Annotated in this window: 47 protein-coding genes and 1 pseudogene; 22 read left to right on the top strand and 26 right to left on the bottom strand. The window is 68.5% G+C overall.

The features are described 5' to 3' along the window. Positions 1 to 50 precede the first annotated feature (50 nt). The gene (locus ABD848_RS03045; protein ID WP_344967020.1) at positions 51 to 842 is read right to left on the bottom strand and encodes an anti-sigma factor; all 792 of its coding nucleotides are present in this window, start codon (positions 840 to 842) and stop codon (positions 51 to 53) included. Next, positions 839 to 1,495 carry an ECF RNA polymerase sigma factor SigK gene (sigK, locus tag ABD848_RS03040; RefSeq protein WP_425567402.1) on the bottom strand — a complete coding sequence of 219 codons (657 nt, stop codon included), beginning with the start codon at positions 1,493 to 1,495 and terminating at the stop codon, positions 839 to 841. The genes ABD848_RS03045 and sigK overlap by 4 nt, the downstream gene beginning before the upstream one ends. A 206-nt stretch (positions 1,496 to 1,701) precedes the next feature. On the opposite strand from sigK, the gene ABD848_RS03035 reads away from it, so the two are divergent. Further along, entirely contained in the window at positions 1,702 to 3,348 is a 1,647-nt protein-coding gene (locus tag ABD848_RS03035) for a molybdopterin-dependent oxidoreductase (RefSeq protein WP_344967018.1), read from the top strand. A 142-nt stretch (positions 3,349 to 3,490) separates the two neighbouring features. After that, the gene (locus tag ABD848_RS03030; protein ID WP_344967016.1) at positions 3,491 to 3,853 is read left to right on the top strand and encodes a hypothetical protein; all 363 of its coding nucleotides are present in this window, start codon (positions 3,491 to 3,493) and stop codon (positions 3,851 to 3,853) included. 106 nt (positions 3,854 to 3,959) lie between these two features. Here the strand turns inward: ABD848_RS03030 and ABD848_RS03025 are convergent, their stop codons facing one another. Next, positions 3,960 to 4,538: an isopentenyl transferase family protein gene (locus ABD848_RS03025; RefSeq protein WP_344967014.1), complete on the bottom strand. Its 579-nt coding sequence runs from the start codon at positions 4,536 to 4,538 to the stop codon at positions 3,960 to 3,962. A gap of 225 nt (positions 4,539 to 4,763) precedes the next feature. Here ABD848_RS03025 and ABD848_RS03020 point away from each other — a divergent pair, with 225 nt between their 5' ends. The 9 genes from ABD848_RS03020 (at position 4,764) to ABD848_RS02980 (ending at position 15,678) form a co-directional block, all read left to right on the top strand. Further along, complete coding sequence (locus ABD848_RS03020) at positions 4,764 to 5,153, top strand: hypothetical protein (protein WP_344967012.1); 390 nt, start codon at positions 4,764 to 4,766, stop codon at positions 5,151 to 5,153. Between the two features lie 337 nt (positions 5,154 to 5,490). Further along, positions 5,491 to 6,654 (top strand): ROK family transcriptional regulator, encoded by a 1,164-nt coding sequence (locus ABD848_RS03015; RefSeq protein ID WP_344967010.1) that lies wholly within the window; start codon positions 5,491 to 5,493, stop codon positions 6,652 to 6,654. Positions 6,655 to 6,913: 259 nt separating this feature from the next. Continuing rightward, positions 6,914 to 8,053, top strand: a complete 1,140-nt coding sequence (locus ABD848_RS03010) for a sugar ABC transporter substrate-binding protein (RefSeq protein ID WP_344967008.1) — start codon at positions 6,914 to 6,916, stop codon at positions 8,051 to 8,053. A gap of 201 nt (positions 8,054 to 8,254) precedes the next feature. Beyond that, the gene (locus ABD848_RS03005) at positions 8,255 to 9,040 is read left to right on the top strand and encodes an ATP-binding cassette domain-containing protein (protein WP_344967006.1); all 786 of its coding nucleotides are present in this window, start codon (positions 8,255 to 8,257) and stop codon (positions 9,038 to 9,040) included. 113 nt (positions 9,041 to 9,153) lie between these two features. Continuing rightward, the gene (locus ABD848_RS03000; RefSeq protein ID WP_344967321.1) at positions 9,154 to 10,368 is read left to right on the top strand and encodes a sugar ABC transporter permease; all 1,215 of its coding nucleotides are present in this window, start codon (positions 9,154 to 9,156) and stop codon (positions 10,366 to 10,368) included. 351 nt (positions 10,369 to 10,719) lie between these two features. Beyond that, positions 10,720 to 11,439, top strand: coding sequence for a sulfite exporter TauE/SafE family protein (locus ABD848_RS02995; RefSeq protein WP_344967004.1), 720 nt, complete (start codon positions 10,720 to 10,722; stop codon positions 11,437 to 11,439). A gap of 58 nt (positions 11,440 to 11,497) precedes the next feature. Then, positions 11,498 to 12,052, top strand: coding sequence for a G/U mismatch-specific DNA glycosylase (gene mug / locus ABD848_RS02990; protein ID WP_344967002.1), 555 nt, complete (start codon positions 11,498 to 11,500; stop codon positions 12,050 to 12,052). 211 nt (positions 12,053 to 12,263) lie between these two features. After that, a complete protein-coding gene (gene dxs, locus ABD848_RS02985; protein WP_344967001.1) occupies positions 12,264 to 14,210 on the top strand; it encodes a 1-deoxy-D-xylulose-5-phosphate synthase in 1,947 nt (648 codons plus the stop codon). 64 nt (positions 14,211 to 14,274) lie between these two features. Then, entirely contained in the window at positions 14,275 to 15,678 is a 1,404-nt protein-coding gene (locus ABD848_RS02980) for an FAD-dependent oxidoreductase (RefSeq protein ID WP_344966999.1), read from the top strand. Positions 15,679 to 15,741: 63 nt separating this feature from the next. Here the strand turns inward: ABD848_RS02980 and ABD848_RS02975 are convergent, their stop codons facing one another. From ABD848_RS02975 to ABD848_RS02955, 5 genes are all read right to left on the bottom strand, one after another. Further along, a complete protein-coding gene (locus tag ABD848_RS02975) occupies positions 15,742 to 16,686 on the bottom strand; it encodes a neutral zinc metallopeptidase (RefSeq protein ID WP_344966997.1) in 945 nt (314 codons plus the stop codon). Between the two features lie 82 nt (positions 16,687 to 16,768). Beyond that, positions 16,769 to 17,371 (bottom strand): hypothetical protein, encoded by a 603-nt coding sequence (locus ABD848_RS02970; protein ID WP_344966996.1) that lies wholly within the window; start codon positions 17,369 to 17,371, stop codon positions 16,769 to 16,771. A gap of 409 nt (positions 17,372 to 17,780) precedes the next feature. Beyond that, the gene (locus ABD848_RS02965) at positions 17,781 to 20,570 is read right to left on the bottom strand and encodes an aconitate hydratase (RefSeq protein WP_344966994.1); all 2,790 of its coding nucleotides are present in this window, start codon (positions 20,568 to 20,570) and stop codon (positions 17,781 to 17,783) included. Between the two features lie 444 nt (positions 20,571 to 21,014). Continuing rightward, positions 21,015 to 21,947 (bottom strand): LLM class F420-dependent oxidoreductase, encoded by a 933-nt coding sequence (locus tag ABD848_RS02960; protein WP_344966992.1) that lies wholly within the window; start codon positions 21,945 to 21,947, stop codon positions 21,015 to 21,017. Positions 21,948 to 22,007: 60 nt separating this feature from the next. Continuing rightward, positions 22,008 to 23,276, bottom strand: coding sequence for a class I SAM-dependent RNA methyltransferase (locus ABD848_RS02955; RefSeq protein WP_344966990.1), 1,269 nt, complete (start codon positions 23,274 to 23,276; stop codon positions 22,008 to 22,010). 323 nt (positions 23,277 to 23,599) lie between these two features. Here ABD848_RS02955 and ABD848_RS02950 point away from each other — a divergent pair, with 323 nt between their 5' ends. Continuing rightward, the gene (locus ABD848_RS02950) at positions 23,600 to 24,310 is read left to right on the top strand and encodes a potassium channel family protein (protein ID WP_344966988.1); all 711 of its coding nucleotides are present in this window, start codon (positions 23,600 to 23,602) and stop codon (positions 24,308 to 24,310) included. After that, positions 24,310 to 25,017, top strand: coding sequence for a potassium channel family protein (locus tag ABD848_RS02945; protein WP_344967319.1), 708 nt, complete (start codon positions 24,310 to 24,312; stop codon positions 25,015 to 25,017). The genes ABD848_RS02950 and ABD848_RS02945 overlap by 1 nt, the downstream gene beginning before the upstream one ends. A gap of 35 nt (positions 25,018 to 25,052) precedes the next feature. Here the strand turns inward: ABD848_RS02945 and ABD848_RS02940 are convergent, their stop codons facing one another. Next, positions 25,053 to 25,862 carry a DUF3159 domain-containing protein gene (locus ABD848_RS02940; protein WP_344966986.1) on the bottom strand — a complete coding sequence of 270 codons (810 nt, stop codon included), beginning with the start codon at positions 25,860 to 25,862 and terminating at the stop codon, positions 25,053 to 25,055. Between the two features lie 320 nt (positions 25,863 to 26,182). Between ABD848_RS02940 and ABD848_RS02935 the strand changes: the two genes are divergently transcribed. After that, the gene (locus ABD848_RS02935; RefSeq protein WP_344966984.1) at positions 26,183 to 28,192 is read left to right on the top strand and encodes a beta-galactosidase; all 2,010 of its coding nucleotides are present in this window, start codon (positions 26,183 to 26,185) and stop codon (positions 28,190 to 28,192) included. A gap of 21 nt (positions 28,193 to 28,213) precedes the next feature. Here the strand turns inward: ABD848_RS02935 and ABD848_RS02930 are convergent, their stop codons facing one another. Genes ABD848_RS02930 through ABD848_RS02915 form a run of 4 tightly spaced genes read right to left on the bottom strand, consistent with a single transcriptional unit; the run spans position 28,214 to position 31,998 of the window. Continuing rightward, positions 28,214 to 28,849 (bottom strand): DUF624 domain-containing protein, encoded by a 636-nt coding sequence (locus ABD848_RS02930; RefSeq protein WP_344966982.1) that lies wholly within the window; start codon positions 28,847 to 28,849, stop codon positions 28,214 to 28,216. After that, positions 28,846 to 29,736 (bottom strand): carbohydrate ABC transporter permease, encoded by an 891-nt coding sequence (locus tag ABD848_RS02925; protein WP_344966980.1) that lies wholly within the window; start codon positions 29,734 to 29,736, stop codon positions 28,846 to 28,848. The genes ABD848_RS02930 and ABD848_RS02925 overlap by 4 nt, the downstream gene beginning before the upstream one ends. Further along, on the bottom strand, positions 29,733 to 30,707 hold the full coding sequence (locus ABD848_RS02920; RefSeq protein ID WP_344966978.1) for a carbohydrate ABC transporter permease: 975 nt from the start codon (positions 30,705 to 30,707) through the stop codon (positions 29,733 to 29,735). The genes ABD848_RS02925 and ABD848_RS02920 overlap by 4 nt, the downstream gene beginning before the upstream one ends. Before the next feature lie 4 nt (positions 30,708 to 30,711). Then, complete coding sequence (locus ABD848_RS02915; protein ID WP_344966976.1) at positions 30,712 to 31,998, bottom strand: ABC transporter substrate-binding protein; 1,287 nt, start codon at positions 31,996 to 31,998, stop codon at positions 30,712 to 30,714. 318 nt (positions 31,999 to 32,316) lie between these two features. Here ABD848_RS02915 and ABD848_RS02910 point away from each other — a divergent pair, with 318 nt between their 5' ends. Beyond that, complete coding sequence (locus ABD848_RS02910; protein WP_344966974.1) at positions 32,317 to 33,423, top strand: serpin family protein; 1,107 nt, start codon at positions 32,317 to 32,319, stop codon at positions 33,421 to 33,423. Between the two features lie 41 nt (positions 33,424 to 33,464). On the opposite strand, the gene ABD848_RS02905 is transcribed toward ABD848_RS02910, so the two are convergent. The 4 genes from ABD848_RS02905 to valS all read right to left on the bottom strand — a co-directional run bounded on the left by ABD848_RS02905 (position 33,465) and on the right by valS (position 38,242). Further along, positions 33,465 to 34,193, bottom strand: a complete 729-nt coding sequence (locus ABD848_RS02905; protein ID WP_344966972.1) for a PIG-L deacetylase family protein — start codon at positions 34,191 to 34,193, stop codon at positions 33,465 to 33,467. 87 nt (positions 34,194 to 34,280) lie between these two features. Beyond that, complete coding sequence (locus tag ABD848_RS02900) at positions 34,281 to 35,003, bottom strand: DUF3710 domain-containing protein (RefSeq protein WP_344966970.1); 723 nt, start codon at positions 35,001 to 35,003, stop codon at positions 34,281 to 34,283. A 65-nt stretch (positions 35,004 to 35,068) separates the two neighbouring features. Next, the gene (dut, locus tag ABD848_RS02895) at positions 35,069 to 35,560 is read right to left on the bottom strand and encodes a dUTP diphosphatase (RefSeq protein ID WP_344967317.1); all 492 of its coding nucleotides are present in this window, start codon (positions 35,558 to 35,560) and stop codon (positions 35,069 to 35,071) included. Between the two features lie 78 nt (positions 35,561 to 35,638). Continuing rightward, the gene (valS, locus tag ABD848_RS02890) at positions 35,639 to 38,242 is read right to left on the bottom strand and encodes a valine--tRNA ligase (RefSeq protein WP_344966968.1); all 2,604 of its coding nucleotides are present in this window, start codon (positions 38,240 to 38,242) and stop codon (positions 35,639 to 35,641) included. A gap of 386 nt (positions 38,243 to 38,628) precedes the next feature. Between valS and ABD848_RS02885 the strand changes: the two genes are divergently transcribed. Next, positions 38,629 to 38,910, top strand: a complete 282-nt coding sequence (locus ABD848_RS02885; RefSeq protein WP_344966966.1) for a DUF4235 domain-containing protein — start codon at positions 38,629 to 38,631, stop codon at positions 38,908 to 38,910. A gap of 141 nt (positions 38,911 to 39,051) precedes the next feature. Here the strand turns inward: ABD848_RS02885 and ABD848_RS02880 are convergent, their stop codons facing one another. From ABD848_RS02880 to ABD848_RS02865, 4 genes are all read right to left on the bottom strand, one after another. Continuing rightward, positions 39,052 to 39,969, bottom strand: coding sequence for a hypothetical protein (locus tag ABD848_RS02880; protein ID WP_344966965.1), 918 nt, complete (start codon positions 39,967 to 39,969; stop codon positions 39,052 to 39,054). Positions 39,970 to 40,107: 138 nt separating this feature from the next. Continuing rightward, positions 40,108 to 40,407, bottom strand: a complete 300-nt coding sequence (locus ABD848_RS02875; RefSeq protein WP_344966963.1) for a DUF4193 domain-containing protein — start codon at positions 40,405 to 40,407, stop codon at positions 40,108 to 40,110. Positions 40,408 to 40,820: 413 nt separating this feature from the next. Then, the gene (locus ABD848_RS02870) at positions 40,821 to 42,068 is read right to left on the bottom strand and encodes a sensor histidine kinase (RefSeq protein WP_344967315.1); all 1,248 of its coding nucleotides are present in this window, start codon (positions 42,066 to 42,068) and stop codon (positions 40,821 to 40,823) included. Between the two features lie 59 nt (positions 42,069 to 42,127). Continuing rightward, positions 42,128 to 42,781: a response regulator transcription factor gene (locus ABD848_RS02865; protein ID WP_344966961.1), complete on the bottom strand. Its 654-nt coding sequence runs from the start codon at positions 42,779 to 42,781 to the stop codon at positions 42,128 to 42,130. A gap of 859 nt (positions 42,782 to 43,640) precedes the next feature. Here ABD848_RS02865 and ABD848_RS02860 point away from each other — a divergent pair. Next, positions 43,641 to 43,901, top strand: coding sequence for a hypothetical protein (locus tag ABD848_RS02860; protein ID WP_344967361.1), 261 nt, complete (start codon positions 43,641 to 43,643; stop codon positions 43,899 to 43,901). 138 nt (positions 43,902 to 44,039) lie between these two features. Here the strand turns inward: ABD848_RS02860 and ABD848_RS02855 are convergent, their stop codons facing one another. Further along, complete coding sequence (locus ABD848_RS02855; protein WP_344966959.1) at positions 44,040 to 44,840, bottom strand: inositol monophosphatase family protein; 801 nt, start codon at positions 44,838 to 44,840, stop codon at positions 44,040 to 44,042. 117 nt (positions 44,841 to 44,957) lie between these two features. After that, positions 44,958 to 46,034, bottom strand: a complete 1,077-nt coding sequence (locus ABD848_RS02850) for a ferrochelatase (protein WP_344966957.1) — start codon at positions 46,032 to 46,034, stop codon at positions 44,958 to 44,960. Positions 46,035 to 46,402: 368 nt separating this feature from the next. On the opposite strand from ABD848_RS02850, the gene sepH reads away from it, so the two are divergent. Then, positions 46,403 to 47,524 (top strand): septation protein SepH, encoded by a 1,122-nt coding sequence (gene sepH, locus ABD848_RS02845; protein ID WP_344966955.1) that lies wholly within the window; start codon positions 46,403 to 46,405, stop codon positions 47,522 to 47,524. A gap of 141 nt (positions 47,525 to 47,665) precedes the next feature. On the opposite strand, the gene ABD848_RS02840 is transcribed toward sepH, so the two are convergent. Next, a complete protein-coding gene (locus ABD848_RS02840) occupies positions 47,666 to 49,240 on the bottom strand; it encodes a PH domain-containing protein (protein WP_344966953.1) in 1,575 nt (524 codons plus the stop codon). Then, the gene (locus tag ABD848_RS02835; protein ID WP_344966951.1) at positions 49,237 to 49,755 is read right to left on the bottom strand and encodes a PH domain-containing protein; all 519 of its coding nucleotides are present in this window, start codon (positions 49,753 to 49,755) and stop codon (positions 49,237 to 49,239) included. Before ABD848_RS02835 ends, ABD848_RS02840 begins: the two co-directional genes overlap by 4 nt. Before the next feature lie 355 nt (positions 49,756 to 50,110). On the opposite strand from ABD848_RS02835, the gene ABD848_RS02830 reads away from it, so the two are divergent. Beyond that, entirely contained in the window at positions 50,111 to 51,088 is a 978-nt protein-coding gene (locus ABD848_RS02830; protein WP_344966949.1) for an ATP-binding cassette domain-containing protein, read from the top strand. Next, positions 51,085 to 51,912, top strand: a complete 828-nt coding sequence (locus ABD848_RS02825; RefSeq protein WP_344966947.1) for an ABC transporter permease — start codon at positions 51,085 to 51,087, stop codon at positions 51,910 to 51,912. The genes ABD848_RS02830 and ABD848_RS02825 overlap by 4 nt, the downstream gene beginning before the upstream one ends. A 34-nt stretch (positions 51,913 to 51,946) precedes the next feature. On the opposite strand, the gene ABD848_RS02820 is transcribed toward ABD848_RS02825, so the two are convergent. After that, positions 51,947 to 55,252 carry an ATP-binding protein gene (locus ABD848_RS02820; RefSeq protein WP_344966945.1) on the bottom strand — a complete coding sequence of 1,102 codons (3,306 nt, stop codon included), beginning with the start codon at positions 55,250 to 55,252 and terminating at the stop codon, positions 51,947 to 51,949. 338 nt (positions 55,253 to 55,590) lie between these two features. On the opposite strand from ABD848_RS02820, the gene ABD848_RS02815 reads away from it, so the two are divergent. Both ABD848_RS02815 and ABD848_RS02810 read left to right on the top strand, forming a co-directional pair. Then, entirely contained in the window at positions 55,591 to 56,115 is a 525-nt protein-coding gene (locus tag ABD848_RS02815; RefSeq protein WP_344966943.1) for a YbhB/YbcL family Raf kinase inhibitor-like protein, read from the top strand. 406 nt (positions 56,116 to 56,521) lie between these two features. Then, positions 56,522 to 57,671, top strand: a pseudogene (locus tag ABD848_RS02810) (hypothetical protein); the annotation flags it as partial.

The raw sequence follows: 57,671 nt of genomic DNA, 5'->3' as shown, positions 1-57,671 counted from the left end.
GAAGAGCACCCTTTGCAGCCCCCTACCCCAGCCGTCCGAAAACCGGACACCTAGACGTCGACCTTCATCGGGTCCTTGCTGGGTTCGGGCATGCCACCGGCAGGTTCCAAGGTGATGCCGATCTGGGTGGCCGTTCCCAACTCGCCGGCCATGCCGGTGAGCATGCCGTCATCGGCGGGCTTGAGCATGCCGGCCGAGCGCATCTCGTGGTCGGCGTCGACGTACCACATCTGGTAGGCCATCCCCTCCGGAGGTTCGGGCAACCCCTTGACCATGAGCATCACCGAATCGTGGGTTTCGGAGGTGACCACTGTGGCGTGGGCGTCGCTGTCGGTCACGGGTGCTTCGGTCATCCGGGCGTCGGCCGCCGCCAGGAGGTGTTCGACCTCTGTGGTGTGGGCGCGCAACTCGTTCATACGGTGCTGGGTCCAGGCGGTGACCCCACCCAACGTGATCGCGACGGCGAGGCAGGCGGCAGCGACCAGCCAAGGCAGGTGGGAGTGCCACCGTCCTGCCCGCAGCGAGTGGACCGTGCCCCTGGAGGCGGCCTGTTCTCCAGCGGCGCCCTGCTTCGCTGCCCCGTCGCCGGCCGTGTCGGGCTCGGGCGGCAGTTGACGGATGTCGGCGACCGCCGAACGCAGCCCCCGCCACACGCGCTCGTCGGGAGGCTCAGCCACACCGTAGGCGAGTCGGACCGTGGTCTCGCGGAACTCGTTGAGGTCACGGCGGCAGTCTTCACATTCGCGCAGATGCCGCTCGGCCCGGTCGCGTTCGTCGGGCTCTAGGGCGTCGACGGCGTAACCGGCTGTGAGGCCGTGCACGGTGTGATCGGAGGCGGTCACGCGCTCACCCCCAGGCAGTCTCGCAACCGGATCAGCCCGTCGCGCAGCCGCCCCTTCACCGTGGTCACCGGTACCCCGAGTAGCCTCGCGGCCTCGCGCTGGGTGTAGCCGGTGTAGTAGGTCAGGCGGACGGTCTCACGCTGTAGTTCCGTCAGTCGGCGCAGGCAGCGCCGCACCTTCTCCCGCTCCAGACGGTGTTCCACCTGGTCGGGCACGTCGTCGACGGCGGAGGACTCCGGGTCGAGCCGGCCCACCTGCTCGGAGCGTGCTGTAGCGGCCTGCTCGGCACGTACCCGATCGACCGCGCGCCGGTGCGCCATGGTGAGGACCCAGGACCGCGCGGAACCGGTTGCGGGATCGAACCGCGCCGAGGAACGCCACACCTCCATGAACACCTCCTGAGTCACCTCCTCTGACTGGGCGTGGTCGCGCAGCACCCTGCGGACAAGGCCAAACACCGGTCCGGACAGTTCGCGGTAGACCTCTTCAAACGCCGCCAGGTCACTGAGCGCAGTCCGGTGCAGCGCCCCTGCCAAGTCGTCGGCGGGCGCGGCCTGTCGCGCCTGGTCCGCGGCGGTGCCAAAGCCCGCTGGTATCGCCTGGTCCACCCACGTCACCGTCCCGTCGTCCACATCGGTCTTCATCTCCAGCATGCACATGATCCTGGGGCAAACGAGCGCGTCCCTCGGCGACGGGAGTTCTCGGTGCTCTCGCTCGCCGGTGTGCTGCTCCATCCCGGTATTCGGAGCCGGGACGGTGGGGGCGACGGGAGGTGGTCCCGGATTCCCCCCACACTCTCGTTATTTTTTCGTTACCAAAATCGAGGTCTCCCTCCCGGTAAGGGCATCGAAGTAGGAGCGTGACCATCACCAAACGTTCTCCCGGCCGGCTCATCGACGCCCTGTCGGGGCTGCTGGCCGCCGGTAGCGCGCTGGCGACCGCCGAACTCGCCGCGGCCTGGATCAACCCGCAAGCCGCGCCGCTGATCGCTGTGGGCGGCGCGGTCATCGACGCCGTGCCCCGGCCCCTCAAGGAGCTCGCCGTCTCCGTGTTCGGTACGGCCGACAAGCCGCTGCTGCTGGGCGGCATGGCCGTGGTGCTGGCGGCCTTCGCCGCGGGCATCGGTGTACTGGCCCGCCGGAACTGGACCGTGGGGTGGCTCGGCATCGCTGCGCTGTCGCTGCTGGGTGCGGCGGCAGCGCTGGCGCGCCCCGACAGCGCCCTCCTCGACGCGCTGCCCGCGGCTCTGGGCGGTTTCGTGGCCATGGGGGTGCTACAGGCGCTGCTGGCGGTCTCGCGACCGCGTCTTGCGCCCACGCCCGACGCGCCCGTGGCCGCCACGTCCGAGGAGGCCGAGGCTTCCGAGCCGGCCACCAGCGAACTCCCGCAGCAACCAAGCGCGGCGGAAACATTCAACCGACGCGGTTTCGTGGCGCTGGCGAGTACGGCCGCTGCCCTATCGGCCGCGGGCGGAGTGACGGGCCGCTGGCTGGCCGCCTCCTCGGGCGGTACTGCGGCCTCGCAAGCTGCGGTGCGTCTGCCCCGGCCGGCATCGCCGGCCGCTGCGGTGCCCGATGGCGCCGACCTGGAGATCGCCGGCCTCGCCCCGTTTTTCTCTGCCAACGAAGACTTCTACCGCATCGACACCGCACTGGCCACCCCCCGTATCGACGCCACCACGTGGCGGCTGCGCATCCACGGCCGCGGGGTCAACGAGCGCACCTACACCTACGCTGACCTGCTCGCGCGCGAGGACATCGTCGAACGCGACGTGACGCTGGCGTGCGTATCCAACCCGGTGGGAGGCGACTACGTCGATAACGCGCGGTGGATCGGTATCCCCCTGGAGGCACTGTTGCGCGAGGCCGGGATTCGTCCCCCTCGGGAGGGCGGGCCGGCCGACCAGCTCGTGTCGCGCTCCTCCGACGGGATGACCATCGGCACGCCGGTGGATGACGTGATGGACGGCCGCGACGCCATGCTCGCGCTGGGCATGAACGGCAAGCCGTTGCCGGTGGAGCACGGATTCCCGGTGCGCATGGTCGTTCCCGGACTCTACGGCTATGTGTCGGCGTGCAAGTGGCTGGTCGAAATGGAGTTGACGACGTTCGACGCCTTCGACGCCTACTGGGTCCCGCGCGGGTGGGCGGCGCAGGCCCCGATCAAGACGCAGTCGCGCATCGACACCCCGCGCCAAGGGGACTCGGTCAGCCTCGACTCGGGCACTACCGTGCCCATCGCCGGTGTGGCCTGGGCGCAAAACGTCGGGATCGACCGAGTGGAGGTCAGCGTGGACGGCGGTCCGTGGCAGCAGGCGCGGCTGGCCGCGGAGGACACCGCCGACACCTGGCGACAGTGGGTGTTCGACTGGCCGGCCGAGCCCGGAAGCCACGAACTGCGCGTGCGCGCCACGGATCGCTCTGGCCAGACCCAAACCGCGGACACAGCCCCGCCCGCCCCCGATGGAGCCACCGGCTACCACACCGTAAACGTAACGGTCACCTGACAGCCACCGCGCGTTCGCACGATCCAGCGCGGGCGGAAGAGACGGTCACTACGCTGCCCGTAATAACAAAAAGGATTCAACTATTCACTTCGAGTAGTTGAAGGTGAGAATTCAACCACGAGATAGATGGAGTGTGATCGACATGAGCGCTGAGACGACCTCCGTCCTGCGTCGGCTGGCTGCCGCTGGAGCTATCGCCCTGCTGACGGCGCTGCCGGTGGCCGCCTGCAACCAAGGGGGCGGCTCCGGCGGCGAGGTCGGCACCGAGTCCGAGTCGCCGATGAGCGAGGAGTCGATGGACGAGGAGATGCAGGAGGGCGACTCCGGCGACATGGAGGACTCCGAGTCCATGGACGAGGGCATGGACGAGGGCATGGAAGGCGAGTCCGGCGACATGGAGGAGGGCATGGAGGGTGACTCCGAGTCCATGGACGAGGACATGGCCGAGGAGAACATGGACGGTGAGGGCGACATGAGCGAGGAGGACATGAGCGACGAGGGATAAACCCCTCGGGCCCCACCCCCCTCGAACCAGCGGGTGTCGTCGGTGCGCAGACAGCGGCGACACCCGCGGTCACCACGGAAACGACCGTTTCGGCTCACAACAACGGTCAGGAGTTGTCGACGACCACGTCGGCATGGCCGCGTGGACAGTGCTCGACGTGGAACCTCTCCTCCTGGCGAGCCCACACACTGCGGTAGGGGGCGTAGACAGCGGCGTCGAAACGCGCGTCGAGCCGTTCGGCGCGCACCCGCGCGTCGGCATCAACCCACACCAGCGCGGCGAGATAGGGGCGCAGCTCTCGTGCGCCACAGCCGCACCCCTCCACGATCAGCTCCCGCCCCACCGGTGTCTCCTCCCAGGGGCCGTACTCGCCTCGCTGCCAGTCGTAGCGCCGCCATCGGGGAAGGCCGCCGCGCATGAGCGGGGCCACGATCCAGTGCCGTACGAGGGGCACCGATCCGGCCAGGCCCTCCCACCCGGGGTAGATGTCGTCCATGTGCACCACCGGCCAACCGGTGCGTCGGCTCAACTCGGCGGCGAGGCGGGTCTTGCCCGCTCCCGAACGGCCCTCGATGGCAAATACCCGGCAGCGGCCGGCCCGCGGTGCGCGCCCGGCGAGGAAACCGGCGAGCTCGCCGGAGAGGTCTGGTGAAGTGGCGCTGAGGCGCAGCAGCGGATCGGACACGCGAAGAACCTACTGCTCGTTGGGGCGTCTCTGAAAGCGGGGCGCCGAACGCACCGCTGGAGAAGGCGGGCAACAGAGGACTAGCAATCGAACGTGAGTTCGAGTATATTCGACACTCCGCCCCATGATTCACCACCGGGGGCGGTTACGCTTCAGCTTCGACACGCTGGGCGCTCACGTGGTGACAAAGGGCAATGGCGGGCAGGCCGACCATCGGGGGGAGCGGTGAACGGCGCGGAGCGCGAACACACCAGGGACTACACCACGGTCATCCGAAACAGCGGAGACGGCAACACCTTCATCGTCGGCGAGGGGGCGATGGCTTACCGCGGCGTGGGGGCGCCGTCGAGCGCAGAGCTTGTCGAATCGGTGGAGCGGCTATGGGATGTACTGCCGCGCCTCGGGTTGGACGAGGTGGACCAGGCTGACTATGTCGAGGCGCTCAGCCATATCGAGGAGGAAACTACGCGCAGCGCTCCCCGACGGGGACGGCTGCGGCGTGCGTTGGGCACCGTCGCGGAACTGTTGCGCAGCCGCCCTATGGACACGGCTCAACTCGGCATGACCGCCGCCGGCACGATCGCCGAGTTCTACGGCTTGTCGGGGCTCGGCTAGGTTGTTGTTTTTGGAAAGGGCGGCGAGAGCGGGCGGTGGGCGCACGCGGGTGAGCGCCCTCGCAGGCTGCCGAGATCGCGCAGCGATCGAGGCACGAGCAAACGGAGAACAACTGCCCACGGCCCAACATCCCCAGCCGTTCAAAAAACAGAGCCTAGCGCGGTGACGAGGGGCCATACGGCTCTGGGAGCGCCCTTGTGGCCCGGCACGGACACCGCCGGCCCGGCGTGGGGGCCAGAGTCGAGCGCACGGAATTGCCCACACACCGCCCACGCCGGTTGCGTTCAAGCCTTGTAAGCTCCTGCTGCAAGGCGGCGATTGAGGAGGACCCTCGACCATGGAGGCAACGGCGACCCCGGGATCGCAGGCGGGGCTGCGGCGGGCCAATCGGGAGCGCGTCATCGAGGCGCTGCGCAGCAGCGGGACGCTCACCCAGGCCGCGATCGCGCGCGCCACCGGCCTATCGGCGGCAAGCGTGTCCAACATCGTGCGCGACCTGCGGGCGGCCGGCATCGTCTCAGTACGCGACACCTCGTCGTCTGGGCGCCGAGCGCGCGCGGTCACGCTCGTCCGGTCGCCGGGCATGGTGCTCGCCGTTGACTTCGCCCACTCCCGGTTGACCGTGGCGCTGGCCGACACGCAAGGGCGACTGCTGGGCGAGGAGTCCATCGGCTACGACGTGGCCGGCGACCCGGCGCGCGCAGTGCGCCGGGCGGTGTGGCTCATCGACACGATGCTGATCCAGCAGCGGATCGAACGGGCGATGGTCAGTGCCGTGGCCGCTGCGGTCCCGGGGCCGATCGATCCCAGCACCGGCGAGGTCGGCGGCATTACGTGCATGCCCCGCTGGGCAGGGGCACGCCCGGGAGACGAACTGGCCGAACGGCTGGGACTGCCCATCACCGTCGATAACGACGCCAACCTGTGCGTGCTGGCGGAATCGGCTGAAGGAGCGGGGCGGGGACTGGAGCACATCATCTACGTCAACCTCGCTCAGGGCGTGGGGGCGGGAGTGATGGTCTCCGGCAAGCTGTTCCACGGCGCGGGCGGGACCGCGGGAGAGATCGGCCATATCGGGCTCGACGAGCGCGGGGAGGTGTGCCGGTGCGGCAATCGCGGCTGCCTGGAAACCTTCGTGGGAGCGCCCTACCTGCTCAGCATGCTGCCCCAGCAGGGAGAGGTCGCCCCTGGCGCGGCGTTGACCGACCTGATCCTGGCCGCCGAGGCCGGCGATCCGGGGTGTCGACGCATCCTGGCCGAGGCGGGCAGCGCGTTGGGGCGGGGCGTGGCGATCACCGCCAATATGTTCAACCCGCAACTGGTGATCGTCGGTGGGGAGTTGGCCGTAGCCGGCGACTTGCTCATGGAGCCGATGCGGCGCGCCATGGAACTGGGCACGCTGGGCAGCGCGCTGCGTGAGCTACAGGTGGTCCGCGGCGAACTGGGGGGGCGCGCCGCGCTGCGCGGCGCGCTGCGGCTCGCACTCGCCTCCAGCAAGTAAAACCAGACGTAAAGTTTCCCGCTGGTTAAGCAGCACCCCACATAGGCCATTATGGTCTTTGACCAGGGAAAACGATAGATTCAAAACTTGAACGTAAGAGCCGTAACATTTCAGTTATGTGTTCAAGGCTTGACGACAAAGTTCCGAGAAGTTTGACTTCCGGCAACGGTTTCACCGAGTGATCCACCACACACCGCCATCGGTGTGCCTTCTGTCCCCGATCCCCCCTCGGTGATTCCCCGTGAGGAGGTCACAGCCGTTGAACACCAACACATTCCTATTCCGGACCGCGGTAGGTGCCGCGGCCACTATCGCCCTCGCCGCCACGGGCTGCGGCGCCACCACCACTTCCGGCGACGGTTCCGGCGGTGATGGTGGCGGAGGCGGCGCCTCGGTGGAGGAAGGCTTCAGCATTGGACTGCTGCTTCCCGACGTCCACACCGCGCGCTACGAGAAGTTCGACCGGCCCTACTTCGAGGAAGCCGTCGGCGAACTCTGCGAAAACTGCGAGGTGAAGTACCAAAACGCTGACCAGGAAGCTACGAAGCAGCAGTCGCAGGCCGAGGCCATGCTGACCGAAGGCGTGGAGGTCCTGGTGCTCGACGCGGTCGACACCGAGGCCGCCGCCAGCATCGTCCAGCAGGCCAAGAGCCAGGATGTGCCCGTCGTCGCCTATGACCGCCTCGCCCAGGGTGGGGTGGACTACTACGTCTCCTTCGACAACGTGACCGTCGGCACGGTGCAGGGCCAGGCCCTGATCAAGGTGTTGGAGGAGCAGGAGACTATCGACGAGGGCCAGATCGTGATGATCAACGGCTCCCCCACCGACCCCAACGCCGACCTGTTCAAGCAGGGTGCCCACGAGGTGCTCGACGGCCAGGTGGAGATCGGCGCCGAGTTCGACACTCCCGGCTGGTCGCCCGACAAGGCCCAGCAGGAGATGGAGCAGGCCATCACCGACATCGGTGTAGAGAACATCGTCGGGGTCTACGCCGCCAACGACGGCATGGCCAGCGGCGTCATCGCCGCGCTCAAGAGCGCCGGTGTGGACGAGATGCCCCCGGTGACCGGCCAGGACGCCGAGATCGCCGGCATCCAGCGCATCGCCGCCGGTGACCAGTACATGACCGTCTACAAGGCGATCCGGCCCGAGGCCAACGTCGCCGCCGAGATGGCCATCGCCGCCGCCACCGGCGACGAGTACGAGTCCACCGAGCACCCGATGACCGAGGTCGAGGACCCCGACGGCAACATGATCCCGTCCGTGCTGCTGGAGCCCGTCTCCGTGACCGAGGACAACATCATGGACACCGTCGTCTCCGACGGCTTCTACACGATCGAGGAGATCTGCACCGACGAATACAGCGACACCGACTTCTGCCAGGAAGCGATGTCGTAGGAACTCGGCCCACGACGCGGGCGGGCCGGGCCGCGCGGCCAGGCCAGGTCCGAGCGGACTTGCCACAAGCGGGTCAACCACACGGCCTTCAGGTCGACGGAAAGGGGCGCCGGGCGGTCACCCACGCCCCCGGCGCCCCCTCCGTGGGACCACGGGTCGCGAACTCACCCCCGATGGGGACGAAGTTGAGGGAAATCGAGGATGAAACCACCAGTCCTGGAACTATCCGGGATCTCCAAGAGGTTCGGCGCGGTACAGGCGCTCAGTGAAGTCGATCTGCGGGTCAACGCCGGTGAGGTCGTGGCGGTGCTGGGCGACAACGGCGCCGGAAAGTCGACCCTGGTCAAGGTGATCGCGGGGGTGAACCCAGCCGACAGTGGCGAGATCCACTGGGAGGGAAAACCCGTTGACATCAGCCGTCCCGCCGACGCCCAGAACCTGGGGATCGCGACGATCTACCAGGATCTCGCGCTGTGCGACAACCTGGACATCGTCGGCAATCTCTTCTTGGGCACCGAGCGCACGGCCCTAGGGATGCTGGACGAGATCGAGATGGAGCGTCGTGCCCAGGAGCTGCTCGACTCCCTGTCGGTGCGCATCCCCAGCCTTCGCGTACCGGCGGCCTCGCTGTCGGGTGGGCAGCGCCAGATCATCGCGATCGCGCGCTCGCTGCTGGGAGATCCCAAAATCGTGCTGCTCGACGAGCCCACGGCCGCCCTCGGGGTCGCCCAGACCGCCCAGGTGCTCGACCTGATCGAACGGCTGCGGGATCAGGGGCACGGGGTCCTCCTGATCAGCCACAACATGGCCGATGTGCGTGCCGTCGCCGACCGGGCGTGCGTGCTGCGCCTGGGACGCAACGCTGGGGACTTCCCGGTGCAAGAGACCAGTTACGAGGAGATCGTGGCGGCCATCACTGGTGCCGCTGACAACCCCGTAGCGCGGCGGGCCGATCGCGTCGTGGTTTCGGGATCGGAGGAAGCGTGATGGCGCAACAAGCTACCCCCAAGGGGCAACAGGGGAAGCAGCAGGGCGGCCAACCGCCGGCGGGAACCGGCACTGCGCCTACCGGCGAGACTCCCGCGGTCGAGCGCGAGGCGATGGAGCGCGACCCGCGGCTGCTCCCCGAAGCGACAACGGCCAAAGGGCTGCTCACGGAGGCGACACGGCGCATCCGCGGCGGCGAACTGGGGCCACTGCCGGTCATCGTCGGCCTGATCGTCATCTGCATAGTCTTCCAATCGCTCAACAGCAACTTCCTCACCCCGCAGAACCTGTCGAACCTGTCGCTGCAAATCGTCTACTACGGCCTGCTGTCCACCGGCGTCATCATGGTGCTGCTGCTGGGAGAGATCGACCTGTCGATCGGCTCGATCTCGGGCATGGCAGCGGCAGTGCTAGGGGTGCTCGCGGTCAATGTGGGCATCAACGGAGTGCTGGCGATCGCGCTGGCCGTCCTCGCGGGCACACTGGCCGGCACCATCCAAGGCACGCTGTTCGCCAAAGTAGGCGTGCCGGCGTTCGTGGTCACCCTGGCGGGGCTGCTCGGCTGGCAGGGCGCCCAGCTCTACCTGCTGGGCTCGGACGGCACCATCAACGTCCCCTACGAGGGGCCGATCGCCTACCTCACCCAGACGTTCTTCGTCCCGTGGGTGGGCTGGACCATCGGCGCCGTGGCCGTGGGTGCTTTCGCGCTGACCACCTTCATCGGCGAGCGGCGCCGCGCCAAGGCGGGACTGCCGGCCAAGTCCACGGTCAACATAGCCACGCGTACCGTGCTGCTGGCCCTGCCCGTCTTCGGCGGCGTGATGGTGCTCAACATGTGGAAGGGTGTACCACTCGCCTTCCTCATCTTCGTCGGCTTCGTCGTGGCCTTCGATTTGATGCTGCGCAAAACTCCCTACGGGCGGAAGGTCTTCGCGGTGGGCGGCAACGCTGAGGCCGCCCGCAGGGCGGGAATCAACGTCGACCTCATCCGCATCTCGGTGTTCGCGCTGGCCTCGACCCTCTCGGCTGTCGGCGGTGTCATGACCGTCTCCCGCGGATTCGCGGTGAGCCAGACCACTGGCGGGGGCGAAGTGCTGATGCTGGCGATCGCCGCGGCGGTCATCGGCGGCACCAGCCTCTTCGGCGGGCGCGGCAACGCCTACTCCGCACTGCTGGGTGGCCTGGTACTCGGCGCGATCACCTCGGGGCTGTACCTGCTGCAAATGGATGCGTCGGTCCGGTTCATGATCACCGCAGTGGTGCTGCTGATCGCCGTTATCCTCGACGCGATGTCGCGGCGCAGCCGCAAACAGCACGCTCGAAGCTAACCCCACACGGACCACCGGCCGTGGCGCGTTCCCACTCCCATGGTCAGCGCACGCGGCCCTTCCCCGGCGTCCCCGGAGTCTCCCCTCCCCTCCGGGGACGCCCCTTTGTGTCATAGGCGCCGTGTCGGGGCGGCCACTGTCACGACTCGGGGGAGCGGCGTGTACGGTCAGCGTTGTCGCCGCCTTCGCCGTCGTCGTGGCACCACGGTAGGGCAGCCAACGTGCGCGCCGCAGGGGCCGCCGCGCGCATAGCTGACCGCGGAGAAAAGGGGGTCCCGTGCTCTGGCACGTCACCACCGCCGGCATCGCCCGTGGCTACGGCGTAGGCCGAAGCACCTCGGCGGAGCCCAGATGAGCACCGTCCTCGCGTTCGTCATCATGGGCAGCGCGCTGCTCGTGGGCGCCATGGTGCAAAGCAGCGTGGGCCTGGGGTTGGGGCTGGTTGGCGCCCCCGTGATCTCGCTGGTCGATCCCACGCTCATGCCCGCGACGCTGCTGATCGGCACGGCGGCGCTGCCCATGTTCACGATCGGTTCGGAGTGGCGCCATATCGACTGGCGCGGCATCTCGTGGGGGTTGGCCGGACGCCTGTTGGGCACGGGACTGGGCGTCGCGGTCGTCGCCTCGCTCGACCCGAAGACGCTGGGCGCAGCCATCGGCGCCATGGTGCTGGCGGCGGTGGCCGTGTCGCTTTGGCGGGTACACGTGCGGATCACGCCCTGGAGTCTGGTCATCGCCGGTGCTGTCTCCGGAACCACCGGAACCGCGACCTCCATCGGCGGTCCGCCGATGGCGCTGCTCTACCAGCGCGAGTCCGGTCCCACGGTGCGCTCGACACTTGCCGGTTACTTCGTCGTGGGCACGATCGTGTCACTGGCGGCGCTGGCGCTCGGCGGCCAGTTCGAACCCAGGCAGGCGGGGATGGGGCTGGCACTATTGCCCTTCATCATCGCCGGATTCCTGCTCGGCCGCCCGCTGCGGCACATCATCGACGCCGGCAGGCTGCGTGTGGCGTTGCTGGCCGTGGTGACGGTCTCGGGCACGGTACTGCTCATCCAGTCGCTGCTATGACGGGGAAACCCTTACATACGGCGCCACCCCGGCACGTGGCCGCTTAAAGTGAGGTGGCATGCCGCTGCCTTCAAAAACCGACCTGCTCGCCGCGCACGGCACCACGATCCCTGATGTGATCGGGCCGGGAACACGGATTCTCTTCTGCGGGATCAACCCCGGGTTGTACTCGGGCTACACCGGCTACCACTTCGCCCGGCCAGGCAACCGGTTCTGGCCGGCCCTCCACCGCGCCGGGTTCACCCCACGGGTGCTGCGCCCCGACGAGCAGTACCTGCTGCCGCAGTGGGGGCTGGGGATCACCAACCTGGTCGCCCGGGCCACCGCCCGCGCCGATGAACTCACGCCGGCCGAACTACGGGAAGGGGGAGCGCTGCTCATCCGCAAGTTGCGCGAATACCGCCCCGCATTGCTGGCTGTGTTGGGGATCACCGCCTACCGGCGAGCGTTCGCCTGCCCTAGCGCCGTCATCGGCCCGCAGGAGGAGCCTGTCGCGGGCACCCCCGTATGGGTGCTGCCCAACCCCAGTGGCCTCAACGCCCACTACAGCGTGGACGGGATCGCCGCGGAACTGCGGCGGGCGCGCACGGCTTGTGACAGCCTTCCCGAATGAGGGCGCCGCCGCGACGACTCAGCCGAAAAAAGAGGACAAAAGAAGCTAATGCGGAAGCGACCCGTCAAAGCTCCCCGCGACTGGGCGGCTAACACTGAGATAGTTTCGGGGCAAAGCCGTGCCAGGCTGTTCATAGACTCGGTTGACGTGTGTGCCCGGCTCGGACCCAACAGCACCACACCACAGTCCGCGGACGAGGGGAATGACGAGAGTGACCTTGCTCGAGTCGATTGGCAATCCGGACGACCTGAAGAAACTCGCGGCGGAACGACTCCCACAACTGGCCGACGAGATCAGGGAGTTCCTCGTCTCCGAGGTTTCGCGCACAGGAGGTCACCTCGGGCCGAATCTGGGAGTCGTTGAACTGTCGATCGCCCTGCACCGCGTGTTCGACTCCCCCAACGACCCGATCGTGTTCGACACCGGCCACCAGAGCTATGTCCACAAGATCCTCACCGGCCGTCGGGACTTCTCCAAACTGCGCCGCCAAGGTGGACTGTCGGGCTATCCCTCGCGCGCGGAGTCCGAGCACGACTTCGTAGAGAACTCCCACGCCTCCACGGCACTGTCCTATGCCGACGGTATGGCCAAGGCCCACCAACTGCGGGGGCGAAGCGACCGCACGGTTGTGGCCGTCATCGGCGATGGCGCGCTCACCGGAGGCATGGCCTGGGAAGCATTGAACAACATCGCTGGAGGGCGGAACCGCCGTCTGGTCATCGTGGTCAACGACAACGGCCGTTCCTACTCGCCCACCATCGGCGGAGTCGCCGACCACCTCGCGACGCTGCGCATGACCCAGGGCTATGAACAGGTGCTCGACCTCGCCAAAAGCGCGATCAACCGCGCCCCCGTCGTGGGGCCACCGATCTACGACGCGCTGCACGGGCTGAAGAAAGGGCTCAAGGACGCCATCCAGCCCCAAATCATGTTCGAGGACCTGGGGCTGAAATACCTGGGGCCGATCGACGGCCACGACGAGCAGGCTGTCGAGCACGCGCTACGGCGCGCCCGCGACTTCGGCGGCCCGGTCATCGTCCACTGCCTCACTAGCAAGGGCAAAGGCTACGCGCCGGCGGAGAACCATGAGGAGGACCAGTTCCACGCCCCGGGGGCCTTCGACGTCGAGACCGGCGAGCAGCAGGCCAAGCCCGGCCTGAAGTGGACGTCGGTGTTCAGCGAGGAGATGGTCAAGCTCGGTGGCGAGCGCGAGGATCTGGTGGCGATCACCGCGGCGATGCTGCACCCCACGGGGCTGGCCCCCTTTGCCGACGCCTACCCCGAACGCACCTATGACGTCGGCATCGCCGAACAGCACGCGGCGACCTCGGCCGCGGGGCTGGCCATGGGGGGGATGCACCCCGTGATCGCGGTCTATTCGACCTTCCTCAACCGGTGTTTCGACCAGGTGCTGCTGGATGTGGCCCTGCACCGCCAAGGGGTCACCTTCTGCCTCGACCGCGCCGGTGTCACCGGCGACGACGGCCCCAGCCACAACGGCATGTGGGACCTCTCCCTGCTCCAGATCGTGCCCAACCTGGCGCTAGCGGTGCCGCGCGACGCCGCGCGGTTGCGCGAGCTGTTGCGCGAGGCGGTGGCCGTGGACGACGGCCCCACTGTGCTGCGTTACCCCAAGGGGCCGGTGGTCGAGCAGATCGACGCCGTCGAACACGCCGGCAGCATGGACGTGCTGCGCCGCAGCGCCCGAGAGGAAGCCGACACCCCGGCCGCGGCCGACGATGCCGCACGTAGTGACCTGCTGCTCGTCGCGGTCGGAGCTATGGCCCAGACGTGCTGCGAGGTCGCTGATCGGCTCGCCGACCAGGGCATCGGGGTGACCGTGATCGACCCGCGCTGGGTCAAACCCCTCGACCCCGCTCTGCTCGACGAAGCCGCACGCCACCGGGTCGTGGCCGTGGTCGAGGACAACGGCCGCGTGGGCGCGGTGGGCGACGCGGTCGCACGCACGCTGCGCGACGCCGACATCGACATTCCGGTGCGCACGTTCGGGATCGCCCAGGAGTTCCTTGACCACGCCAAGCGCGACGCCATCCTGGCCGATATGGGCCTGTCCCCCCAACACCTCGCGCGAAAGCTGATCGGGATCGTCTCCCACCACACCGAGGAGGAGTCCCGAACGGACGAGCCGGCCCAGTGACACCGCGCGACGGGAGGACCCTCGACTCCTCCCCCACCGGGCCGCTCGCGGAGACAATAGAGTTATGAACTTTTCCGACCCCCTGCGTATCGCGGTGATCGGCTCAGGGCCGGCGGGCATCTACGCCGCCGACGCTTTGACCCGGCAGAGCCAGGAGCCGGTGGCCGTGGACATCCTCGACCGCCTGCCCACGCCCTACGGACTCGTCCGCTATGGGGTGGCCCCCGACCACACCTCGATCAAGGGCGTGGCTCGTGCGTTGCGCCGTGTGCTGGAAGAACCGCAGGTGCGCTTCATCGGCGGCGTGGAGTTCGGCACGCACGTCACGCGCGAGGAGCTCGCCCGCTCTTATGACGCCGTCATCTACGCCACCGGGGCGGCGGTCGACCGTCGGCTGGGGGTAGCCGGCGAAGATCTGCCCGGCAGTGTCGCCGCCACCGATTTCGTCAACTGGTACTGCGGCCACCCCGACTCCGCGGTGGAGCGCTTCCTGCTCGACAGCGAGGAGGTCGCGGTCGTAGGTGCGGGCAACGTGGCGCTGGATGTCGTGCGCATCCTGGCCAAGAGCGCCGACGAACTGCGCGGCACCGACATCCCCCAGCCGATGCTGGAAGTCCTAGCGGCCAGCAAGGTTCGGCGCATTCACCTGCTGTGTCGGCGCGGTCCCGCCCACGCCAAGTTCAGCGCCAACGAGCTACGCGAGATCGGCAAGCTGGACAACGCCGACGTCGTGGTGCGCCCCGAGGATGTCGACATCGACCTCAACAGCGAGGCCATGCTCCGTGCGGCACGGGCCGCACGGACCAACGTCGCCACGTTGGGCGAGTGGGCACAGCGGAGGCCACAGGGTCGGCCGCGCAGTATCGACCTGCGATTCTGGGTACGCCCCAGCGCCCTGCTGGGCGAGGAGCGGGTCGCGGGACTGCGCATCGAGGGCACTACGCTCGACGAGGCGCAACGGGTTGTGGGCACCGGCGAGTACGAGACCCTGCCGGTCGGCATGGTCTTCCGCTCGATCGGCTATGCGAGCGTGCCGCTGGCGGGGGTGCCTTTCGACCCTGAGACCCGCACCGTCCCCCAGGCTGAGGGGCGGGTGCTGGACACGACCGGTGCCGTGGTGACCGGCGACTACGTGGCCGGGTGGCTCAAGCGCGGCCCCTCGGGGGTGATCGGTACGAACAAGTCCGATGCCGCCGCGACGGTGCGCTCCCTGCTGGCCGACGCCCCCGCCTTGCGCGGTGGCCGCGCCGACGCGACGGCCGAGCCCATCGAGGACGTGCTCACGTCAGTGGGCGCTACCTTCACCACCTACACGGACTGGCTGTCGATCGAGCGCGCTGAGACAGAGTTGGCCGCGGACCTGGGCCGGGGAGAACGGGTCAAGCTCCACAGTTGGCAGGAGCTGTACAGCGCGATCGGTTCGGCCGCGGCGGCCGGCGAAGAGGCGCCGGGGCAGCCGCCGCAGTGAGGCGCGTCCCGGCCGGTGCGGGCGGGCCGGGACGCCCCCAGCGGTCGGGAACGGCAGCAACGCTCAGGAGACCAACGCGGCTTCAGCGGCGAAAGTGTTGCAGTCGGCCAGCTCGTCGGTATTCCAGCCAGTGGTGAACCAGTGGCGGGCATTGGCGGCGGAGCCATGAGTCGTGGAGTGGCCGCCGGCGTTGAACGTGGTGTTGATCCGCTGGGCCTGCTCGCTGTCGTAGAGGTCAAGTGCCCGCAGGCTGGCGGCACCAAGACAGTCGGCTTGGAGTTCGGTGCGGCGGCTGAACTCCAACGCCTTGTCCTCGGTGGCGTCCTGCTCTTGCTTGGCGGACAGATCCAGGATCGTGGTGTGGCGTTGAATGTAGTGGGCGTACTCGTGTCCGAACAGGGCCAGCCACACGCCCGGCTCGTTGGCTTGGGGCAGGCGGGCCGAGTACCTGCGGATGTTGGTGAGCACGAAGTTGATGCTGTTGTCCTCCGAGGAGTAGTAGGCCAGCACCTCGTCGAGATCGGTGGAGTTTTCCGGCGGGGCCTGCGAAACGACGTTGTAGTCCAAGGGCGGTGGGCGTAGCCCCAGCTCCTGTTGCAGCAGCGGCAACCATATGTCGTCCAGGCAAGGGCCCACCTCCGCGGTGAAGGCTTCCCAGGAGTCGCTGCTCTCGGGTTTGAGCTCGGGCTTGGGGCAGGCGGAGGTGGCCGGCGGCGCGAGCGTGTAGAGCGGGTGGGATTGCAGGTCCAATTCGGGGATGGGCGCGTACTTCGGCTGTATCCCCACATCGATGGGCTGCTGTCCAGCGTCCTCGGCTCCGGGCGGGGCGGGCGCCGTTAGGGGCTGGGTCACCAACACGACGAACGCGATCAGGGCCACCAGGGCGACGGCCGCTGCTCCGCCGCCGGTGATCCACACCGACATCGGCGTACGGCGGCGCGGCGGAGCACCGCTGGCGGGCGAGGGGAGCGGCCATGCGCGGGGGTCGGGCGGGGGATCGTCAACCACGATGTCCAACTTTAAAACGGTGAAGTACGAAAGGGGTAACCAGGCCACGTGGTGCCGCACGGTCCGCTGTTGACCAAGCGCGTCAGCGCCCAGTGTGCCCCGAGCCGTGCAGCGGAATCCGCTGGTCGTAAAACGGCAGGTCCGGACGGTGGCGCCGAGCATAGGCGACGATGTCGGCCACCGGGGTGTCCCAGTTATGGGAGATGTGCAGGGTGTAAGGCCGTTCCCAGGCTGGCAACAGCTCCGTGGCTGCCTCCTCGCCCGCGGCGCCCTCACGGGGGGTGGGCTCGGCCTCGGCGTTGGGAACGAAACTGAGGAAGTGGTGCGAGACCTGGCCGTCGCGGTAGGGGAGCTCCTCGGTGTAGGCCGTGATGGCGGCCACCTGGCCCCAGGGCAGGGTGCGGTCCTCCGTCCGGGAGACCGGCCACGGCTGCACCACGCGCACGCCGTGGTCGTCGAGCTCCAGGAACGGGCGCGACGACAGGGCCGGCGTGGCCGCGAGCACCCCACCGATACTGAACAACACGATGGTGCCCACGCCGAAAGCGATACCGGAGGGTGTCCCCTCGATCACCATCCCGATACCGGCACAGACGAAAACCAGGCAGGCGACCGTCAACCAGACTCCCGACCAAGTGGGGCGGAGACGGTGCCTGACAGCGAGCGAGTCGAGCGTGCCCGACATATCTCCAGGATAGTGGCTTCGACCGCGCTACCGCTGGGAAACCACAGAAGCGACGTCTTTCCCGACAGCGGGGAAGACGTCCGATTCGGCCCTCCCCACGGCCGGCCGGCGCACGGTGGGGCCTTGCCCGTTACAAGCAGGCGAGGCCCGATGGCCGAAACCGGACACAACTACGCTGTGGGCGTCGAAAGCGTCCCCTAGGACCGCGCCACGGCCCCGTGCCCCGACGCCGTCGGCTGGCGCGCCGGGCACGGGGGCGACACAGGCCCGCACAGCGCCGGGGACGCAAAGCAGGGACGGCCCACGGGGCCGCAACCGCTACCGCCCCCTCCTGGCGGCCGAAGGGCGGCCGTCGCGCACGGGTGGTGCCTCCCCACAAATCGACGGGGGAGGCACCACCGGGGGTGGGCTAGGAGTTGATGAGCTGGCGCAGCACGTACTGTAGGATGCCGCCGTTGCGGTAGTAGTCGGCCTCGCCCGGCGTATCGATGCGCACCTTAGCGTCGAAGGCCACGCCCGTATCGGTACTGACGCGCACCGTCTCAGGAATCCGGCCCTCGTTGAACGCGGTCACACCGGTGATCGCGAAGGTTTCCTCACCGGTCAGTCCCAGCGAGTCCGCCGACTCGCCCTCGGGGAACTGCAACGGCAGCACCCCCATGCCGATGAGGTTGGAGCGGTGGATGCGCTCGTAGGACTCGGTGATGACCACGCGCACACCCAGCAGGCGGGTGCCCTTGGCCGCCCAGTCGCGCGAGGAGCCCGAACCGTACTCCTTACCGCCCAGCACCACCAGCGGGGTGCCCTGGGCCGCGTAGTTCTGTGCGGCGTCGTAAATGGTGGTCACCGGGGCCTGGGCAGGGGCATCGGCCTGGGTGAAGTCCCGGGTGAAGCCGCCCTCGGTGCCTTCGGCGAGCTGGTTGCGCAGCCGGATGTTGGCGAAGGTGCCGCGGATCATCACCTCGTGGTTGCCCCGGCGGGAACCGTAGGAGTTGAAATCCTTGCGCTCGACGCCGTTGTCCTTGAGGTAGCGCCCCGCCGGGCTGTCGGGCTTGATCGCGCCCGCCGGTGAGATGTGGTCGGTGGTGACCGAGTCGCCGAGCTTGGCCAGGACGCGGGCGCCGGAGATGTCGGCCACCGGCTCGGGGGTGGCGCCCATCCCCTCGAAGAAGGGAGGCTTGCGCACGTAGGTGGAGTTGGCGTCCCACTCGAAGGTGTCGCCGGTGGGTGTGGGCAGCGCGTGCCAGCGCTCGTCGCCAGCGAAGACGTCGGAATAGGCCTGCTGGTACATCTCCGAGGCGATCGAGCTGTCGATGACCTGCTGGATCTCCTCCGGCGTGGGCCAGATGTCGGAGAGGTAGACCGGCTGGCCGTCGGCGCCGGTGCCCAGTGGCTCGGTGGTGATGTCGACGTCCATGGACCCGGCCAGCGCGTAGGCCACCACCAGCGGCGGCGAGGCCAGGTAGTTCATCTTGACGTCGGGGTTGATCCGCCCCTCGAAGTTGCGGTTGCCCGACAGCACCGAGGTGACGGCGAGATCGTTGTCGCTGATCGCCTTCGAGATCTCCTCAGGCAGCGGCCCGGAGTTGCCGATACAGGTGGTGCAGCCGTACCCCACGAGGTTGAAGCCGAGCTTGTCCAGGTAGGGCGTGAGACCGGAACGCTCGAAGTAGTCGGTGACCACCTTGGAGCCGGGGGCCAGCGAGGTCTTGACCCAGGGCTTGCGGGTGAGCCCCTTGTCCACGGCCTTCTTGGCCAGCAGAGCGGCACCGAGCATGACCGAGGGGTTGGACGTGTTGGTGCACGAGGTGATCGCGGCGATCACCACGGCGCCGTGGTCGATCTCGGTCTGGGTGCCGTCAGCCAGCGTCACCTTGACCGGGTTGTTCGGGCGCCGCATGAGCCGGTCCGTGGTGTGGGAGGCCGGCTGTCCGCCGCCGTCGCCGGGAACGGCTGGCGCGTCGGAGGCGGGGAAGGACTCGGCTGAGGCCTCGTCGACACCGTTCTCGATGCCGTCGTCGTGGACGTAGTCCCGCACGTTACGCCGCCAGGTGGGCTTGGCCGCCGACAGCGAGATGCGGTCCTGCGGGCGCTTGGGGCCGGCGATGGAGGGCACGACCTTGCTGAGGTCGAGTTCGAGGTACTCGGAGTAGACGGGCTCGTGGTCGGGGTCGTGCCACAGGCCCTGCTCCTTGGAGTAGGCCTCGACCAGTTGGGTCTGCTCCTCGCTGCGCCCGGTCAGCGCCATGTAGCGGATGGTCTCCTCGTCGATCGGGAAGATCGCCGCGGTGGAGCCGAACTCCGGGCTCATGTTGCCGATGGTGGCACGGTTGGCCAGCGGAACCGAGGCCACGCCGTCGCCGCAGAATTCGACGAACTTGCCTACCACGCCGTGGTTGCGCAGCATCTCGGTGATGGTGAGCACGAGGTCGGTGGCGGTGGTGCCGGGCTGGAGCTGCCCGGTGAGCTTGAAGCCCACCACGCGCGGGATGAGCATCGAGATGGGCTGGCCGAGCATCGCGGCCTCGGCCTCGATACCGCCGACGCCCCACCCCAGGATTCCCAGGCCGTTCTGCATGGTGGTGTGGGAGTCGGTGCCCACGCAGGTGTCGGGGTAGACCTGGCCGTTGCGGACCATGGTCACCCGGGCCAGGTGCTCGATGTTGGCCTGGTGGACGATGCCGGTGCCGGGCGGCACCACCTTGAACTCGTCGAAGGCGGTCTGGCCCCACCGGAGGAACTGGTAGCGCTCGCGGTTGCGCTGGTACTCGATCTCGACGTTGCGCTCGAAAGCGTCGGGGCGCCCGAAGACGTCGACGATGACGGAGTGGTCGATCACCAGCTCGGCGGGGGCGAGCGGGTTGATCTTGGCCGTATCACCGCCGAGGTCGTTGACGGCCTCGCGCATGGTCGCGAGGTCCACCACGCAGGGCACGCCGGTGAAGTCCTGCATGATCACCCGGGAGGGGGTGAACTGGATCTCCTGGTTGGGCTCGGCGCCGGGGTCCCACTGTCCTAGGGCACGGATGTGCTCCTCGGTGACGTTCGCTCCGTCCTCTTTGCGCAGCAGGTTCTCCAGCAGCACCTTCAGGCTGTAGGGAAGGCGCTGGGACCCCTCGACTGCGTCCAAGCGGAAAATCTCGTACGACTCGTCGCCGACGCGAAGCGTGTCACGGCTGCCGAAGCTGTTCGCGGACACGGTGTCTGCCTCCTGATCTCGCCACTTTCTCCCAGCATCCTGCCTTAGGGGCGGGGCCGGGACATCACTGAGGCTGTCCTTACGAGATCGTCCCCCGAACCGAGGTTTCCCCGATCCCCTCGCACCACCTGGTGCCGGCGGCCCCGCCACTATCCTTTCAGCCGGAACCCCCGGGAGCCGGGCAACCCCACCCGCTCAGCGATTCGGTCTCGCAGGGATGATGTGTTCTCCTGTGTTATCTCGACGTCAAGGTATCGGACGTATATCTCGACATCAAGCTACTGGCGAGTAGAAAAGGTGGCGGCGATCCACGATCGTGGAACAGCTCCAAGAACCGATTGCGGACAAGCCCCACCGACGCGGCAAGAAAACGTCATCCGCCACGTGACGGTAGATGGAGCGCCGGGCCGGTACCGGCCCGGCGCTCACGCGCACAAGGTGGACTCAGTCCACCTGCGGGGCCACCTGGCTGGCGATGAGCTCCAGGTGGTCCAGGTCGGTGAGATCGAGAACCTGGAGGTAGATCCGCTCGGTGCCGATCTCGGCGAACTGGCCGATCTTGTCAACCACCTCGGCGGGGCTTCCGGCTAGACCGTCGATCTTGAGCTGCTCGGGATCGCGGCCGATCGCCGCCGCACGGCGCGCCACCTCGGCGTCGTCACGGCCACAGCACACCACCTGAGCCGCCGAGTAGGCCATCGGCGCGCTACGGCCGACGGCCTCGACCGCCCCGCGGGTGCGGGCGAAGGCGGCTTCGGTCTCCTTGACCGACGAGAAGCCGACGTTGTACTCATCGGCATAGCCGGCCGCGAGCCGCGGCGTGCGCTTGGGACCGCTGCCGCCGATGATCACCGGTGGGCGCGGCGACTGCGCGGGCTTGGGCAGTCCCGGAGAGTCCGCGAGCCGGTAGTGGCGCCCCTCGAAGCGGAATGTCTCCCCCACCGGGGTGTCCCACAGCCCTGTGATGATCGCGAGCTGCTCCTCGAAGCGGTCGAACCGCTCGTGCGCCGTGGCCGGGAAGGGGATGCCGTAGGCGGTGTGCTCGGCCTCGTACCAGCCGGCGCCGAAGCCGAACTCGAGCCGGCCCCGACTCATCTGGTCGACTTGGGCCACGCTGACCGCCAACGGCCCCGGGTAGCGGAACGTGGCCGCCGTCATCAGCGTGCCCAGCCGGATCGTCTGCGTCTCGCGCGCGATACCGGCGAGAGTGACCCAGGAATCGGTAGGACCGGGGAGGCCATCGACGTCGCCCATCCGCAGATAATGGTCAGAGCGGAAGAAAGCCTCGAAACCCAACTGCTCGCTGGCCTTGGCCACAGCGAGCAGGGTCTCGTAGCTGGCTCCCTGCTGTGGTTCGGTGAAGATCCTCAGACGCATGTGTCCCATTCTTGACTCCGCGAGCCCCCAGGGAAAACAGCGGCCCGGGTGGGCCTGACCTCAGCCGTGCCCGCCGCGCTCCAGCACCGCCAGGCACTCCACATGGTGGGTCATGGGAAAGGCGTCAAAGGCGCGCAACTGCCCCAAGCTGTAGCCAACGCCGGCGAAGGCGGCGATGTCGCGGGCCAGGGTCGCCGGGTCGCACGAGACGTAGGCGACACGGCGCGGCCGGAGGTCGGCCAGCGCGGTCACAACCTCGGGGCCGGCTCCCGAGCGCGGCGGGTCGAGCACGGCGATGTCGGCGCGCAGGTCGTTCCACTCGTACAACTGGCCGATGACATCGCCATGGTCAATGCGGACGTGGGGGAGATCGCGCAGGTTGTAGCGCGCGTCGTTGACGGCGTCGCGCTGGCTCTCCACGCCCATGACGCGCCCCTCGGCGCCCACGGCCTCGGCCAGGGGCGCGGCGAACAGTCCTGCGCCGCAGTACAGGTCCAACGCGGTCTCGCCGGGTTTGGGCTCCAGCTCGGTGAGCACAGCGGCGCTGAGTGTGTCGGCGGCGGCCGGGTGCACCTGCCAAAATGCGCCGGCGCTGACCCGCCACTGGCGGCCGACGGCGTTCTCCCGGATGCCGCGGCGCCCCCGAACCGACTGGGTACGCCCGCCCTTGAAGCGCCGCACCAGGGCGGCCGGAACGCGCGTACGCGGCAGCTTGGGGAGCTTGGCGCCGCGCGGGGTGACCACGAGCGCACGGTCATCGGTGGTGGCCGAGACGACTCCCTCGATCTCGGCGACGCCGGGCCAGGGCAACTCGGTGACCCCGAGCTGATCGACGGCGGGGTGAGCGATCGCGCACGAATCCACCGGCTCCACCTCGTGGGAGCGGTGCCGGCGCAGTCCGGCCGTGCCGTCGCTGGCTACGGCGAAACGGACCCGGGTGCGCCACCCCAAACCGTCAGGCGCGCCGGGCAACTCCTCGACCGTAACCTCGCGTTCGATGCCGGCGATGCGCAGCAACTGTTCGGAGAGCACCCGAGCCTTGATCCGGCGCTGAGCGGGCAGCGAGGCGTGCTGGTAGTCGCAGCCGCCGCAGCGCCCCGGCCCCGCGAACGGGCACGGCGGCTCGACCCGGTCCGGGGAAGCCTCGATGATCTCCACGGCGTCGGCGCGCAAAAACCGCGAGGTCTTCTCGGTGACCAGCGCTGTGACGGTCTCCCCCGGCAACGCATGGCGGACAAAAACCACCTGTTCGCTGTGGCGGCCCACGCACCACCCGCCATGGGCCACTCCGTCAACGCGCAGCTCAATGCGGGCTCCGACATCACTCATGGGCACCGACCTCCAGGTGGGACTCGATTCGGGGCGCTGCGGATACTGCGCGGTCGACCCCCGAGTGTCACCGCCCATCTGCGACAACTGTAATGGAGAACCAGAGGCGAAACCGACCAACGACCACGCTGGAGCAGCCTGGCTCTGCCAAAGGTGAACGTGGCAGCGTGTTGACCGGTGAGGAGGCGACGAGTTCAGCGCGCGCCGATCGCGGGGTGCCGGCCAGGTTGAACGGCGCCACGATCTGGGGTAGACCTACCCGGGATCGCGGGTCGCGGGGCCGTGATCGGTTCGTGCCGAACGCCATCAGGAACGGGTGACCAGTGCACATCGTCATAATGGGGTGCGGCCGGGTGGGCTCCACCCTGGCGCACCGGATGGAGGACATGGGCCACACGGTCGCTGTCATCGACCGCGACCCTGAAGCGTTCCGCCGGCTGCGTTCCAGTACGGCCAAGGCCGCTGTGACCGGAATGGGCCACGACCGCGATGTGCTGATCGCGGCGGGCATCGAGACGGCCTCGGCCTTTGCCGCTGTCAGCAGTGGGGACAACTCCAACATCATCGCCGCGCGCGTGGCGCGGGAGACGTTCGGGGTGCGCGACGTGGTCGCGCGCATCTACGATCCGCGGCGCGCCGAGGTCTACCAGCGACTGGGCATCCCCACAGTCGGCACGGTGCGCTGGACGGTCGACACCATGATGCGCCGCCTCATCCCCGGTGACGAAAAGCTGGCCAGCGGCCCACTCTGGCGCGACCCCTCGGGCACGCTTTTGATGACGGAACTGGCGCTGGGCAGCACATGGGTGGGGAACCGGGTAGAGCGGATCGAGGCGGCGCTGTCGGTACGTGTGGCCTACCTGTCGCGCGCCGGCGACATCGTGCTGCCGCGGGGGGATGAGACGTTGCAGGCCGGCGATGTGGCCCACGTGCTGGTCTTGGCCAGTGATATCGAGCGGGTGCGCGCGCGGCTGGGCCGTGAGGGCGAGGGCGCGACTCAGTCGGATGCGGCCGAAAGCGAGGGGGCCCAATGATGCGGGTGGCGATCGCCGGAGCGGGCGGCGTGGGCCGTTCCATCGCAACCGAACTCACCGGCAACGGCCATGAGGTGTTGCTCATCGAGCGCGATTCTCGGGCGATCGGGGTGGATGAACTGCCCGGCGCGGAGTGGCTGCTGGCCGATGCGTGCGAACTCAGCTCACTGGAAGACGCGCGGCTGGGCGAGTTCGATGTCGTGGTAGCCGCCACCGGCGATGACAAGGTCAATCTGGTCCTGTCGCTGCTGGCCAAAACCGAATTCCGGGTGAGCCGGGTGGTCGCGCGGATCAACGACCCCGACAACGAGTGGCTGTTCACCCAAGCGTGGGGGGTTGACGTGGCGGTCTCGCCGCCGCGGCTCATGGCCGCGCTGGTCGACGGCGTGCCGGGCACCGACGATGCCAGCGGGGCGTTGGCGCTGATGACGCTGCCCGATACCGACCTGCTGGAGTTCACGCTGCCCCCTGGGGCACCCCACGCCGGGCGCCCGGCCGAGGAACTCTCCCGCGACCTCCCTGAGGACGTGGTGCTGGTGGCGGTGGTCCGCAACGGCCATGTGCGGGCTCCTCGCGCTGAGACGATGCTGGAGACCGGCGACGATTTGGTGTTTCTCAGCAGCGCTGACGTTTCGGAGTTGCTCGCCGAAACCCTGGCGCCCCATGAGGGGACCGGCCCGGCTACAGTGCCCGCGCCGGAGGAGTGAAACAGGCGGCGCCGGCTCGGAAAGCAAACGGCGCCTCAGCCGCGTTCGGGGCTCGCCGTAGCGATGGGGGCTGCACTTGTCGAGTCCATCGGGGTGCGCCCGCGCGCGAGGAGCCACACCATCGCGGCCAACGCCGCGACTTGCAGGGGCCAACCCATGAGGATCTTCGCCGCGCCGAGCCAGGCCAAGGCGTCACTGCCCATCGCCCACAGCGGATACTGCACGAGCACGCGGATGACGCAGGGCAGCACGAGCAGCCAGGTCAGTCGGGAGCTGAGCTTGAGGATGGCCGGGTTGTCGCGCCACTCGGTGAGCTGACCAGTGACCGCGCCGATGAGCAGCCCGACCGCGGGCCAGCGGATGAGGACGGTCAGGATCAGCACCAGCGCATAAACCGCGTTGTAGATGATGCCGGGCAGGAAGGCGTCCTCGGCCTCGCCGCTACGCAAGGCGAATACGGCGGCGATACCGATGCCCAGCAGGCTGTTGAAGACGAACTGGATCGAACTGCGCTGCACCAAACGGATGAGGCCCAAGACCACCGCGGCACCGATGCCAAGGCCCAAAGCGAGGTTGAGTTCACGGGTGCTGAGGTAGGTGACCGTGAAGGCGATGGTGGGCACGGCCGCTTCGAGCATGCCGCGCTTGCCGCCCAGTGCCTTGGCGAGTTGGCCCCGGATGACCGACTCCACCGTGTCGGTGGAGACGTGCTGCTCCTGCTGGCCTTCGGGGCCGCCGGCGGCGGTGTGCGAAGACCCGGTGTCGTCGGGTGCGGGCGCGGCCTCCGGTGTCTGCTCGCCGGACTGGCCGGCGGCGGTATCGACGTGCCGGTGCTGGTCGGTCATCGCGCTCCTGACAAAGATCCCGGCGGCGACTAGCGCCCCCGGGCGCTTTCTGGTTCTGGGCTCCAGGGTAGGGGAAAACACTCCGGCCGACTCCGCCGCGACATGAGGAAAAGTGGGTGCCAACCGGCCAGTCGGGCCCGGGACAGCCCCAGAGCACGGTGGCCGCGAAGGACGGACCTTCACGCAACCAGATCACGACAATACCAGGGGTGATCAGCCAAAACTCTTGGAAAGCGCTTGCCAAACTCGGTAGGGTTGCGGGTCGGCCGCTCACCTGCGGCCGACCCGCGACGGCTGTCAAAACGAAAGGCGAACCGCTCATGCCCCCAGCCCGGAACCGGCGCGAGCTCCCATGGCCCCCAGTCGGCCTGTCCTACGGCGGCGACTACAACCCCGAACAGTGGCCCGAACACGTCTGGGACGAAGACGTCGCCCTGATGCGGCAGGCCAAGGTCAATCTGGTCAGCGTGGGCATCTTCGCCTGGGCCAGCATCGAGCCCCGGCCCGGCCACTACGAGTTCGACTGGCTCGACCGAGTTCTGGACCGGCTGCACGCCGGCGGAGTGCGTGTGGCGCTGGCGACCGCGACCGCCTCCCCGCCGCCGTGGCTGGCGCGGCGCCACCCCGAGATCCTCCCCCAGCGCGCCGACGGCACCCGGCTGTGGCCCGGAGGGCGCCAGTCCTACTGCCCCAGCTCACCGGTCTACCGGGAGAAGGCCCTGGAGCTGACCGAACACATCGCCACCCGCTACCGGGAGCACCCGGCCCTGGCACTGTGGCACATCGACAACGAACTGGGCTGCCATAACGCCCACTGCTACTGCGACGTGAGCGCCGCGTCCTTCCGCGAGTGGCTGCGCCGCCGCTACGGCGACATCGACGCACTCAACGCCGCTTGGGGCACCCGGTTCTGGTCGCAGCGCTACGACTCCTTCGCGGAGGTACTGCCGCCCCGCACGGCCCCCACCGAGCCCAACCCCACCCAGCAACTCGATTTCCGCCGCTTCTCCTCCGACGAACTGCTGGGCGCCTACCTCGCCCAGCGTGAGGTGCTGCGGCGGATCACTCCCGACATCCCCGCCACGACTAACCTCATGGTCTCCTCGCACGAGCGCGACCAGGATTACTGGTCGTGGGCACCGTCACTGGACGTGATCGCCAACGATCACTACCTCACCGTCGACGACGAGCACAGCCACGTCGAGCTCGCCTTCAGCGCCGACCTCACCCGGGGCCTGGCCGGGGGCGGGCCGTGGCTGCTCATGGAGCACTCGACGAGCGCCGTCAACTGGCAGCCCCGCAACCGGGCGAAACGGCCGGGCGAGATGCGACGCAACAGTCTCGCCCACCTCGCGCGGGGGGCTGAGGCCGTGATGTTTTTCCAGTGGCGGGCCTCGTTTGCGGGAGCCGAGAAGTACCACTCGGCGATGCTGCCCCACGCCGGCACCGACACCCAGATCTGGCGCGCCTCGACGGAACTCGGCGCCGACCTGGACAAGCTCGGTGAGATCGCCGGCACACGGGTGCACGCCGACGTGGCCATGGTCTTCGACTGGCAGGCGTGGTGGGCCACGGAGACGGCGTTCCACCCGACGGTGGACGTGACCTACCTCGACCGGCTCCATGCCCACTATCGGGCGCTGTGGCAGCGGGGGATCACCGTTGACCTCGTCCCTCCCGAGGCCGACCTCTCCGGTTACCGACTCGTGCTGGTGTGCACGCTGTACATGGTGACCGACACCGCGGCGCAGCGCCTCCGGGAGTTCGTCGCCGCCGGCGGTACCGCGTTGGTCACCTATTTCAGCGGCATCGTCGACGAGAACGACCACGTCCGGCTGGGCGGCTACCCCGGTGCCTACCGGGAGATTCTGGGGATCAGCACCGAGGAGTTCGCGCCGCTGGGAGCCGGCGAGCGGGTGGGCCTGGACGACGGCAGCAGCGCCACCGTGTGGACCGAGCTGCTGCGCACCCGCGGCGCCGAGGCCCTGGCCAGCTACGCCGAAGGACCGTTGGCCGGCGTCCCGGCGCTGACGCGCAACCGTGTCGGCGCGGGAACGGCGTTCTACGCCGCTACTCGCCTGGACGAGACAGGGCTGGCGGCGTTGACCGACCGGCTGATCGCGGAAGCCGGCGTTGCGCCGACGGCCGGCACCCGCCCCGGCGTGGAGGTCGTACGCCGGAGCGGGGCCGAGTCCTCCTACCTGTTCGTCATCAACCACACCGCCACCCCCGCCCACCTCGATGTCCACGGCACCGAGCTCTTGGGCGACACCGAGGTCAGCGGGCGGCTCACCGTCGCCGCAGGCGAGGTGGCGGTCGTGCGCGAGTGATCGACCGGCGGGCGCCCCGCGTCAACGCGCGTGGGGTGCCCGCCGGTCGATCACTACGGCCGCCAGCAGGAGGCAACCGGTCATCGGCAGGAGCAAGACAGCCGAGGCCCACACCCCGGCGGCGGTGGCCACAAGGGCCGCCGCCGCCATGGCAGTACCGGTCAGGTCGGTGCGAGTGCGCCGTACGGCTGCACCGATCAGCTCGCGCCACCGGAGGCCGGGACGCCACGCCGCAGCCGCGCGCAACGCGGCGGTGGCTCCCAGCAGCGCGGCGCAGACGCAACCGGCCAGGACGACCGTTGCGCCCGGAAGACCGGCCCGTACGATCACCAGATCGAAGGTGATCAGGAGGGCCGTGCCGGCCAGCAGTGCCGAGAATCCGGCCGATCCGCGCCAGGCGGCTCGGTAGCGGCGCAGGAAGGCCGCCACGGTGGTCTCCCCCTCCCCCACGGCGTGGGCGCGGACATGGGCGCACCCGGCGGCCAACGCCGCCAGCAGGGTGAGCACCGGCAGCGCGGCCAGCACCGTGAGCACTCCGGCCAGCAGGCACTCGCCGAAGAGGGCGAAGCGTCCTGGCATCGTTGCCGGGGAGGGGGAGGCACGCTGCTCTGCTGCGGGCGGGCCGTTGGAGGAACCGTTGGCCGGCACTGCCGTCATCCCTTCAGTCCAGAGGTGGCCATACCCTGCACCAGCAGGCGCTGGAAGGCGAGGAAGAACAGCACCACCGGCAGCAGGGCCAGCACCGACATGGCCATCATCGAACCGTAGTCGGCGGCGCTGGTCTGGTCGATGAACAGCCGCAGCGCCAGGGTCACCGGGAACTTCTCTGGGGTGTTGAGGTAGATCAGCGGAGCCAGGAGGTCGTTCCAGCTCCAGATGAAGGTGAAGATCGCCGCGGTGGTGAAGGCGGGTTTGGACAACGGCACGATGATGTGCCAGAAGATGCCCCAGTAGCCACAGCCGTCGATCCGGGCGGCCTGGTCCAGCTCACCGGGCAACTGCCGCATGAACTGCACCATGAGGAAGACGAAGAACGCCTCGACCGCCAGGAACTTGCCCGCCAACAGCGGCAGGTAGGTGTCGACCATGTCCAGCCGCTGGAAGATGATGTATTGCGGGATGATCAGCACGTGGAAGGGCAACAGCAGCGTCGAGATCATCAACGTGAACAGCACGTTGCGGCCCCGGAAGCGCAGCCGGGCGAAGGCGTAGGCCGCCAGCGCCGAGGAGATCACCACGCCGACGACCGAGGCTCCCGAGATGATCAGCGAGTTACCCAAAAAGGTCAGGGTCGAGACGCCGGCGATCCCCTCGAAGGCGCTGGGGTAGTTGTCCAGCACGGGGTTCGTGGGCAGCAGCTCGTTGCTGCCCACGATGTCGCCTGAGGGCTTAAACGAGGCTCCCAGCACCCATATCAGCGGGTAGAGGATGAGTGCCAGCAGCGCCAACGCTCCCAGGTGCCAGATCAGCGAGGGGAGCCACTTGCGAGGGTGACGCGGCCCGGCGGGGCGCTGCTCGGGCTGCGCGGTTGCGGTGAGACTCATCGGGCATCATCTCCCGAATAGTGGACCCAAAAGCGCGAAAAGCGGAACAGCCCCAGTGCCACGAGACCGGCGCCCAGGACCAGCATCCACGCCATCGCCGCAGCGTAGCCCATGTTGAACTGGGTGAACCCCTGCTGGTACAGGTACAGCGTGTAGAACAGGGTGGCCCCCGCAGGTCCGCCCTCGCCGTTGCTGACCACGAAGGCCGGCGTGAACGCCTGGAAGGCGTTCACGGTCTCCAACAGCAGGTTGAAGAACAGCACCGGCGAAATCATGGGGACAGTGATGGTGAGGAACCTGCGCCAGGGACCAGCGCCATCGACCTCGGCGGCCTCGTAGAACTCCTTCGGCACCTGCTTGAGACCGGCCAGGAAGATCACCATGGGCGCCCCGAACTGCCACACCGCGAGCAGGATGAGCAGCAGGGGGGCGAAGTCGGGGTTGCCGACCCACCCGCCGAGCCGTAGCCCCACGGCCGACAGCGTCTGGTCCACCACGGCGTCGTCGGAGAACAGGGCCCGCCAAACCAGGGCCACGCTCACGCTGGTGCCCAACAGTGAGGGCGCGTAGAAGGCCGCCCGGTAGAAGCCCTGGCCGCGTCTGGGACGCACCAGCAGCATGGCCACCGCCAGCGCCACCGCAAGCTTCACCGGCACCGAAACGAACACGTAAAGGACAGTGACGCGCACCGACTGCAACCAGCGATCGTCACGGAACAGCTCGATGTAGTTGTCCAGTCCAGCCCATGTCGGTGCCGTGAACAGGTTGTACTCGGTGAAGGAGAGGTAGAGCGAGGCGAGCATCGGCCCCAGGGTCAAGCCGAGGAACCCCAGCATCCAGGGCAGCAGGAAAGCGTAGCCGGCCCGGGTCTCCCGACTGCCGCTGCGGCGGCGTTTGGGGGCGGGGGCTGGTGAGGGCGGCTGTTCCTGAGGCCGATCGCGCGCCACGGTCGTCGAAACCATCGAGGTCATGCCCCTAGCCCTGGTTGCTCAGCGTGTCTTCGGCGAAGTCGAAGAACTGCGCCGCTGCTTCTTCGGGGCTCACCTCACCGAACGACACCTCTTCGGAGATGCGGATGAACTCCGTCTCCAACGCACCGGCACCGGCGGGCGGGGCGGGCGGCAGATCCTCCAGTTGGTCCATGCGCGCGTCCTCGTAGTCGGCGATGGCCTGGTCGGTCTCATTGAGATTGGCGGCCTCGCGCTGGGTGGTGGTGGCGGGGATACCGCGGCTACCGCCGAAGATCTCGGCAACCTCAGGATCGTTGATCATAAAATCGATCAACATCGCGGCTTCCTCAGGGTACTCGGTATCAGACGAGGCCGACAGCATCAGCGAGGGCTTGAGGTACTGGCCACTGCGGCCGGAGCCGGTGGTGGGAACCGGCGCCAGCGCCACCTCGGTGTCGGTCTCGGCCTCGAAGCGGGCGAGGAAGTTGTCCCAACTGAACTCCGAGGCGGAAAGGCCCGCGCCGATGGGAGAGACGGGCTTGGCCTGCACGACCTTGGACATCGGCACCATCGCCTCACCGCGCATGTCCTCGGTGCTGGCCCAGAACTCGGCGAGGCGCTGCTCGTCGAAGCCGAGCTGGCCGTCCTCGGTGAACAACTGCCCGCCTTCCTGGCGCAACTGCAACTGCAACACCCAGATGAGTCCGGTGTAGTCGGAGCCGCCGTAGAAGTCGCCCTCCACGGAGTCACTGACCGTGCGGATCGCCTCGTCGTAGTCCTCCCACGTCCAGCCCTGCTCAGGCATCGTGGCCCCGGCCTCCTCGAAGGTGGTGGGGTCATAGAACAGCGCGAAGGTGTTGCCGCCGATGGGCACCGCGTAGCGGGCCTCCTCGATCACGCCGGCGCCGCTGAAGCGATCAAGCAGGTCGCTGACGTTGAGGTTGCTGCCAGTCTGCTCGTTGAGGTCGAGCAGCACCCCCTTGTCGGCGTATTCGCGCAGGTAGGAGAAGTCCATCTGCAAGACGTCGGGCGCTCCGCCGCCGGCGGCCTCGGTGGCGAGCTTCTCCCAGTAGGTCTGGTACTCGGAGAAGGTGGGGGTCACGGTGATGTTGGGGTTCTTCTCCTCGAACAGGTCAATGGCCTGCTGCATCATCTCGGCCCGGTCGGCGTTGCCCCACCAGGAGTAGCGCAGCTCGACGGTGTCGTCCCCGCCGCTCCCGCCGCCACAGCCGGCGGCTAGCAGGGCCAGCGACGACACGGCTGCGACCGCTGACACCCGCAGTCCCCGCCCCTTGGCGCGTTTCATTCCCATTGCCTCTCCCCGGTGATTAAATCGTTTCAATGGAAAGCGCTTACTAGCGACTGAACGCTCAGATTAAGCTGAAGGTAACGTGACGTCAACCACAGGGGGCGACATCGGTCGATTACGATCCCGACAAGGCGGAATCACTTCGCCCCCATCGCTACTGCGCGTGCCGGATACAGCCCTAAATCGAAAGCATCGATCTCGGTACCGAGTGAACCAGTCACGGAAAGCGCTATCCAAACGAGAGGGTATCGACGCTCGCACTAGGCTGGGAGCAGTGGGCCACCGCCCCGCGCCTCATCCATGGTCCGTGAGGAGACTCCGATGCCGGCCCCGCTACACCCCGATCACCTCGCGTTCGCCCTGCGGCTGCACCAACGACTCATCCTCTCCGATGCGGGAATGGCATGGTCGCCTTACTCCGTGGCCTCGGCGCTGGGCCTACTGGCCATGGGAGCGCGCGCGGCCACCCGCCTAGAGCTCACCCGGCTCCTGACCGCGGACGCCGACGGGGAGGATGCGCTGGCGTCCCACATGGCCGCACTCGACGACGCGGTGACCGCGGGCCCCGAGATGGCGCGAGCGAGCGGGCTGTGGCTGCGTGCCGGCCTGCCGCTCGCCTCCGACACCGAGAGGCGACTGCGGGAACGGCCGGAGGCGTCGATCCACGTCGCCGACTTCGCAGGTGACCCCGAAGGCGCTCGCCACGCCGTCAACGCCGAGGTCGCCAAGGTGACCCGCGGCCTGATCGGGGAACTGCTCTCCCCCGGCGCGGTGACCTCCGCGACGCAGGCGCTACTGACCACCGCGGTGTGGGTACGGCTGGCCTGGCGCCACCCTTTCACGGTCGACAGCACAACACCACGACCGTTCGCCACCCCCGCGGGACAGCGCCACGTCCCCACGATGCACCGGCGCGGCCAGATGGAGTACGCGGCAACGGCCGGATGGCGCATGGTCACCCTTGCAGGCGACCACGACCTCGCGCTGGACGTGCTGCTGCCCGACTCCCCCACAGACAGCGCTCCACCGCAGGAGGCCACGGTGCGGCGGCTCTACCGCCGCAGCCGTGTCACAGAGGTCGAGCTGAGCCTGCCCCGCTTCGAGATCAGTCACGGCAGCGAGTTGGTCCCCGCACTCGGTGACGCCGGCGTCACCACTCTCTTCAGCAATGACGCCGACCTCTCGGGGATCTCGCCGCAGCGGCTGCGCGTCGACTCGGTGGCCCACCGCTGCCGCCTGCGGGTGGACGAGAAGGGAGCCGAAGGCGCGGCGGCCACGGCGGTGATGATGCTGGCCGGGGCCGTTCCCAATCGGAAACCCGTGGTGTTCACCGTGGACCGCCCCTTCCACTTTCTGCTGCGCCGCCACGGCGCGATCCTGTTCCTGGGCACGGTCACCGAGCCGCACGACCCCGGGCCGGCGAGCTAGCGGGGCGAGGGAGGCGCTCCAGAGGCGAAGGGGGCGGCTTATCAGCCGATGACCTCGAAGATCGTAGCCAGAGCGACGCCGCAACGGGCGCCCGCGGCCTCGGCGTTGTTGCGCAGGAACGTCTTCTGGTCGAAGCCTCCCAGCGCGGCCACGTAGGCCTCATGGGCATCCAGCGAGGCGATGCCAAGGGCGAGATGCTCTTCGGTCAACTCGACGAAGTGCGTTGCATAGGGCGAGCTCGCAAAAGCCGTGAACCGCACCCCAGACCACGGCTCCAACCCCTGGTCGCGCAGCTCGGGAAAGACCCAGCGGTTGTCGGCGTCACGCACCGCGTCCATCAAAGCGGGACCGAGAACCCGGTGGTCGGCGTGGTTGAAGCCGCCGCCGCCGTCGAAAGTCTCGCGGAAGTTGATGGAGACGATGGCCTCGGGACGGTGCGCACGGATGGCACGCGCCAACGCCCGGCGCAACTCCAGACTGTACTCCAGCGTGCCGTCGGGGAAATCGAGGAATTCCACCCCGCTGGCACCGACCACGCGAGCGGCGGCGAGTTGCTCGTTGCTGCGCAGCGGGGCGCACTGCTCGGGAGCGATGGAGTCGATCCCCGCCTCACCGCGCGTCACGAGCACCTGGGTCACCTCTGTGCCGTTGCCCGCCCATTTGGCGAGCGCGGCCGAAGCACCGAATTCCAGGTCATCAGGGTGAGCGACGACAGCGAGGACCCGTTGGAAATCCTCGTCGAGCACAGTGAGAGAACGATCGTTGCGCATGGTGTCAGCCTAGGGGTCCCACTCCCCGTGACGTGCCGGCAGGGTGCCCGTGCCCCCGTTGGCTGACTTTGGACGGTGACCGCCGCGCTAGGTCTGCTGGGGCGGCTCCGTGGTGTCGGCGGGCTGTGCCGCCTCACCGCTGGAGGCGTTCGTGGCTTGCGTCCCGGGAGGCAGGTTGAGTTCGAGGAGGTCGCGCGGCGGCACGGGACTGTCTCCCCGGTTGACGACAATCCCGGCGAAGATCTCTTCGATACGGGCGGCGACATCGGGCTTGACCGCCCCCTCGCCCCGAATCACCCCGCGCAGGAACCACCGAGGCCCGTCAACACCGATGAAGCGTGCCGGTTGACCCAACGGCTGCCCTTGCTCGTTCGTCTTGCCCGGCACCGGCACGATGGCGCGCAACTCCGGCCCGAAGGTGCCCTCGAAGTCCTCGACCTTGCCGCCCGACTGCGAGATCTCACCACGAATCTCCTCGCGCACCTCGTTCCAGAGTCCCGAGGACTTGGGAGCGGCGAAGGGCTGGACCTGCAACGCGGTCTGGCCATTGATGATGGTCACGCCGATGACGCGGTTTTGCTGCTTGGCGACGTTGACCTGAACCTCGACGTCGGCTCCCATGGGGATGCGCAGACTGCCGAGATCGACGCGGCGCGTCTGCGGCGCGTCTTCGGAGACATCCCACGGCCCTTGGGCGCGGAACCGGTCATCCTCTTTGACCGGCTCGACCACCGAACTCGGCGGTGCCACGGCCTCGGGCGTGTCGACCGTGTCGTTGTCGCTGCGCTTCTTGCGTCGGCGTCCGAACACGCCTCACACCTCTCCCGCTCGCTCGCCCCCGGACGTACCGGGACTGTTGCTCATCATCTGCGCTGTCATCTCCCCGTGGGTGCCGCGCCTTGGGTATGCCCGCCAGTGGAACCGAATCCAGCCGCGCCACGCTCCGAGTCGGGCAGCGTATCGGCCTCGCGAAACACCGCCTGCTCGACGCGCTGGATCACCAGTTGGGCGATCCGGTCACCGCGCGCCAACCGCACCGCTGTGGTCGTGTCGGTGTTGAGGAGAGTGACCTTGATCTCTCCTCGATACCCGGCGTCGACGGTGCCGGGAGCGTTGACCAGGGTCACTCCGTGGCGTGCGGCCAGACCGGAACGGGGCTGGACGAACGCGGCATAGCCCTGCGGCAGGGCGATCGCGATGCCGGTGCACACCGTGGCACGCTGCCCCGGAGCCAACTCGACGTCTTCGGCCGTGACCAAATCGGCTCCGGCGTCACCGGGATGCGCGTAGCTGGGAAGCGGCACATCCGGATCGATCCGGCGAATCGGAATCTCAAGTGCTCCGGGAGCAGGGGACTGACCAATCATCACACTGTGGGAGCCTATCGTGCGGCCAAGGGGCGCTCGCCGTGTCGACGGCGCCCCTCCTCAACGGTGGCGGCGCAGTCAGCCCGCACTGGGCTGCGAGGACTGCTCCGAGCCGGGAGGCAGCGTAACGTCGACACGCAGCTCGGGATCGTCGGTGAGCTCGAACTCTAGAGTAGCCGCTCGACCGGCCGCGCTGATGTCACCGCGGGCGACCCGGGCGGCGTCGACGCTCTTACCTGTGACGACAACGCGCTCCACCTCGGCGCGCATCGACAGCTTGGCTTCGGACTTGGCCCGGCGGATGGCCCGCAGCACCTCCGAGGTGGCGGCGAGCACGCCGGGATCGCCGTCAACGGCTGCGGTGCGCAACTGGGACGCCTCGGGCCAGGATGCGGCGTGGACGGAGCCTTCCTGCCACCAACTCCACGCCTCTTCGGCGACGAAAGGCAGGAAGGGCGCGAAGAGCCGGTGCAAGGTCGACAGCGCGATCAGCAACGTCGTGCGGGCGGAAGCCCCGGCTGGCGCGTCGGTTTCGTAGGCGCGGACCTTGACGAGTTCCAGATAGTCGTCGCACAGGTTCCAGAAGAACCGTTCGGTCCGCTCCAAGGCGCGGGTGTAGTCGAAGGTGTCGAAGGCGGCGGTGGCGTCCTCAACGACATCGGCCAGCACCGCCAGCACGGACCGGTCGAGCGGCTCGGTGACCGTGGCGGGGTCAAGCTCGGCCTCGGTGTCGGAGCCCGCCACCGACAGCGCGAACTTGGTGGCGTTGAGGATCTTGATGGCCAGGCGGCGCCCGATCTTCATCTGCCCCTCGTCGAAGGCGGTGTCGGTGCCGGGGCGACCGTTGGCGGCCCAGTACCGCACGGCGTCGGAGCCGTACTTCTCCAGCAGGTCGATGGGGGTCACGACGTTGCCCTTGGACTTCGACATCTTCTTACGGTCGGGGTCGAGAATCCACCCCGACAGCGCGGCGCGGCGCCACGGCACGGTGTCGTGCTCGAAATGGGAGCGCACCACCGTGGCGAACAGCCACGTGCGGATGATGTCGTGGGCCTGGGGCCGCAGGTCCATGGGAAAGACCCGATCGAACAGGTCGGGATCGCGCTGCCAGCCGCCGGCGATCTGCGGAGTGAGCGACGAGGTGGCCCACGTGTCCATCACGTCGGGATCGCCGGTAAAGCCGCCGGGCTGGCCGCGCTGCTCCTCGGTGTAGCCGGGCGGGACGTCGGAGCTGGGGTCGATGGGCAGTGTCGCCTCGTCGGGCAGCACAGGCGCGTCGTAGCGCGGGTTGCCGTTGGAGTCGAGCGGGTACCAAACCGGGAACGGCACTCCGAAAAACCGCTGACGGCTGATGAGCCAGTCGCCGTTGAGCCCCTCAATCCAGTTGTCGTAGCGCGCCCGCATGTGGGGCGGGTACCAGGTGAACTCGCGCCCGCGCTCGATGAGACGGTCGCGCAGCTCCGGTTCGCGCCCGCCGTTGCGAAGGTACCACTGGCGGGTGGTGACGATCTCCAACGGCTTGTCGCCGCGCTCGTAGAACTTCACAGGATGGGTAATGGGGCGCGGCTCGCCGTCGAGGTCACCGGACTCGCGCAGCATCGCGACCACGCGCTCGCGCGCCGTGTGGACGGTGGCCCCCGCCAGGTGTGCGTAGGCTTCACGGCCGGCCGCGGAGTCGACGCCGGCGGGCGGCTCAGCCACGACACGACCGTCCCAGCCGATGATGGGGCGGGTGGCCAACTGCAACTCGCGCCACCAGGTGACGTCAGTGATGTCACCGAAGGTACAGATCATGGCGATCCCCGAGCCCTTGTCGGGCTCGGCCAACCGGTGGGCTTTGACCGGAACCTCGACGTCGAACAGAGGCGTGCGCACCGTCGATCCGAACAGGTCCTGGTAACGCTCGTCATCGGGGTGGGCCACGAGCGCCACACAGGCCGGGATCAGCTCAGGGCGGGTGGTCTCGATGTGGACGGGCGTGCCGTCGGGGCGGTGGAAAGCCACGCGGTGGTAGGCGCCGGGACGCTCGCGGTCCTCCAACTCGGCCTGGGCGACCGCGGTGCGGTAGGTGACGTCCCACAGCGTGGGGGCTTCCGACATGTAGGCCTCACCGCGCTGGAAGTTGCGCAGGAAGGCCCGCTGCGCTGTGGCGCGGGAGCTCTCGTCGATAGTGGCGTAGGTATGGCGCCAGTCGACGCTGAGGCCCAGTTTGCGCCAGATACCCTCGAAGACCTTCTCATCTTCGACGGTGAGCCGGTGGCACAGCTCGACGAAGTTGCGCCGCGAGATCGCCACCTGCTTTTTGGGGTCGGGCTTGGCCGGCGGGGTGAAGTCGGGATCGTAGGGGATCGTGGGATCGCAACGGACCCCGTAGTAGTTCTGCACCCGGCGTTCGGTGGGCAGCCCGTTATCGTCCCACCCCATAGGGTAGAAGACCGTCTTACCGCGCATGCGCTGGAAACGGGCGATGGTGTCGGTGTGGGTGTAGGAGAAGACGTGCCCGATGTGCAGCGACCCCGAGACCGTGGGCGGCGGGGTGTCGATCGAGAAGACGTCCTCGCGACTGGCCTGCCGGTCGAAGTGGTAGACGCCGGACTCGTCCCAGGCGTCTACCCACTTGGCCTCGATCCCGTCGAGCGAGGGTTTATCGGGCACGCGGAAGGAACGAGAGCGGTTGGTCATAGGCCCAATGGTATTGGGCTCACGCCCGTGATCGCTCCCGATTGCGCCGACAATTCGGATGCTCTAGGGCCGGTGTTATGGCTTCGTCCGTTGGAAGCGACGCACATTCGGGCGGGAGCACCGTCCCTGTGGTCACCCTAGTGGCGGTGGCCCCGCCCTGCGGCTCCCGTGCCGGGCGCCGCGCAGCAGGACAGTCGCTCCATAACACCGGCCCTTAGGCTGCGCCACGCGATGGGCACTGCCTCTGGCGGGCGCACGTGAACGTGACACGATAGCGGTGGCGCGTCGGCCGTGGTCGACACCGGGAGCGTCGAGGGCAACGGCGGCAGGTGGCGGGTCCCGGCAGGCGGCCTGATTCGACCGACAAGGGAAGTGAACTGATCCATATGGCAAAAGAGGGTGAATTCACCGCGCGGATCGTCGGGGGCGTGGCGGCGCTCGTGGCCGGCTACGCTGCGCGTAAGACCCTGACATTCGCCTGGACCAAGGCGATGGGGAAAGAGCCGCCGGCTGACCCTGAAGCCCCTGAGGTTGGACTCGGTGAGGCTTTGGGCTGGGCTGTGGTCACCGGTGTCGGCATGGAGGTGGCGCGGATTCTGGCAGTGCGGGCCGCGCACAAACGGCTCCGGAGGCGGGCCCATGAGGACATCGAGGAGTTGCCGGTCTAGCGCGTGCCGCCGGCACGGCCATATCTGACGGCACCGCTGGAGTACGCCCTCGGCCGTGACATCACGAGGGCGCCTGGCGGAATGTGGCCCGTATCACCGTGAACGGTGGGGTGGGGGCGCACTCTCCGGGCGCCTCGGCGGTCAGCCGGGAGGCAACTCGTGCCTTGCGGCACGGTCGAGGGCTGGCCCCAGATGGCGCCGCTCGGGAGGCACCATCGGGCGCAGGTCGGCGCGCACGGCTTTAGCCAGCGCCCGCGTGGCGGCCCGGTTGAGAGTGCCACCGGCGATCGCCCCGCTCAGATAGGGGCCGAGTGTGCTCAGGTGACGCCCCAGCAGGCGCATCAACCGTGTGCGTAGCGCCGTCTTGGCCGCGGCACCTAGAGCGACGGTGACCGACTCTGTGGCCTGCAACGGGTCGATTCCGCGCTTTTTGGCCCAGGAGAACAGGTAGGTGGACGTGCGCTGGAGCGACCCGCCATCGGGGCGGGTGCCGTAGAGTTCGTGCAGCTCGGCGATGAGTTTGACCTCGATCGCCGCGACGACGACGGTCTCTGCGACCACTTGGGCGGGAGCGGTGAGCAGCAGGGGAGGGGCGGCGAACTGTACGGCCGCAAGCGCACCCCCGGCGGCGCCGACGGTCGTGGTGGCCCGCGTGGCGTTGCGGACGAGTGTGTCGGCGATCTCCTCGTCGCTACGGGAGGCTTCGCCGCCTCCATAGTGGCGCAGCAGGGTCTCGCGGTCGCGCACGGGGATGCGGGGGGCGATGTCGTCGACGAAGAGGTCGGTCAACCAGCGACCGCTCGCCATCCCCTTGGCTCCGGCTGCGCGGGCGCTGCGGGTGAGGGCTGCCGCCAGGGTACGCATCAGCCGAGTGCGGCTGGGCTCGTCGGTGTCGTCGTCCATCAGGCGGGTGACGAGCTCACCCACCTCTTTACTGGTCTCGGTGGAGCTCACGGGAACGAGCGACGTGTCGGATGCGGAATCCGTGGCGGGGACAGTGCCCGGCTCGTGGTGCTCACGCTCACCCTCGAAACCGTCCTCGTCGGCGTGCGTCGGCATTGCGCATCTCTCCTAGCCGGGCCATGGTCCGCACACGTGTCACCTCAACGGTAGACGATGCGCCCCCAGGGCACGGGGGCGCATCAGGCACCGCGGCGGGGCCGACCGTCGAGGCAGCGGAGGAGGAAGGCCGCCTGGTTAGGCGGCGCACTCCTTGCACACCAGCTTGCCGTTGCGCTCCTCCGCGAGCTGGCTGCGGTGGTGCACCAGGAAGCAGCGCGAGCAGGTGAACTCATCAGCCTGGCGCGGCAGCACCCGGACGGCGAGCTCTTCCCCGGACAGGTCGGCTCCGGGGAGTTCCAGGCCCTCAGCGACTTCGTCGGGGTCGACATCAATCGTGCTCGTGCCCTTGTCGACTCGACGGGCCTGCAACTCTTGCAGGCTGTCCTCGCCCAGTTCCTCGTCGTTCTTACGCGGGCTGTCGTAGTCGGTGGCCATGTGTTTACTCCATCCCCCTCATCTATGCCTCGTCGCGCGGGTGTAACGCTTTAGAGACGTATCTTGTGCCCGGTTCGGCCAGAAAATTCTCAGGGCGTAAGTGGACTGTGACCCCTCCCGGCTGTTGTCTCACCAACTGGATAGCCTCATCTGGCCGAACCTGGCCAACACGACTCCACAGCGATTCATTCCCATGTGCTACCCAGTGCCCGAAGAATTCCGCCTGGTTTCTCAGTTGCTTCGTCCTGGCCCTGCACCGGTGTGAGCGCAGCCGCTCACACCGCGTGACAAGGGCCAAACAGACACGTCGGCGCCGGGATGAGTTCCCGCCGCGTTCATGCCCGGGAGAGCATACCTACCCACACGAGCGCTTCGTTCCGCAATCGGTCGTGTCGTGGGACACGTATGACCCCTTAGGCACCGTTGTCGGAATCGCCCCTGCGCTGGTTGCCGGGAAACCGCACCGTGATGACCAGACCGCCGCCGGCGCGCGGCCACGCGGTAACGGAGCCGTCGTGGGCGCGAACGACCGAGCGCACGATGGACAGCCCTAGGCCGGCGCTCTTCTTGCCATGCACCCGGTCGCCGGAGCCACGGCGGAACGGTTCGAACAGCCCGGCGATCTCGTAGGCCGCGATGACGGGGCCGGAGTTCTCGACCTGCACGGCCGGTGCGTCCTCGTGGATTCCCGAGCGCACCGTGATCTCGCCTTCGGCGACGTTGTAGCGCACAGCGTTTTCAATGAGGTTGGCCACGAGCCGCTCCAGCAGCACGGGATCGCCCACGACGGGAGCGCTGCGCAGGTCGGTGCGTAGCCGCAGGCCGGAGTCCTCGATCTCCGCGGAGAGCTGGCTGAGCACGGTGGTGGAGACTTCACCGAGGTCGACGCTGGCGCGCACTTCAAGCTCGCGGTCGCTTTTAGCCAGAAACAGCAGGCCGTCGATGAGCCGCTCATGACGGGAGTTGGTCTCCAACAGCGTGCGCCCGACGGTCTTGAGGTCGGCTGAGGCTTCGGGGTCGGCCAGGGCGACTTCGAGCAGGGTGCGGTTGATGGCCAGCGGAGTGCGCAGCTCGTGAGAGGCGCTGGCGACGAACCGGCGCTGGCCGTCGAAGGCTCGATCCAGACGTTCGAGCATGCCGTCGAAGGTGTCGGCGAGTTCGCGGATCTCGTCTTCGGGGCCGCCGAGGTCGATGCGCTCGTGCAGGGAGCGTTCGGAGAGCCGGCGAGCCGTGCGCGTGATCTTGTGCAGCGGGGACAGGGCACGTCCGGCGACCACATAGCCCAGCGCGACGGCGAGCAAGCCGACGATGGCCAGCGCGAGCACGGAGAAGCGTGTGACTTGACTCAAGACACCCTCGATGAGGGCTTCCTTGGCAGCAGCGCCAACCTCGGGCGGAAAATATTCGGGCAGCACATAGTCGAGGTTGTCGAGGACGCTGGCGACGATGAGGTAGTTGAGCAGCACGAGAAGCGAGCCGGCGGCGAAGAAGAGCATCCCGTAGATGAGCGTCAGCCGTGCCCGCAGGCTGATGCTGTCGGAGAAGCGCTGGCCCCGGGCCGGCGCGAAGGCGGCCTCGCCTTCCTCGGGCGAGGGTGTGTTCAGCCGTCGCCACGTGCCGGTATCGCCGGGTGGAGTGGCGGGAACCTCACCGGGCTGGATGCGCGGCTGGGACTCGCCGCGCTCGGGCTCGGCCCGCTCCCCGTCGTGGTGGGGGGAGGTCAAATCCGATACCCCGCCCCGGGCACCGTGTGGATGACAGGCGGCTCGCCCAGCTTCTTGCGCAAAGTCATGACCGTCACCCGTACGACATTGGTGAAGGGGTCGGCGTTTTCGTCCCACGCCTTCTCCAACAGCCCCTCGGCGCTGACAACCGTGCCGCCGGCGCTCATGAGCACATGCAAGACAGCGAACTCTTTGGGCGTGAGAGAGATCTCACGCCCGTCGCGCTCCACGGTGTGGGTGGCCGGGTCCAGCATGATGCCGTTGCGACGCAGCACGGGGGGCAGGGGCGGGGAGGAGCGGCGGCCCAGCGCGTGCACCCGGGCGATGAGTTCGGCGAAGGCGAAAGGCTTGGCAAGGTAGTCGTCGGCGCCCAGCGTGAGGCCCTCGACCTTGTCATCGAGTTCACCAGCGGCGGTGAGCATGAGGATGCGCCCGGTGTAGCTGTCGGAGACCAAGGAGCGGCAGACGTCATCGCCGTGGGTACCGGGCAGGTCGCGATCCAAAACGATGACGTCGTAGTCATTGACCCCGAGACGCTCCAACGCGCTGTCGCCGTCATAGACGACATCGACCGCCATGGATTCGCGGCGCAGGCCGACCGCGACAGCGTCAGCGAGAACATGTTCGTCTTCGACCACGAGTACGCGCACTTGTGTCCTTTGTTTCCGTGCGGGATGCGAGGTCGGTGGGCCGCTGCCGGCGCATCCCCCAACACACCGGCAGCGGCGCTTATCCCCGACTGCGCCTACCGTTATCGCACACCTCGGGTAAGGACAGAGTAAACCATCGCAGCTCAGCCAGCAGTGCGATTCGCTCACATTCGTGTGAGCTGCCCAACTGTTACAGCGTGACGGTGACCCACTCCGCCTCTGTGGTTCACGCTAGAGGGAGGATTCGGTGAAGGCAACCCGGCGAAGTCGGGAGTCCTGCGAAAACACCGCCCGGCCGCCGCGTTGGACGCGAGGCCGGGCGGTGCCTGTGAACACCTCTGCGAATACGGAGTCGCTGCCGGTGTATCCCCCAAACCACCGGCAGCGACGTTCACCCCGCACATCTCAAAAGTGACACATCCAAGATAAGAAACCGATAAGGATAAGCAGTGCACAACTGAATGTGGCATCAGACACGATCTGCACCATTGCCCAGAGGTGTCCCATTCAAGCCCCACCCCCACTCCCAGAGCGCCGAATCCCTTGGCATGATGTTGCTCCCGGCCTCAATACGCCATGGGCCCGCCCGACACACCGTCGTGTTACCGGCCAATGAACAGTGGGGAACTTCATGCGGATGAGGTTTGCCGCGACATTGGCCGCGGGTATGGGGAGCAATCGCCAGTCGTGAAGGGAGTGTGATCGGTTTTCTAGCGGCGTAGACCCCCGGCTTCAGCCGTGAGGTTAGCCGCTTCACTTTCGTACGAATGTGCGATAGGTTTGGCTCGTCGCGATAGCTAGGCGACACGCGGCCGGGCCTGCCGTGTCAGCCTGTGGAGACCTCGCCGTTGGGCGGTCTGTGAAGCAGGAACCAGCGGAAAACCGTGAGGAAGTACCGATCCACCAAGGGTGGAATTCCCCCGGCTTCGTCCGCGGGGAGGAGGTCAAGATGGGCGAGTTTCTTTCGGAACTTCGGGTCCGCATCCGCGAGACCCACAATTCGCTCCAAGCGGCCGAAGCCGCGGGAGACGAGTTCCTGGCCGACGCGCATGCATCAGAGCTTGAGGACTTGCACCGCATCGCGGTCCGCAATGGCGTGGATATAAGCAACGTAACCTAGCCGGCTCCCCCGAGCCGGCCCAGCGCGTGAGCGAGGGCCGGCCGCTCCCGACGGGACGGCCGGCCTGGCACTCACCTCACGACGTCACCGCCGCCCTAAGGCCATCTGCTGCCCATCCACTCATGACACGGCTCTGGGTTAGCCGTCGGCGTCGGCTCCCAGAGCAGCGAGCAGATCGTGGAGCTCCTCGAACAGCCCCGGAACGGCGGCCACAGTCAGATCGGAGTTGGGGGCCCGGCCGTGGAGGCCCGCCACGTGCACCCCGGCCTCGGCGGCGACGAGGGCGGCTGCCGCCCAGTCCCACTGGTTCAGGCCACGCTCGTAGTAGGCGTTGGCCCGCCCCTTGGCCAGGGAGCACAGGTCGAGGGCTGCCGACCCGCAGCGGCGAATGTCGCGCACCCGGGGCAAGACCGCGCGCAGTACCTCAGCCTGCTGAGAGCGTCGCTGCGCCTCGTAACCGAAGCCGGTGGCCACGAGGGCCATCTCCAACGGCACGGCCTCGCCCGCGCGCAATTCGACGCCATCACAGCGCGCCCCGCCCCCGCGCGTGGCCGTGTAGGTCTCGCCGTGAACCGGCGCGGCCACCGCACCGGCGACGATCTCCCCATCGGCCTCAGCGGCGATACTGACCGCCCAGTCCGGCCGGCCGTAGAGGTAGTTCACCGTGCCGTCGATCGGGTCGACGATCCAGCGCACCCCCGTGGTGCCACGGGCCGCGCCGCCCTCTTCGCCGAGCAGGGCGTCGCTGGGGCGCGCTGTGAGCAGCCGCGTACGGATGAGGTCCTCCGTGGCGCGGTCCATCTCGGTGACGACATCGGTGGGCGAGGACTTGGTGTCGAGGACGTCGACCTTGGCCTGCCCCTCGGCCGCCAGCCTCCCGGCCTTCTCGACGACGTCGATGGCGAGCTCCAGCAGTTCGTGGGGATCAGCCATTGCCATGTGGGGTTCTCCTGCCTGGTTGGTGAGGACGGGTAAGGGCACGGATACCCGCCAGCGCCGCGCTCCTGTGGGGTGTCGGCCGCCGACCGGTGGTGGCCCGCGGCGTATGGGGAGCGCTCATGTGGCGGCCTGCGGCTGGTTCTTGCGGCAGCAGTCGGGCGGGCACACGTGGACGCGGGAGGTGTGGCGGCTCAGTCCCGCCGGGGGGTCGCCTCGGGTGCGCTCGGCCACGAGCTCGCCCACCATGGCCACAAAGGCGGGGTGGGTGCCCGGGCACCGTGCTCGTGTCATAGCGATACCGAGGTCGCGGGCGGTCTGGCTGGCTTCCACATCGAGGTCGAACTTGACCTCCATGTGGTCGGAGACGAAACCGTGGGGCACCACGACGACGGCTGTCACTCCCTCGGCGGCCAATTCCCTGAGCCGATCGTTGATGTCAGGCTCCAGCCACGGCTGGCTGGGCGGCCCGCTGCGGCTTTGGTAGACGAGCTCGTAGGGGAGCTCGTAGCCCTGCGCCGCGGCCAACCGCTCGGTCACCAACCGGGCGACCTCCGACAACTGCGCTACATAGGCCCCCTCAGAACCGTAGTCGATGGCGGGGTCACCGGAGAGTTGGGCCATCGTCACGGGGATGGAGTGTGCCGAGTACAGCAGGCGCGCCTGGGTCCGCAGGTCAGGGGGCAACTCAGCCAGCGCCGTGCGCGTGGTGTCGACAAAGGAGTCGATGAAGCCCGGGTGGTCGAAGTAGGGCCGGATCAGGTCGATCTCGGGAGCCTCAGGACCGTAGGCTCGCCGGGCCCGGTCGATGTCTTCCAGGTACTGGCGATGGCTGGAGTAGCTGCTGAAGGCCGACGTCGCCAACGCGATGACACGGCGCACCCCGTCTTTGGCCATGCGCGCGACCGTGTCCTCGATGTAGGGCTGCCAGTTGCGGTTGCCCCAGTAGATGGGCAGGCGCAGCAGCGGCTCCGCCGACTCGGCCTCGAAGCGGGTGCGAAGAGCGGCGATGAGGTCACGGCACTGCTGGTTAATGGGGCTGACCCCCCCGAACAGGTAGTAGTGCTCGCCGACCTCAGCCAACCGCTCACGTGGAATGTTGCGACCACGGGTGACGTTTTCCAGGAATGGGATCACGTCCTCCCTCTTCTCCGGGCCGCCAAAGGACAGGAGCAGAAAAGCGTCGTAGGGCCTCATGAGATCAATGAAATCAGGTGGTGACCACGGGTACCGGCTGCGGCGCCGTAATCGTGGCCACACGCAGCGGCCGGGTTTCACTCCGGCGGGCACTTTAGGGCTGTTGCTGCCGTTTTGACCGTCGGTGCAGCCGGGACGCCTGGGGCCGGCATGCCCGATCCCCGCGGCGAGCACAAGCCGGAGCCCGTGTGAAGATGGCACGATAGGAGTCGATAGGAACGCGGAGTCGCATCGGCCGCCCCGCTGTCAAGGGGGCACGCTTCGGACATGCCGGACGCGGTACTGGCCCCCTAGGCCGATGCCGACGACACTGATGGCATGGGGGATGGCTGAGGACATACCCTCGACGGGACGCGAAAAGGAGGGCGATGCAAGAGCTTCGCCTCGTCGCTGTCAGCGAGGATGGAACTTACCTGGTCCTGGCGAGCGCCGGCCGCGGGACCCGTTTCACGCTGCCCGTCGACGACCGTCTCCGCGCCGCTGTGCGTGGCCAGTTCTCCCGGCTCGGCCAGTACGAGATCGAAGTGGAGAATCCGTTGCGCCCGAAGGAAATCCAGGCCCGGATCCGTTCCGGTGAGACCGCAGAGGCGATCTCCGAGGCCGCCGGCATACCCATCGAGCGTGTGCGTTGGTTCGAGGGTCCCGTCTTGCAGGAACGCGAGTACATGGCCCAGCAGGCACAGCGGGCCGCGGTGCGCCGGCAGGGAGAGACCAGTCCCGGCCCCATGCTCGGCGACATCGTCGGCGAACGTATCGGCGCTCACCAGTTGGAGACCGGCGACGCCACGTGGGACTCTTGGAAGCGCGAAGACGCGACCTGGCAGGTGAAGCTGACCTTCCTCGCCGAGCGCGAGGAGCGCGTGGCGCACTGGATCTACGATCCGCGCCGCCGGTGCGTGACCCCGCACGACGACGAGGCGGTGCGGTTCTCTTCGCCCGAGGCCGCCGAACCGTTGGAGTTGGGTCCCGACAGCGCCAACGTGACCCCCTTCGTTCCCCGACGTCCGGCCACGCGCGAGGCGCCGCCGGAGTCGGCCCAACAGACTCCTGCCGCCCCGGAAGCTCCCGCTGCTCCCAGCGAGCCGCAGCACGCCCCGCCGCAGGAGCCCGCGCCTCCGGCGACGCCCCCGGCCGCGACGCCGGGTGGGCGGATGCCAATCACTGCGGAGCGCTCCCGTCCCTCCGAACCGCAACAGGAGCGTCAGCCCAGCGAACCCGCCGCTGCCGCTGACGCCTCGGCGAGCGAGGCGCCCCCGCAGTCGCAGCCCCAAGAACAGCGCCCCGTCGCCTCTCCCCCGGCGGCCACCCGCTCAAGCCCAGCGGCGGGACGCGCGGCCGAGGGCACCCCGCCCCTGTCGGCTGCCGCGGCGGCCGGCGGCACGCAACCCGCCAACCAGCCGGCCCAACCCTCCCGACGCAAAGGGCGCGGCCGGCGGGCTTCGGTGCCGTCGTGGGACGAGATCATGTTCGGAGCGAAAAAGCCGGAATAGGACGTACCCCAGCGCTGAGGCTCACCTACCGACCGACTCCCTCCCCAGACTTCGCCCCCGTCTTTCGCCCCGTCGCACCATCGCCTCAACCGCGTGGGCCGGTCCCGCCCGCCGGCCCACCCCGAGCGGCTCCGACAGCGGTCACGTTGATTCGTGGTCGCTGTCATCGACGAGGAACGGCCGCACCATGGCGGGCGTCACTTCGGCCGCGAAGGCCACGGAACCGGCGAGATCGGCGTCGATCGCCTCGTAGACGCCGTCTCCGGCTCCGACGGTGAGACCCATGTCCGCTAGCCGCACCCGGCGTTGGAAGAGGGTTTGGCGCCACCGCCAGCCGATGACGGCACGCCGGTGCACCACAGCTTGGTGGCGCCGCAACGAGCCCGATCGCACGCTCACGCTGTCACTGTCGCTGCCGTGGCCCAGCGAGCGGTACCGGTCGATCCCCAGCGGGATGCCCAGCAGCGCGGGGATCAGGAGCACGGCGGTGACCCACCACGGGGCGAACCACGCCACGGCAGCGGCCAGGGCCGCGAACGGCACGATCGCGCGGACAAGTCGGCGGGTGCGCGCCGCCGGCGGGTGCGCGTGCAGCGGCCCCCGGTAAGGCTGTAGTGCCTGCGCGACGATTCGCTCGACGGTGTCGCGGTCGCCGATGGGCAGCAACGCGGCGCGGTTAGAGGTGCCGCTGATACCGGTGACGATCGCGCGCAACCGTACCGCCGAGCGCAGTCGCTGCAACGGGTTGTCGAGCAGTTCGTGGCCGCGGATTCTGCGGTGTTCCAACGTGACGCTGCTGCGGGTGAACAGGCCGCGCTCGGCGACCAGGGCCTCGCCGCGCCGCAGCAACGTGAAGTCCCAGTGGCTGATGCTGTAAGAGATGACCGCGAAGACCGGCATCATGAGCACCAAGACGACGATCACTGCCACGCCGGCGACGATCAGTGGCAGCACGCTGTCAGCGAGGAGTTCGTCAGCGGCACCGAAGAGCTGTTCGGACTCGATGTCCAGCGAGAGGTCGTCGACGATCTGGAGCACAAACCCCAGCACCGCGGCGAGGGCGACAAAGGGGGTCAGCAGGTAGCCCAGGCTCAGTACAGCGTAGAAGTACCAGCGCGCGGGCATGGCGAAGTAGACCGTATCCGGCTCGACGGCGCTGGGGGGAGCCAGGGCTGCCGTGTCGGTTCGTTCCTCCTCCTCGGCCTCGCCGGAGGCCGCCTGCTGGCTCTCGCCGCGCAGCAGCGCGCGCCGGTGGAGGAGTTCGCGGCGCAGTCGCTCGGCCTCATCCACCGACACCGCGTCGAGCTTGCCCTCTTGGGCGTCCGGGCCGCCGGCCGCCGCCTCGATATTGACCACAGCGAGCCCAAAGGCGCGGTGCAGCAGGGTCGAGGTGACCTCGACGCCGCGGATGCGCTCCAGGGGGATCGTCCGGGTCGACCGCTGGAGGAGCCCCTTGCGGATCTCAAGGCGCTCCTGGCCGACCCGGTAGCGGAAGGTGCGGTAGGTGACAAAGCCGGTGACGACCACAGCGACCACGGCCAGGGCCGAGGAGCCCAGCACCCAGGGGTTGAAATTACCGGCGACCAACGCGATGAGGATGGGAACGAGGAGGGAGCGCAACGGGCGGATCGGCGCGGTGAGAAGGGTGAGAGGGCTGAGCCTGCGCTCAGGCTCAGGAGGCGGTGGCTGGGGCTGCTGCTCAGCATCGCTACTCACGTGGCATCATCTCGCAGTTCGCTGGCGCGCACCGCCAGATCCTCCGACAGGCGCCGGGCCAAGTCGGCGTCGAGTCCCTCGATGCTGGAGGAGCCGGCGTGGGAGGCGGTCTGGATCTGTAGCGTGGCCACGTTGAACATGCGTTCCAGCCACCCTTGGGTATGGTCGACGGTCTGGATGCGGCTGACCGGGACGAGTTGCCATTGCCGGCTGACCCACCCCACGCGGGTGTAAACAACGTCGGCCGCGATCTCCCAGCGGTGCACCCGGTAGCGCCACTGCGGGGCGACGGCGGTCTTAAGGAGGGCATAGGCGAAATAGAGCCCCGGAATCCACCAGGCGAACCCTTCGATCGCCCCCGGCAGCCAGCCCACGCGCGGATGGCTGCCCCACCAGGCGAGGGCGACGAGGATCGCCAGCATGATGCCCCCCTGCACCGCCGCCCGTAATGTCCACAGATAAACGGCACGTGAGGAGACGCGGTTCTCTGGCGGACGTAGCTGGACGGAAGTCACGGCCCGAGTCTACGGGGGAATCCGACGGTTCTGAGTGGTTGTTGTCTCGGCCATGGAAGCGGTCTGCCCCCATTCGGTGTGAAATCTTCCAGGGCGGTGGGATGCTGCACGGCGGGGAGACGGAGCGTGTCGCCGCGCAGCCGGCTTGGCTAAGGGCCGACGGCGCCCCGCGTTCCCGGGACTGCGATCGTGCGGGACCGCCACGGCGCAGCGGCGCCGGCAAGCGCCGCACGGAACTCATGAGACCTGGTGTCGCGTCGCGGTTAGCTCCGGCACGGCCCCTCGAAAGGACGCTGTCAGCGGATTGTCAGTGCATTGCGGGAGACTGGCGCGATGAACAGATCGTGGAGGATATATGGGTGAGGCCATCCGCGCGGAGGGGCTGGTCAAACGGTTCAAGAACACAACCGCGCTGGACGGGGTCGATCTCGTGGCACGTACGGGAGCGGTGCTGGGCTTGCTCGGCCCCAACGGTTCGGGCAAGACGACCACAGTGCGGATCTTGTCCACGCTGCTGCGTCTGGACGGCGGCCACGCCACCGTGGGCGGCTATGACGTGGTACAGCGCCCTCACGACGTACGCCGGCTGATCGGGCTGACGGGCCAATACGCCGCTGTCGATGAGAACCTCACGGGCACGGCCAACCTGGTGCTCATCGGTCGATTGCTGGGCTACTCCCGCCGCGGCGCGAAAGCACGCGCGGCCGAACTGCTGGACCGCTTCGGGCTCAGCGACGCCGCCGACCGGCCGGCCAAGACCTACTCCGGCGGGATGCGACGCCGGCTGGACTTGGCCACCAGCCTGGTGGGACGGCCGAGCCTGCTCTATCTCGACGAGCCGACCACGGGGCTGGACCCCCACAGCCGCAACGAACTGTGGAACGTGGTGCGCGGGCTCGTCGACGACGGTGTCACGGTGCTGCTGACCACGCAGTACCTGGAAGAAGCCGACCAACTGGCCGACGACATCGCGGTGATCGACCGCGGACGGGTGATCGCCAACGGCACGCCCGAGGAGCTGAAGGTGCGGGCCGGCACGCAGGTGTTGCACGTCAGCCCGGTCACCGCGGACCACCTGAGCATGGTGGCCAAGATCGTCGAGACCGTGACCGGCGCCGACGCCCACGTCTCAGAGTCGGCGGTGAGCGCGGCCGTGGCCGACCCCTCTGTGTTGCCAGAGGTGGTGCGGCGGGTCGACGACGCCGGGATCGCCGTGGCCGAATTGACGCTGCGCCGTCCCAGTCTCGACGAAGTGTTCCTGGCCCTGACGGGCCACACCGCCGAGGCCACGTCCGCCGACCCCACCTCGCCCCTGGAAAGGACCCACGCATGAGCGCCGTCGCCACGGCTCAGGCGCAGGCCGCCACCCCGACTTCCCCGGTGCCGCGTCGGATCAGCCCGGTCACGGCGTTGCGCCATGGGCTGCTGTTGGCCTGGCGCAGCTTGCTGCGCATCAAGAGCAACCCCGAGGAGGTCCTGGGGCTGACGTTCATGCCGGTGATGTTCGTCGCTCTGTTCGTCTTCGTCTTCGGTGAGGCGATGATGGGCGACTGGCAAAGCTACCGGGACTTCATCATCCCCGGCATCACCGCTCAGTCGGTCATCTTCGCCACGATCGGCACTGGTGTCTCGCTCAACACCGATATCGAGAAGGGCATCTTCGACCGGTTTCGCTCGCTGCCGGTGGCGCGTTCGGCACCGCTCATCGGCGCGGTCGTGGGCGATCTGGTGCGCTATTTCCTGACCGTGGTCATGGTGCTCATCGTCGCGGTGGCCATCGGGTTCCGCCCTGAGGGCGGCGTGCTGGGCACCGCCGGAGCGGTTGCGGTGGTCATGCTGTTCGCGTTCGGCCTGTGCTGGCTGTCGGCGTTCGTGGGGCTGTTGCTGCGCACAGCGATGGCGGTGAACACCTTCGGGACCATCTGGATGTTTCCGTTGACCTTCGGTAGCTCCACGTTCGTGCAGCCGGAGAACATGCCCGGCTGGATGGAGGCCTTCGCCACAGTGAACCCGGTCACCCACGTCACTGACGCGATGCGGGGGCTGATGCTGGGCGGACCGGTGGCCGAACCACTGCTGTGGTCGCTGCTGTGGACGGCCGGGATCGTCGCCGTGTTCTTCCCCCTGGCGGTGCGCGCCTACCGGCGACGCTCCTGAGGTGAGAAGCTGAGGCGCCGCGGCAGTACCGGGCTCAGCGGACCTTTGGGGCCGCCGCGGGGCCCCGCATGGGAGACTGCTGGGCCAGCCACGCTTGGACCGCCTGCCGAACCTGGCCGGCCGACGCCTGAGCGCCGGCCTGGTAGGAGCGGGTGAACTCGGCATCGCCGACGAGTGCCCGGGCCCGCGTGCGGACCTGGGCGACCTCGGGGGCGGTCTCGTTAGCCGCGCCCCGGGTCGCCGTGGCGTAACCGAGCAGTGTCGCGCCCTGGCGGGGCTCGCCCAGCGCCACGGCGAGGGCCGCCAGGCCCTCCAGGACCAACGCGACGAGAGGGGCGTCGTGGACAGGTGCAGCATAGTGCCAGGCCCGAGTCAGGTGGCCGTGAGCCGCCGCGAGATGGCCGCGCTGGACGCACACCCGGCTTAACAGGGTCAGGCACAGAGCCGACATCTGTGCTCGCACCAGTAGACCGGTCGTTTCGAGTTGTTCGGCGATGTGGGTGAGCCGGTCGCCGGCAGCCGCGAGCCGCCCGTCGAAACGGTCGACCTCGGCCTCGCCGAAGTCGATGAAGATCCGAAGCAGCCACTGCATCGTGGTGGGGCGTGTCTTTGGCACCCGCACCTGGGCAATGTGGGCGCGGGCCGCGGGGATGTCCCCGCGAGCCGCCCGAGCGGTGGCCAGGCGGATGCGAAAGATCTGGCCCATCTCGTGTAGCCCCAGGTCGGTGACGAGATCGATCCCTTCCCACAGCAGCGCTTCCTCGCGCTCGACATCGGAGTGGCGCACCACCTCGGACAGAGCCGTCAACGCCTGGAGGGTCCCCCAATGGTCGCCGAGTCGGCGAAACACCGCCAGCGCTTCGGTGAGCCGTTCGTGGGCGTGTTGGGCCCAGCCGGCTTGCGCGGCGAGGTTGCCCTCGAACGAGCGGGCCGTGGCCCGTAGCCATGGGTCGTGGTGCTCGCTCCAGGGGGCGAGTTCGCGTATCCCCTTCTCGGGGGCATCGTTGACCAGCGCGGACAGTACCAGCGGCATGACGAGCAGACCGGGCCGATCGGCCGGGGTGATGCCCGCCTCGTCGACCATGCGCTTGCACCTGGCGAGTTCGCTGCTGAGGCTCTCGGCGGTGGGGTCGGCGAGCGCGGCGAAGACGACGCATTCCACGTAGGCCGCTGTGTGTCCCGGTGGTGGGCTCGGCCCGGCCAAACCCAGGATCTCGCCCGCCCACCGGATGGCGTCGGAGAGGCCGTCGGCCATCTCCCAGTACCGCCCCGCCCGTCCGAATAGCTCCAGCGCGCGGCCGGTGTCGCCGCGGTCGATGCTCCACCGCAGCGCCGCGGAGAGGTCATCGTGGTGGAGCTTGAGCTCAGCCAGCCAGCGCAGTTGCGCGGGACCGCGCAACTGCGGCTCGGCCTCGCTCAACAGGTGGTGGATGTGGTCGGCGTGAGCGGCGCGGACACGCTCCTCCTCGCCCGACTCCGCCAACCGCTGGGCGCCGTAGGCGCGCACGGTCTGCAACATCCGGTAGCGGGGGGAATCTCCGACGTCGACGTCCTCGGCGAGGACGAGGGACTTGTCGATGAGGGCGAACAGGGTGTCCCAAACGTCGCAGCCCTCGATCGTGTCGCCGGGAGCGTCGCCACAGACCCGCTCGACCGCCGACAGTGTCGGGCCGGCGGCGAACACCGATAGCCGCCGCAGCAGGATGCGTTCGGCCTCGCCGAGAAGATCCCAACTCCAGTCGACTACGGCCTGCAAGGTCTGGTGGCGGGGCAGAGCGAGCCGGTCGCCGGTGGTGAGCAGCCGGAACCGGTCGGAGAGTCGGTCGGCTAACTGGGCGAGGGACATCGCGCGCGCCCGTGCCGCGGCCAGTTCCAGCGCCAGGGGGAGGCCGTCAAGCTCGCGGCAGATGCGGACCACGTGCTCGACGTTGTGGTCGGTGAGGGTGAAGTCGGGGACGACGGCACTGATCCGTTCGGCGAACAGGCGCACTGCGGCGTGCTGCATGGCTTGGCGCGCCGGGGCCTGGGGTGGCGGCAACTCCAGGGAGGGTACTGCGAGCAGCCGCTCACCGGCGACTCCGAGCGGTTCGCGGCTGGTGGCCAAGACGCGCACGCCCGGGCACTGGCTCAGCAGGCCGGTGACGAGCCAGGCCACACTGGTGACGAGATGCTCGCAGTTGTCGAGTACGAGGAGCAGCTGCTGATGGGCCAGCGCCTCCGTGAGGCGGGCGGTGGGGTCGGCGGGTACCGCAGCGGCGCCACCCCACCCAAAGACGGTGCGCTCTCGCAGGCCAAGAGCGCCGAGCAGGGCGTGGGGCAGCTCAGCCGGTTCGGTCAGGGAAGAGAAATCCACGAACCACACCCCGTCGTCGACTAGACGGGGGTGATGGCGGGCCACCGCCGCGCCGGTCTCGATGGACAGCCGTGTCTTGCCGGAGCCGCCGGGGCCGGTGAAGGTGACGAGTCGCTGCCCGGCTACCAGGGAAAGGGCGGTCTGCACCTCGGTGTCGCGGCCGATGAAGCTGGTGAGAGGGCGGGGCAGCCGCACCAACGGTGCGGGAGAGGCGGCAGGGGTGCTCTCGGCTGCGGGGGTGCCGTCAAGTTCGCCGCGAAGCAGAACTACGTAGAGGTCCCGCAGTTCGGTGGAGGGGTCGATCCCCAGCTCCTCGGCCAAAGCGCCGCGCAGCCGATCGTAGGCGGCGATGGCTTCGGCCTGTCGGCCACAGCCGGCCAGTGCACGGATGAGGAGGGCCACGGGTTGTTCCCGCAGGGGCTCGCGGGCTACGAGTTCCTCGATCTCAGGCAGCGCCTCGCGGTGGCGCCCGCGTTCAAGCGCCAGGTCCAGGCGTTCTTCGGTAGCGCTGCGGCGGAGTTGGGTGGCGCGGGCCACGGTCGCGGCTGCGGCGGGCAGCGCGGGGAGGCCGCTCAGGATCGGTCCGCGCCACAGATCCAGGGCCGCCCGCAGGAACCGTTCCGCGGCTTCGGTATCGCCGGAGCGGCGCGCCTGCCGCCCCTGCTCGACAAGGCTCTCGAACCGCCACAGGTCGACCTGCTCGGGGCAGATGTCGAGCCGGTAGCCGTTGGCCTCGCCAATGACCGAAGCCCCCTGGCCCAGCGTTTTGCGCAGCCGCGATATCAGTGCCTGCAAGGCGTTGGCGGCTGCGGCTGGCACGGCGTCCTCACGCTCCCAGATGCCGTCGATGAGATCTTGGGAGCTGACCGTGCGCCCTGGCTGCAACAGGAGCAGTGCCAGCACCGCCCGAAGCCGGGTGCCCCCGACAGGTACGCTCGCTCCAGCGGCGTCGTACACCGCCAACGGTCCCAGGATCGCAAAACGCACGGTTCCATATTCGCCGATGGTGGACCGTGCTCCCCAACGGCTCACGACGAGGCGAGGGGTGGCGCCGGACGCAAACACGGCCTCCACTCCGCGTCCCCGTTGCCTGCGAAGGACTGACATGTACGCCGACGGCAGTAAGGTTTCGATTCGGGAACCTGTGGCTACCGCGCCCCTGGCGGGGGCGCTCGTCACACCCGTGCCGTTTTCGAGTACCGACGTCTGACAGGCAGGTAAGGATGGATCGCCGACCACTGTCTCGACCGCGCGGCAACGGCCGCGTGGCATCGTCCTCGTCCTCGGTGGCGCCCCGCCGGCCCGGTGCGTTTCGGGGCCTGGCCATGAGCAGTGGGTTGCTTGCCTTGATCGTGGCGACGACGGGATGCGACATCCTCATGAGTGGGAGCAACGGCGAGGCGGCCGACAACATCACCGTGACCAGTCCGATGATCCTGGCGGGTGAGACCATCCCGGAGCGCTACACCTGTAAAGGGGAAGGGGTCTCGCCTCCGCTAAGCTGGTCGGGGCTTCCCGACGGAGTGGAGTCGATCGCAGTGCTGATCGACGATCCCGAAGCCGTGGGCGGTGCCACGGTCCACTGGCTGGTCTACGGGCTCGACCCCGCCAACCCGGAGCTGGCTGAGGGGAGCGTGCCACAACCGGCGCGCCAGGCCAGGAACGTCTCGGGTGAGGCTAACTACGCCGCGCCGTGTCCGGTCGACGACCACGAGCACGAGTACCGGTTCACGGTCTATGCTCTCGACAGCGAGCTCGACTTGCCTGAGGCCGCTCCGTTGGATGAGGCGCTGAGAGCCATCGCCGCGCATACACTGGCGCGTGGACGCCTCGTGGCTACCGGCGGGTAACACGAGGTGGGACCGTCGCCCGCCCGCCAAAAGTTGCGTCATTTGTTGGCGATCAACACGACACTGGAAGCTTTTTAGCGCGGAATACCCCGATTTACGCACTGCACGGATGCCGCATCTATGCATAAAGTGGGGCCGTGCTCCCCGACGATTACCTAACGACCGAATTCGGTGTACGCGCGCCGCAACTCATGGACGTCCCCCGCCGGCCCCTCCCCCGCCACGAGCAGGCCACCCGAGGCGACACCGCGCGCGACCGGTCGGCAACTCGTGAGGGGACTCGACCGCGCATCCCGTCCGACCACGGTCCGGCATACCCCATACGACACCGGCCAGCCATCACACCACCGCCGGTGGCACCCTCAGTCCTCTATACGGCCCCGGGCCATAGGGTGGTGCCTTCACTATGATCATTGCGCTTGCAGCCATCATCGTCGTCCTCGTCATCGTCATCGTCATCTTCTTGGGCATGCGCGCCCTGAACGCTCACAATGCCCGCGACGACGATTACGAGGACTACTACGAGGACGACCCCGCTCCCGAAGAGACCGAGGCGGAGGAGTCCGAGGAACGGCGTCCCCGGCGCTCTCGGCGCTCCGGCCCCGCGGCCGAGGCCGACGAAGAAGAGGCACCTCGTCAGCGCCGCCGGCCGCGGCTGCGCCGCGGACGCGACGACGAGCAAAGCGACGACTTCGCGGGCCGGTCCGGCAACTCGTTCTGGTCGAGCCTCTCCGACGGCGAGGACGACGAAGAGGACCGCCCGTTCAGCGACCGCAGATCGGCGGGCAGTGCGCGTGTGGACCACGCGGAACGCGAGGAAGCCACTGAGCTGCGCAGCGCGAGCGACGAACCAGACGAGGCCCCGGCCGGGGCGGACAAACCTGGACGGCGCGACACGCGCAACGAGTCGACCGCAGCCATGGCCGCCGTGCGCGATGACGACTACGACCATCTCTACGACGACCACCTCGACAACCGCGAGGAGAGCGAGCCGCGCTCGCGCGGGCGTCGCGCCCGCCCCGCGCCCGAAGCGGCCCCCACGGTAAACGCTGCTACCCCGGAGGATGTGGCTCCCAGCGCCGAGGAGAATTCTGGCGCCTCCGCCGGCATCTCCGACCCGAGTGTGGCGATGCTGGCGAGCTTGGGCCACGACGACAAGGCGGTGGGGACCGAGCACGAGAGCGGATCGTCGGTCGTTTCGGCGGAGTCGAGCCACCCCGCCGCACCCACTCCCCCACCCCCAGCAGACGACGACCCCCTCAGCCGCCCCACACCCGCCACCACCGGCGGACAACCACGCACCTCCTACGACACCGGCAACCACACCCGCCCCACACCTGCCACAGGGGGACCGTCACGCTCCCCCTACGACACCGGCAACCACACCCGGCCTACGTCTGCTGCCCCAGCCGTTTCGGCGGAGTCGAGCCACCCCGCCGCACCCACTCCCCCACCCCCAGCAGACGACGACCCCCTCAGCCGCCCCACACCCGCCACCACCGGCGGACAACCACGCACCTCCTACGACACCGGCAACCACACCCGGCCTACGCCGC

The organism is Salinactinospora qingdaonensis (assembly GCF_039539445.1).
Taxonomy (GTDB): domain Bacteria; phylum Actinomycetota; class Actinomycetes; order Streptosporangiales; family Streptosporangiaceae; genus Salinactinospora; species Salinactinospora qingdaonensis.
The sequence above is the reverse complement of the archived record's forward strand: the minus strand, read 5'-3'. Positions and strand labels throughout refer to the sequence as shown.

Coding starts and splice junctions, on each gene's coding strand:
- ABD848_RS02855 (WP_344966959.1), bottom strand. CDS start 44,840: ATGGCAATGGCTGATCCCCACGAACTGCTGGAGCTCGCCATCGACGTC.
- ABD848_RS02920 (WP_344966978.1), bottom strand. CDS start 30,707: ATGACCTCGATGGTTTCGACGACCGTGGCGCGCGATCGGCCTCAGGAA.
- sepH (WP_344966955.1), top strand. CDS start 46,403: ATGCAAGAGCTTCGCCTCGTCGCTGTCAGCGAGGATGGAACTTACCTG.
- ABD848_RS02995 (WP_344967004.1), top strand. CDS start 10,720: ATGAGCACCGTCCTCGCGTTCGTCATCATGGGCAGCGCGCTGCTCGTG.
- ABD848_RS02850 (WP_344966957.1), bottom strand. CDS start 46,034: ATGAGGCCCTACGACGCTTTTCTGCTCCTGTCCTTTGGCGGCCCGGAG.
- ABD848_RS02925 (WP_344966980.1), bottom strand. CDS start 29,736: ATGAGTCTCACCGCAACCGCGCAGCCCGAGCAGCGCCCCGCCGGGCCG.
- ABD848_RS03015 (WP_344967010.1), top strand. CDS start 5,491: ATGGAGGCAACGGCGACCCCGGGATCGCAGGCGGGGCTGCGGCGGGCC.
- ABD848_RS02945 (WP_344967319.1), top strand. CDS start 24,310: ATGCGGGTGGCGATCGCCGGAGCGGGCGGCGTGGGCCGTTCCATCGCA.
- ABD848_RS02935 (WP_344966984.1), top strand. CDS start 26,183: ATGCCCCCAGCCCGGAACCGGCGCGAGCTCCCATGGCCCCCAGTCGGC.
- ABD848_RS02880 (WP_344966965.1), bottom strand. CDS start 39,969: ATGCCGACGCACGCCGACGAGGACGGTTTCGAGGGTGAGCGTGAGCAC.
- valS (WP_344966968.1), bottom strand. CDS start 38,242: ATGACCAACCGCTCTCGTTCCTTCCGCGTGCCCGATAAACCCTCGCTC.
- ABD848_RS02825 (WP_344966947.1), top strand. CDS start 51,085: ATGAGCGCCGTCGCCACGGCTCAGGCGCAGGCCGCCACCCCGACTTCC.
- ABD848_RS02980 (WP_344966999.1), top strand. CDS start 14,275: ATGAACTTTTCCGACCCCCTGCGTATCGCGGTGATCGGCTCAGGGCCG.
- ABD848_RS03000 (WP_344967321.1), top strand. CDS start 9,154: ATGGAGCGCGACCCGCGGCTGCTCCCCGAAGCGACAACGGCCAAAGGG.
- ABD848_RS02930 (WP_344966982.1), bottom strand. CDS start 28,849: ATGACGGCAGTGCCGGCCAACGGTTCCTCCAACGGCCCGCCCGCAGCA.
- ABD848_RS03005 (WP_344967006.1), top strand. CDS start 8,255: ATGAAACCACCAGTCCTGGAACTATCCGGGATCTCCAAGAGGTTCGGC.
- ABD848_RS02970 (WP_344966996.1), bottom strand. CDS start 17,371: ATGTCGGGCACGCTCGACTCGCTCGCTGTCAGGCACCGTCTCCGCCCC.
- sigK (WP_425567402.1), bottom strand. CDS start 1,495: ATGCTGGAGATGAAGACCGATGTGGACGACGGGACGGTGACGTGGGTG.
- ABD848_RS02955 (WP_344966990.1), bottom strand. CDS start 23,276: ATGAGTGATGTCGGAGCCCGCATTGAGCTGCGCGTTGACGGAGTGGCC.
- ABD848_RS02910 (WP_344966974.1), top strand. CDS start 32,317: ATGCCGGCCCCGCTACACCCCGATCACCTCGCGTTCGCCCTGCGGCTG.
- ABD848_RS02830 (WP_344966949.1), top strand. CDS start 50,111: ATGGGTGAGGCCATCCGCGCGGAGGGGCTGGTCAAACGGTTCAAGAAC.
- ABD848_RS02915 (WP_344966976.1), bottom strand. CDS start 31,998: ATGGGAATGAAACGCGCCAAGGGGCGGGGACTGCGGGTGTCAGCGGTC.
- ABD848_RS02905 (WP_344966972.1), bottom strand. CDS start 34,193: ATGCGCAACGATCGTTCTCTCACTGTGCTCGACGAGGATTTCCAACGG.
- dut (WP_344967317.1), bottom strand. CDS start 35,560: ATGATTGGTCAGTCCCCTGCTCCCGGAGCACTTGAGATTCCGATTCGC.
- mug (WP_344967002.1), top strand. CDS start 11,498: ATGCCGCTGCCTTCAAAAACCGACCTGCTCGCCGCGCACGGCACCACG.
- ABD848_RS02960 (WP_344966992.1), bottom strand. CDS start 21,947: ATGCGTCTGAGGATCTTCACCGAACCACAGCAGGGAGCCAGCTACGAG.
- ABD848_RS02815 (WP_344966943.1), top strand. CDS start 55,591: ATGAGCAGTGGGTTGCTTGCCTTGATCGTGGCGACGACGGGATGCGAC.
- ABD848_RS02940 (WP_344966986.1), bottom strand. CDS start 25,862: ATGACCGACCAGCACCGGCACGTCGATACCGCCGCCGGCCAGTCCGGC.
- ABD848_RS02875 (WP_344966963.1), bottom strand. CDS start 40,407: ATGGCCACCGACTACGACAGCCCGCGTAAGAACGACGAGGAACTGGGC.
- ABD848_RS02885 (WP_344966966.1), top strand. CDS start 38,629: ATGGCAAAAGAGGGTGAATTCACCGCGCGGATCGTCGGGGGCGTGGCG.
- ABD848_RS03030 (WP_344967016.1), top strand. CDS start 3,491: ATGAGCGCTGAGACGACCTCCGTCCTGCGTCGGCTGGCTGCCGCTGGA.